Source organism: Serratia quinivorans (assembly GCF_946227985.1).
GTDB classification, from domain to species: domain Bacteria; phylum Pseudomonadota; class Gammaproteobacteria; order Enterobacterales; family Enterobacteriaceae; genus Serratia; species Serratia quinivorans_A.
In genome coordinates this window covers 1-41511 of record NZ_CAMKGL010000018.1, presented here as the reverse complement: position 1 = coordinate 41511, position 41511 = coordinate 1, and the positions used below count along the sequence as shown (strand labels likewise).

At 56.1% G+C, this 41511-nt stretch carries 46 protein-coding genes; 10 read left to right on the top strand and 36 right to left on the bottom strand.

Features of this window, described 5'->3' with window-relative positions; translation table 11 throughout:
* The first annotated feature begins 74 nt into the window (after window positions 1-74).
* Together OCH02_RS24980 and OCH02_RS24975 are read left to right on the top strand one after the other, a co-directional pair.
* Window positions 75-401, top strand: coding sequence for a hypothetical protein (locus OCH02_RS24980; protein WP_261433518.1), 327 nt, complete (start codon window positions 75-77; stop codon window positions 399-401).
* A 101-nt stretch (window positions 402-502) separates the two neighbouring features.
* Window positions 503-922 (top strand): putative T6SS immunity periplasmic lipoprotein, encoded by a 420-nt coding sequence (locus OCH02_RS24975; protein WP_261433517.1) that lies wholly within the window; start codon window positions 503-505, stop codon window positions 920-922.
* A gap of 45 nt (window positions 923-967) precedes the next feature.
* Here OCH02_RS24975 and OCH02_RS24970 read toward each other — a convergent pair whose 3' ends face one another.
* Complete coding sequence (locus tag OCH02_RS24970; protein WP_261433515.1) at window positions 968-2398, bottom strand: 6-phospho-beta-glucosidase; 1431 nt, start codon at window positions 2396-2398, stop codon at window positions 968-970.
* A 147-nt stretch (window positions 2399-2545) separates the two neighbouring features.
* Window positions 2546-3991, bottom strand: a complete 1446-nt coding sequence (gene ascF, locus OCH02_RS24965) for a PTS cellobiose/arbutin/salicin transporter subunit IIBC (protein ID WP_261433514.1) — start codon at window positions 3989-3991, stop codon at window positions 2546-2548.
* Between the two features lie 391 nt (window positions 3992-4382).
* Here ascF and OCH02_RS24960 point away from each other — a divergent pair, with 391 nt between their 5' ends.
* Window positions 4383-5402: a LacI family DNA-binding transcriptional regulator gene (locus OCH02_RS24960; protein WP_261433513.1), complete on the top strand. Its 1020-nt coding sequence runs from the start codon at window positions 4383-4385 to the stop codon at window positions 5400-5402.
* 34 nt (window positions 5403-5436) lie between these two features.
* Here OCH02_RS24960 and OCH02_RS24955 read toward each other — a convergent pair whose 3' ends face one another.
* From OCH02_RS24955 to OCH02_RS24925, 7 genes are all read right to left on the bottom strand, one after another.
* Window positions 5437-6168 (bottom strand): Fic family protein, encoded by a 732-nt coding sequence (locus tag OCH02_RS24955; RefSeq protein ID WP_261433512.1) that lies wholly within the window; start codon window positions 6166-6168, stop codon window positions 5437-5439.
* On the bottom strand, window positions 6165-6428 hold the full coding sequence (locus OCH02_RS24950; protein ID WP_153858199.1) for a hypothetical protein: 264 nt from the start codon (window positions 6426-6428) through the stop codon (window positions 6165-6167). Before OCH02_RS24950 ends, OCH02_RS24955 begins: the two co-directional genes overlap by 4 nt.
* Before the next feature lie 111 nt (window positions 6429-6539).
* Window positions 6540-7502 carry a GTPase gene (yjiA, locus tag OCH02_RS24945; RefSeq protein ID WP_261433511.1) on the bottom strand — a complete coding sequence of 321 codons (963 nt, stop codon included), beginning with the start codon at window positions 7500-7502 and terminating at the stop codon, window positions 6540-6542.
* 12 nt (window positions 7503-7514) lie between these two features.
* Window positions 7515-7718, bottom strand: a complete 204-nt coding sequence (locus OCH02_RS24940) for a YbdD/YjiX family protein (RefSeq protein WP_004953088.1) — start codon at window positions 7716-7718, stop codon at window positions 7515-7517.
* Window positions 7719-8004: 286 nt separating this feature from the next.
* Entirely contained in the window at window positions 8005-10185 is a 2181-nt protein-coding gene (locus OCH02_RS24935; protein WP_112363083.1) for a carbon starvation CstA family protein, read from the bottom strand.
* A gap of 240 nt (window positions 10186-10425) precedes the next feature.
* Window positions 10426-11136, bottom strand: a complete 711-nt coding sequence (locus tag OCH02_RS24930; RefSeq protein ID WP_261433510.1) for a trehalose-6-phosphate synthase — start codon at window positions 11134-11136, stop codon at window positions 10426-10428.
* Window positions 11137-11199: 63 nt separating this feature from the next.
* A complete protein-coding gene (locus OCH02_RS24925; protein ID WP_261433506.1) occupies window positions 11200-12573 on the bottom strand; it encodes a glutamine synthetase family protein in 1374 nt (457 codons plus the stop codon).
* 194 nt (window positions 12574-12767) lie between these two features.
* Here OCH02_RS24925 and OCH02_RS24920 point away from each other — a divergent pair, with 194 nt between their 5' ends.
* Together OCH02_RS24920 and OCH02_RS24915 are read left to right on the top strand one after the other, a co-directional pair.
* Window positions 12768-13082, top strand: coding sequence for a hypothetical protein (locus tag OCH02_RS24920; protein WP_261433504.1), 315 nt, complete (start codon window positions 12768-12770; stop codon window positions 13080-13082).
* 105 nt (window positions 13083-13187) lie between these two features.
* Window positions 13188-13487, top strand: coding sequence for a helix-turn-helix domain-containing protein (locus tag OCH02_RS24915; protein WP_261433502.1), 300 nt, complete (start codon window positions 13188-13190; stop codon window positions 13485-13487).
* Between the two features lie 36 nt (window positions 13488-13523).
* Here the strand turns inward: OCH02_RS24915 and OCH02_RS24910 are convergent, their stop codons facing one another.
* Window positions 13524-14600, bottom strand: coding sequence for a YncE family protein (locus OCH02_RS24910; RefSeq protein WP_410001280.1), 1077 nt, complete (start codon window positions 14598-14600; stop codon window positions 13524-13526).
* Window positions 14601-14847: 247 nt separating this feature from the next.
* Window positions 14848-15666: an AraC family transcriptional regulator gene (locus OCH02_RS24905; protein WP_261433500.1), complete on the bottom strand. Its 819-nt coding sequence runs from the start codon at window positions 15664-15666 to the stop codon at window positions 14848-14850.
* A 122-nt stretch (window positions 15667-15788) separates the two neighbouring features.
* Here OCH02_RS24905 and OCH02_RS24900 point away from each other — a divergent pair, with 122 nt between their 5' ends.
* Both OCH02_RS24900 and OCH02_RS24895 read left to right on the top strand, forming a co-directional pair.
* Entirely contained in the window at window positions 15789-16667 is an 879-nt protein-coding gene (locus OCH02_RS24900; RefSeq protein ID WP_261433499.1) for a helix-turn-helix domain-containing protein, read from the top strand.
* Window positions 16668-16956: 289 nt separating this feature from the next.
* On the top strand, window positions 16957-17877 hold the full coding sequence (locus OCH02_RS24895; protein WP_261433497.1) for a L,D-transpeptidase family protein: 921 nt from the start codon (window positions 16957-16959) through the stop codon (window positions 17875-17877).
* A 392-nt stretch (window positions 17878-18269) separates the two neighbouring features.
* Here the strand turns inward: OCH02_RS24895 and OCH02_RS24890 are convergent, their stop codons facing one another.
* The 24 genes from OCH02_RS24890 to OCH02_RS24775 all read right to left on the bottom strand — a co-directional run bounded on the left by OCH02_RS24890 (window position 18270) and on the right by OCH02_RS24775 (window position 35690).
* On the bottom strand, window positions 18270-18572 hold the full coding sequence (locus OCH02_RS24890; protein ID WP_261433495.1) for a TM2 domain-containing protein: 303 nt from the start codon (window positions 18570-18572) through the stop codon (window positions 18270-18272).
* Between the two features lie 86 nt (window positions 18573-18658).
* Window positions 18659-18880, bottom strand: a complete 222-nt coding sequence (locus tag OCH02_RS24885) for an ogr/Delta-like zinc finger family protein (RefSeq protein WP_261433494.1) — start codon at window positions 18878-18880, stop codon at window positions 18659-18661.
* Between the two features lie 75 nt (window positions 18881-18955).
* Window positions 18956-20068 carry a phage late control D family protein gene (locus tag OCH02_RS24880; protein WP_261433493.1) on the bottom strand — a complete coding sequence of 371 codons (1113 nt, stop codon included), beginning with the start codon at window positions 20066-20068 and terminating at the stop codon, window positions 18956-18958.
* Window positions 20065-20490 (bottom strand): phage tail protein, encoded by a 426-nt coding sequence (locus OCH02_RS24875; RefSeq protein ID WP_261433492.1) that lies wholly within the window; start codon window positions 20488-20490, stop codon window positions 20065-20067. The genes OCH02_RS24880 and OCH02_RS24875 overlap by 4 nt, the downstream gene beginning before the upstream one ends.
* A gap of 11 nt (window positions 20491-20501) precedes the next feature.
* Window positions 20502-23186, bottom strand: coding sequence for a hypothetical protein (locus OCH02_RS24870; protein ID WP_261433490.1), 2685 nt, complete (start codon window positions 23184-23186; stop codon window positions 20502-20504).
* Window positions 23179-23298: a GpE family phage tail protein gene (locus tag OCH02_RS24865; protein WP_261433488.1), complete on the bottom strand. Its 120-nt coding sequence runs from the start codon at window positions 23296-23298 to the stop codon at window positions 23179-23181. Before OCH02_RS24865 ends, OCH02_RS24870 begins: the two co-directional genes overlap by 8 nt.
* A 14-nt stretch (window positions 23299-23312) precedes the next feature.
* Window positions 23313-23615, bottom strand: a complete 303-nt coding sequence (locus tag OCH02_RS24860; RefSeq protein WP_261433486.1) for a phage tail assembly protein — start codon at window positions 23613-23615, stop codon at window positions 23313-23315.
* Window positions 23616-23655: 40 nt separating this feature from the next.
* A complete protein-coding gene (locus tag OCH02_RS24855) occupies window positions 23656-24174 on the bottom strand; it encodes a phage major tail tube protein (protein WP_261433485.1) in 519 nt (172 codons plus the stop codon).
* A 13-nt stretch (window positions 24175-24187) separates the two neighbouring features.
* The gene (locus OCH02_RS24850; RefSeq protein WP_261433484.1) at window positions 24188-25360 is read right to left on the bottom strand and encodes a phage tail sheath protein; all 1173 of its coding nucleotides are present in this window, start codon (window positions 25358-25360) and stop codon (window positions 24188-24190) included.
* A 132-nt stretch (window positions 25361-25492) separates the two neighbouring features.
* Window positions 25493-26065: a tail fiber assembly protein gene (locus OCH02_RS24845; RefSeq protein WP_261433483.1), complete on the bottom strand. Its 573-nt coding sequence runs from the start codon at window positions 26063-26065 to the stop codon at window positions 25493-25495.
* A 4-nt stretch (window positions 26066-26069) separates the two neighbouring features.
* Window positions 26070-28244 carry a phage tail protein gene (locus OCH02_RS24840; RefSeq protein ID WP_261433482.1) on the bottom strand — a complete coding sequence of 725 codons (2175 nt, stop codon included), beginning with the start codon at window positions 28242-28244 and terminating at the stop codon, window positions 26070-26072.
* A complete protein-coding gene (locus OCH02_RS24835; RefSeq protein WP_261433481.1) occupies window positions 28241-28849 on the bottom strand; it encodes a phage tail protein I in 609 nt (202 codons plus the stop codon). The genes OCH02_RS24840 and OCH02_RS24835 overlap by 4 nt, the downstream gene beginning before the upstream one ends.
* The gene (locus OCH02_RS24830) at window positions 28842-29750 is read right to left on the bottom strand and encodes a baseplate J/gp47 family protein (protein ID WP_261433480.1); all 909 of its coding nucleotides are present in this window, start codon (window positions 29748-29750) and stop codon (window positions 28842-28844) included. The genes OCH02_RS24835 and OCH02_RS24830 overlap by 8 nt, the downstream gene beginning before the upstream one ends.
* Window positions 29750-30103 (bottom strand): GPW/gp25 family protein, encoded by a 354-nt coding sequence (locus OCH02_RS24825; protein WP_261433478.1) that lies wholly within the window; start codon window positions 30101-30103, stop codon window positions 29750-29752. The genes OCH02_RS24830 and OCH02_RS24825 overlap by 1 nt, the downstream gene beginning before the upstream one ends.
* Window positions 30100-30696: a phage baseplate assembly protein V gene (locus tag OCH02_RS24820; RefSeq protein ID WP_261433473.1), complete on the bottom strand. Its 597-nt coding sequence runs from the start codon at window positions 30694-30696 to the stop codon at window positions 30100-30102. Before OCH02_RS24820 ends, OCH02_RS24825 begins: the two co-directional genes overlap by 4 nt.
* A gap of 71 nt (window positions 30697-30767) precedes the next feature.
* Window positions 30768-31223: a phage virion morphogenesis protein gene (locus OCH02_RS24815; protein ID WP_261433472.1), complete on the bottom strand. Its 456-nt coding sequence runs from the start codon at window positions 31221-31223 to the stop codon at window positions 30768-30770.
* A gap of 2 nt (window positions 31224-31225) precedes the next feature.
* Complete coding sequence (locus tag OCH02_RS24810; protein ID WP_261433466.1) at window positions 31226-31690, bottom strand: phage tail protein; 465 nt, start codon at window positions 31688-31690, stop codon at window positions 31226-31228.
* 2 nt (window positions 31691-31692) lie between these two features.
* The gene (locus OCH02_RS24805) at window positions 31693-31857 is read right to left on the bottom strand and encodes a hypothetical protein (protein WP_261433463.1); all 165 of its coding nucleotides are present in this window, start codon (window positions 31855-31857) and stop codon (window positions 31693-31695) included.
* Between the two features lies 1 nt (window position 31858).
* Complete coding sequence (locus OCH02_RS24800; RefSeq protein ID WP_261433459.1) at window positions 31859-32092, bottom strand: hypothetical protein; 234 nt, start codon at window positions 32090-32092, stop codon at window positions 31859-31861.
* A gap of 27 nt (window positions 32093-32119) precedes the next feature.
* Window positions 32120-32323, bottom strand: a complete 204-nt coding sequence (locus tag OCH02_RS24795) for a tail protein X (protein ID WP_261433458.1) — start codon at window positions 32321-32323, stop codon at window positions 32120-32122.
* Window positions 32323-32793: a head completion/stabilization protein gene (locus OCH02_RS24790; protein ID WP_261433457.1), complete on the bottom strand. Its 471-nt coding sequence runs from the start codon at window positions 32791-32793 to the stop codon at window positions 32323-32325. The genes OCH02_RS24795 and OCH02_RS24790 overlap by 1 nt, the downstream gene beginning before the upstream one ends.
* 100 nt (window positions 32794-32893) lie before the next feature.
* Entirely contained in the window at window positions 32894-33535 is a 642-nt protein-coding gene (gene gpM / locus OCH02_RS24785; RefSeq protein ID WP_261433456.1) for a phage terminase small subunit, read from the bottom strand.
* Between the two features lie 3 nt (window positions 33536-33538).
* Window positions 33539-34852, bottom strand: coding sequence for a phage major capsid protein, P2 family (locus OCH02_RS24780; RefSeq protein WP_315899249.1), 1314 nt, complete (start codon window positions 34850-34852; stop codon window positions 33539-33541).
* A 13-nt stretch (window positions 34853-34865) separates the two neighbouring features.
* Window positions 34866-35690, bottom strand: a complete 825-nt coding sequence (locus tag OCH02_RS24775) for a GPO family capsid scaffolding protein (RefSeq protein ID WP_261433455.1) — start codon at window positions 35688-35690, stop codon at window positions 34866-34868.
* A 144-nt stretch (window positions 35691-35834) separates the two neighbouring features.
* Between OCH02_RS24775 and OCH02_RS24770 the strand changes: the two genes are divergently transcribed.
* Complete coding sequence (locus OCH02_RS24770; RefSeq protein ID WP_261433519.1) at window positions 35835-37610, top strand: terminase large subunit domain-containing protein; 1776 nt, start codon at window positions 35835-35837, stop codon at window positions 37608-37610.
* A complete protein-coding gene (locus OCH02_RS24765; RefSeq protein ID WP_261433454.1) occupies window positions 37607-38641 on the top strand; it encodes a phage portal protein in 1035 nt (344 codons plus the stop codon). The genes OCH02_RS24770 and OCH02_RS24765 overlap by 4 nt, the downstream gene beginning before the upstream one ends.
* 51 nt (window positions 38642-38692) lie before the next feature.
* On the opposite strand, the gene OCH02_RS24760 is transcribed toward OCH02_RS24765, so the two are convergent.
* Complete coding sequence (locus OCH02_RS24760; RefSeq protein WP_261433453.1) at window positions 38693-39127, bottom strand: hypothetical protein; 435 nt, start codon at window positions 39125-39127, stop codon at window positions 38693-38695.
* 1045 nt (window positions 39128-40172) lie between these two features.
* Here OCH02_RS24760 and OCH02_RS24755 point away from each other — a divergent pair.
* Window positions 40173-41511, top strand: a 1339-nt coding sequence (locus OCH02_RS24755; RefSeq protein ID WP_261433452.1) for a hypothetical protein, incomplete at its 3' end; no start/stop codon positions are given.

Here is a 41511-nt window from a genome sequence, read left to right as displayed (position 1 = left end):
ATTTTGAATTCTTCAGTGAAATTTTTGGCTGACATAAACACTCCTTCATTAAGCCTCTATTATGAGGCAAAAAAGTGTCTATAAAACCCGGGTCTATTCATATCTGCATTTATTCGTTACCGAAAGAAAACGAAAAACCAGATACGGTTTATATCAGCAGTGATGCTGGTGAAAAACTGCTCGAAGTTGCTAATCAGGACTCGAAAGAGGGGATCTGCGTAACTCAAGGGGATTACTCGTTTCAGGAAAACCAGCTGTACAGCATGCGATTGAATTTTATCCCGATTGAGAAACGAGAAAACCTGCAGGACTCATCTGGCAGAGCTTTTATTGCCCACTTCAAAGTGAAAAAGCTCAACGGCAGCTACGATATTGAAAATGTCGTACAGGAAGGTGCCTAAAATAGGGTCCGTTCTAACGGGTGTATATTGGCCCTAAAACCAATGAAGTTCACTCACAGTACGAGCAGGTTTTAGCTAAATTTTTACGTCGGAGGTAGTTAATGAAACGGACTTTATTCCTTGTTATCCCTTTCCTGCTCGCCGGTTGTCCGTCGATGGCCGATCGTGTTCCTGTAGACTACCCTGCAACCGTCAGCCTGCGTGCTGGCGCAGTGTGCGTGACCGTGATGCCGGAAGGGGATGAGAAGTTAGCGGGCATCTCGCTTTTCCGACTGGATGATGCGGAGCATCGTGATTTCAAATTCTTCGACCCGCTGCGTGATATCACCCCTAATCAGTGTGTCCCTTACGAAGGCTATGTATTTGCGCCAGGGCAGGAATATCATTTCTCAGTGAAACTGTTATCCCTCAAAAAGCGACAGGCGGGTGTTTTTCCCTCTGCGCGTGAGTTCGTAACCACATTCGCGATCGGTCAGGTGGACGGGACTTTGCAGGTTGAAACACTTCCCAATCTGCGTTAAGCCAACCGCAGGAGCCTGAGGGTCTCAGGCTCCTGGGCATCCAACCTACCCCAAGTCCGCCCCATTACTGGCAATAACGGTTTTGTACCACCAGAAAGACTTCTTCCGCGTGCGGGCGAGGGTGCCGTTGCCGCTGTCGTCGCGGTCGACATAAACCAGGCCATAGCGCTTGCTCATTTCCCCGGTCGAAGCCGCCACCAGGTCAATGCAGCCCCAGGTGGTGTAACCCATCACCGGCACGCCGTCGGCGATGGCGTCGGCCATGGCGCGGATGTGTTCGCGCAGGTAACTGATGCGGTAATCGTCGGCTATCTCGCCGTCGGCATTGAACTCGTCGTGCGCGCCCAGGCCGTTTTCCACCAGGAACAGCGGTTTTTGGTAACGGTCGTACATCATGTTCATGGTGATGCGCAAACCCAACGGATCGATGCCCCAGCCCCAGTCGCTGCGCGGAATATGCGGGTTGGTCAGGGATTTCACCACGTTGGCGGCGCTGCTGTTGTTGTCGTTCATATCGGCAGAAGCGCAGCGCGAGGCGTAATAGCTGAAGGAGACAAAATCGACGGTGTTCTTCAGGATTTCGGCGTCGCCTTTTTCCATCGCGATGCTCACGCCTTTCTCGCGGAATACCCGGGCAGAGTAGGAAGGGTAGGCGCCGCGGGCCTGCACATCGATAAAGAACAGGTTCTCGCGGTCTTTTTCCAGCGCGGCCCACACGTCTTCCGGCTTGCTGGACCAGGGGTAGAAATTGCCGCCGGCCAGCATGCAGCCCACCTGGTTGGCGGGGTTCACTTCATGCGCAATGCCGGTTGCCAGCGCGCTGGCCACCAGTTCGTGATGTATGGCCTGGTATTTTACCTGTTCGGGGTTCTCGCCTGCCTCAAACACCAGCCCGGCACCGGAGAACGGGCTGTGCAGCACAATGTTGATCTCGTTGAAGGTGAGCCAGTACTTCACCAGGCCGTCGAAGGCTTCGAAGCAGGTGCGGGCATAGCGGGTGAAAAACTCCACCATTTTGCGGCTGCGCCAGGAGCCGTATTCGGTCACCAGGTGCATCGGCACGTCGAAATGGCACAGGGTCACCAGCGGCTCGATGCCGTATTTGCGGCACTCTTCGAACAGGCTGCGGTAGAAGGCGATGCCTTCCGGGTTGGGCGTCAGCTCGTCGCCGTTCGGGTAAATCCGGCTCCAGGCGATGGAGGTGCGGAACACGCTAAAGCCCATCTCCGCCATCAGCGCAATGTCGTCGCGGTAGCGATGGTAAAAATCAATAGCGTCATGGCTCGGGTAAAACTCGTCTTCGCGCAGGGTAAAGCGCTTCTCCAGGCCCAGTTTCACCGGCATGCGGTTGGGGCCATGCGGGATCATATCGACCGTGGTCAGCCCTTTCCCGCCCTCCAGATAACCACCTTCAGACTGGTTGGCGGCCAAGGCGCCGCCCCATAAAAACTCTTCGGGGAAAATCGAATCTGACATGAAATCCTCTGTTACCCGTCATACTTGAAGCTGCATCTGTGTTGGCTGCACCCGCACACCCCAGTCATTTAGCTGACTAAACTCCTGGGGATGTACGACCTTGCCGCCGTGATGCAACTCCAATTATTTAGGGTAAAAAATAGTGCGTTAATGGGTAGCGTTAGCGGTGTTCGCCGCGGGGGCAGCAGTCGTGGTTTGGGCCTCTTCCTTTTCCGGAATGTCTTCAAAGCCCAAAAGCAGCGTGAGCACGAACGACAGCACCACGGCAAGCACCATCACGCCGCCGACCCAGACAATGCTCATCGGGTTCGATGGGTCGAAGAACTGCACGCTGGTGAACAGGCCGGGCGAAGCCATCGAATGGCTGGCCAACCCGCCGATACCGGCCACGGCACCACAGATAAAGCCGCTGATCAAACTGGCGATCAACGGGCGTTTAAGCCGCACCGCCACGCCGTACAGCGCAGGTTCGGAAATCCCCGCGACAATGGCGGAAGCGGCAGCGGCCAGTGCGGTCTGGCGCAGTTCGCGGTTCTTGGTTTTGAACGCCACGGCCAGCGAAGAGCCGCCGAGCGACAGATTGGCACCAATCTCCGAAGGCATCACCATGCCCTCTTTGCCGGTCTCGGCGATGGTCTGAATGATGGTTGGGGTGAATACGCGGTGCATGCCGGTCATCACCAGCAGCGGCCAAATGGCGCCCATAATGGCGACGGAAAGCCAGCCCAGGTAGCCATGCACGGTGTACACCAGCGCCGAAATCCCGCTGCCGATCCAGATGCCGACCGGGCCGATAAACACAATCGCGATCGGCGCGGCAATCAGCACAATCAGCATCGGCTTAAGGAAGTTCTTGGTCACCGCCGGGGTGATGCGATCGACCCAGCGCTCGATGTAGGACAATATCCAGGTCATCACCAGCGCGGGGATCACCGTGTAGGTATATTTCACCGCCGTCACCGGGATGTAGGCGAATTCCACCGCCTGGCCCTGCGCCGCCTTGGCCATCAGGTCGATAAAGTTAGGGTGTAACAGCACACCGGCAATGGCGATCGCCAGTGACATGTTGGTTTTGAATTTCAGCGCCGCAGAGGCGGCGACCATCACCGGCAGGAAGAAGAACGCGCCGTCGCCAATCACGTTCAGTATCACCAGGGTCGACGAGCCTTTTTCGAATACGCCGAACATATCCAGGATCATCGCCAGCAGTTTCACCATCGAACCGCCGATGATGGCCGGGATCAACGGCGACATGGTGCCGATCAGGGCGTCGAGAATGCCGGCACCAATGCCTTTCAGGCTGATTTTGCGTTTTGCCGGGGTGGCGGTGGGGGAGTTACCCGGCATGCCGAGCGCCAGCACCGCCTGATAAGCCTTCGACACTTCATTGCCGATGATCACCTGGCATTGTTCACCGCTGTGCACCACGCCTAATACGCCATTAATGGCTTTCAGCGCCGGGGTGTCGATCAGCGCCTTGTCTTTCACCACGAACCGCAGGCGGGTCATGCAGTGGGTCACGGCTTCGATATTGGTGAGGCCACCCAGCGCCTTCACGATAGCGGGTGAGATCTCTGCGTAGTTCTTCGGCATGGAATATCGTCTCTTGGATTATGGGTATACCCGTCATACTTGAAACTGCATCTGTGTTGGCTGCGCTCACTCACACGAATCACTTACTTGAGTAAGCTCATCGGGATGAGACTCCCTGGCCGCCTTGATGCCGCTCCAATTATTTAGGGTATCAGTACGCGCTTGGGCGATCCGCCGTTCCATCTGAATGAAACGCCCATAAGAAACCGGTTTCACAAAATCATGATGTGATATTTGTTTAGTGGCAAGAATTATGATTTTTTGGTTTTTTGTTTCGTGATGGTGGTCACTTTTGGTTCAAGGGTGGCGACGGAAGCGGGCGTGAAAACATTTCAAACCGGGGGCGTCTTGGGTAGACTGCGCTGACTCAATCGACTTTGACGGCGCAGAGATGGCAACAATACTTGAGGTAGCGAACAGGGCGGGCGTGTCGAAAGCGACGGTGTCCCGCGTGTTGTCCGGCAGCGGCTATGTCAGCCCGGAGAAGCGTGAACTGGTTGACAAAGCCATCGCCGAAACGGGTTATCGGCCCAATCTGCTGGCGCGCAATCTGGCGACCAAAACCACCCAGACCATCGGGCTGGTGGTGACCAATACGCTGTACAGCGGTAACTACTTCAGCGAGCTGATGTTTCAGTCGGCGCGCATCATGGAAGAGCACGGCCGCCAGCTGATTTTGGCGGACGGCAAGCACACCGCCGCAGAAGAAAAAGCCGCCATTGAATACCTGCTGGATATGCGCTGCGACGGCGTGATCATCTACCCGCGTTTTCTGTCGATTAGCGAAATGGACGAGATCATCTCCCGGCACAAGCAGCCGATCCTGGTCATCAACCGTCGCTTAAGGCTGAACGACAGCTACTGCATCTTCAGCGATCAACACGCCGCCAGCGTGACGGCGGTGCAGCAGCTGATCGAGCGGGGGCATCGCGATATCGCTTTTATCACCGGTTCTCTGGATTCCCCCACCGGGCTGGAGCGGCTTTCGGGCTACAAATCCGCGCTGGCGGAACAGGGTATTGCCGTCAATAGCGCGCTGATTGTTGAAGGCAAGTGGAACGCGCAAAGCGGCATGGCGGCGGTCGATACGCTGTTGGCAGGCGGTCACGCCTTTAGCGCGATTGTTGCCAGCAACGACGAGATGGCCATCGGCGCCATCAAGCGGCTGACAGAGTGCCAAATCCCGGTGCCGTCTGCCGTGTCGGTGATAGGTTTCGATGATATTCCGCTGGCCCCTTATACCATTCCCTCACTCTCCAGCATGAAAATGCCGGTGTCCGAAATGATTAAGGAAACCATCCATCGGCTGGTGTCGATGCTGGACGGCGGCGAACTGAGCAAGCGCCCAAGCTTCCCGGCCAGCCTGATGCTGCGCGATTCGGTGGCGGCGGGGCCGCATTTGGCAGGTTAAATGAGTGGGACGGGCTGCAAGTGAAATGGGGTGGTTATTTCTGCGTCCGGTAGGTCATGTAGATCTTTTGGATTTCAGGATCATCCAGACTGCCGTATGAGATGTTTTCTTTATCTAAACCATCCAGTCCCTTTATCCCTCCGATGATTTGTGGCCAGTCGTCACGGCTTGAGATGTCGACAATAAAGGGCTTGAGGTAATGGTCAAGATGCCTCTGAGAGGGGGCTCTGATTTCGTATGTCAAAGCCTTGAGGTATTCATCTTTGTTCGTCACTGACCCGTTAATGGCGAACCCGGCACGAAAAGCGAGCTCCATAAACACCAGCAAAATAGTGCGACCATTACCATCAAGAAAGGGATGTGCGAAAGCGAGTAATCCCATCACTTCCCCCGGCCGTTCTCTAAAGCGTTGCTTGTCCGCTGCGAGTCTCAGTGCATAGTCAACGGCCAGACGAATAGAATCAGGGCGCTCAAAGACGGTATGGCGAGAGTTTTTCTCTGAGCCTTTGAAGACGGCCAGGTGAGGGACAAGTTCATTTCGATCCTTTCCCGCCCAAGGGTCGAAGTCAGAGAAAAGGATTTCGTGAACTTTCAGAACAGACAGGTAGTTGATGCGTTTCGTTTGGGCGAGGTAACTGAGGGCGTCTTCGATACTTAATTCGAAAGAGAGATGTTCTGACCTTTTTATTTCATCCGGCTCTTTGAGCTGCAAGGTATTTTGAAGATAGCCTGCAGTGTCAAAGTCGCCGAAAGGGTCAAAAATCATGTTGCCAATTTCTTTTGTGCATTCCTTTGTTCGCGGAAGTAACGCCCCTGGAGGTTAAGGATTTCAGACTTGGTAAGAACGCCTTTGCGCTTAAGATTAACCATTAATTGCTCAACGTCGTCCAATTCGACCGCATCGTCAGCCAGACCCGTAATCGCAGCGGCCATACGGCTGATGCCGTCTCGGCAGTCTGTAATTTTATGGTCTTCTGCAAGTTTATGGACATAACGTGCAACACTAACAACAGATCTTTGCGGCATTTTGGCATCCTCAGTTATTGCTCATATTTTAGCATGCCACTGCTGTTATGTCTGCGCGGCGCAACCTGCGATGGCACTTCAGATTGCGCCACTTAACTTGATAGGATTTTCTCAACCCAACCCGGCAAACCGCTCCCGGATCGTCTCCTCCGGTAAGTCCACGCCAATAAACACCAGCGTGCTGCGGCGTTCCTCGTCGGGCAGCCATTCGCGATCCCAGTCGGCGTTATACAGCCGTTGTACGCCCTGGAACAGCAGGCGACGCGGCTCGTCCTGGATCGACAAAATTCCCTTATAGCGCAGCAGGCTGTCGGCGTATTCCAACAGCAGGCCTTCCATTACTTCTGAAACCTGCATCAGTTCCAGCGGTTGGTCGTGGTACACGACAATCGACCGAATGTTGTTTTGCGCCTGCGGAATGCGGCGGAACAGCGGGGCAGGCGGCGTCAGGTTCAGCTTATCGTTCAGCACAAAGCCTTCTATGTCGAACAGCACGCCCAGATCGATATCGCCGTGCGTCACTTTATAAACCGGGGCGCGGGCGTTCATCTGTTGCAGCCGTTGGGTCAGCGCTTCGCAGTCCGGCGCCACGTCGGTTTTGGTCAGCAGAATACGGTCGGCGTAGCCCACCTGCGCCTGCGCGATGCTGAACTGGTTCAGTTGTTGATCGGCATGTGCGGCGTCCACCAGGGTAATGATGCCGTCCAGCAGGAAGCGTTCGCAGAGGATCTCGTGCGAGAAAAAGGTCTGGGTGATCGGGCCGGGATCGGCCATGCCGGTGCATTCAATGATCAGCCGGTCGAACTCCAGTTGGCCCTGATCGACGCCGTCCAGCAAGTCCAGCAGCGCGTCAGCCAGCTCGTTGGACTTGCTGCAGCAGATGCAGCCGTTGCTCAGGGTGGTGATGCGGCTGGCGCGATCGCCAATCAGTGCGTTGTCGATCGGCACTTCGCCGAATTCGTTTTCGATTACCGCAATCTTGTAGCCGTGTTCGGCGTTGAGAATATGGCGGAGCAGGGTGGTTTTACCGGCGCCCAAAAAGCCGGTCAGAATGGTGACTGCGATGGGTTTCATTACAGGTCCTTGTTAACAACAGCGCATACCGCCTTTGCCGTCCCCACCGTAGCGGGCCTGCTGGCGTTCGCGGAAAAACTCTTTATAGGTCATCACCGGCTTGTCCGGGTGGTTGTCTTTCATATGCTGGACGTAGGTATCGTAGTCAGGCACGCCGACCAACATGCGCGCCGCCTGCCCGAGATACTTACCCGCCTGGCCGAGATTTCCAAACATAGTTCCTTCCCCTCGTTGATGAAAATACCCTGCATAATAGATCCGCCATAGGTGAAGTTGCCTCTTTGTTGACTACGCCGACTCACCGGCTTGCCGCCGCGATGCAACTCTACGTATTTAAGGTATAGATCTCATTATATCCAATAGATTTCAAGTTGCAGGTAGGCGGCAACTGAGCGAAGCCCCAGGAGCTTGGTCTACCAAGTGACTGGGGTGAGCGAAGGCAGCCAACACCCCTGCGACTTGAAAGATGAAGGATATATGCAGGGTATCCGTTAAATCACCATCAGTGCTGCGGTGAAACTTTGACGTCCCCCTCAGTTACGCCGTTAGATGGCGCTTCTTCAGGCACCGGCACGTAAGGGGTTTCCTGATCGCTGCGGTTCGGGTTTTTGTGCGCCGCCATGGCGGTTTTCACCCCATAGAAGATGATGCTGTACACCACCAGCAGGAACAGAATACTCAGCCCGGCGTTGGTGTAGTTGTTCACCACGATATGGTTCATGTTGGCGACCTGCTGGGTGGTCAGCTCAGCGCCGCCTTCGGCGATTTTGCGCTTGTACTCGCCGGCCTGGAAGAAGAAGCCTTCCAGCTGCGGGTTGTTGCTAAACAGCTTCAGGCCCAGGGCGTAGGTGGTACAAATCAGCAGCCAGACGGCCGGTACCACGGTGACCCAAATGTATTTGGTGCGCTTCATCTTAATCAGCACCACGGTCCCCAGCACCAGCGCCACGGCGGCCAGCATCTGGTTGGAGATGCCGAACAGCGGCCACAGGCTCTTCACGCCGCCAAGCGGATCGACCACTCCCTGATACAGCAGGTAGCCCCACAGACCCACACAACCGGCGGTGCCGACAATACCGGCCACCAGCGAGTCGGTTTTTTTCAGGAAGGGCACAAAGTTGCCCAACAGGTCCTGCAGCATAAAGCGGCCGGAACGGGTGCCGGCGTCCAGTGCGGTCAGGATGAACATCGCTTCAAACAGAATGCCGAAGTGGTACCAGAAGCCCATATTGGCGCCAGGAATGATCTGGTGGAACACGTGGGCGATACCCACCGCCAGGGTCGGTGCGCCACCGGCGCGGTTCAGCACTGAAGGTTCACCGATGTCTTTGGCGGTCTGCAGGATCTGTTCCGGGCTGATGACAAAGCCCCAGGAACTGACGGTCGCCGCCGCATGGGCCGTCACATCACGCAGAGAGGCCATGATCATCGGGGCGTCTTCGGTGCCCAAACGGTGCAGGTCCGGCATGGTGATGCCCAGGGCCGCCGGTGGGGTGTTCATGGCGAAGTACAGGCCCGGTTCGATGATGGAAGCCGCGACCAGTGCCATGATGGCGACAAAGGACTCCATCAGCATCGCGCCGTAACCGATAAAGCGCGCGTCTTTTTCATTGGCCAACAGCTTCGGCGTGGTGCCGGAGGCGATCAGCGCATGGAAGCCGGAAACCGCGCCACAGGCGATGGTAATGAACAGGAACGGGAACACCGAGCCTTTCCACACCGGGCCGGTACCGTCGATAAACTGGGTCATCGCCGGCATTTTCAGCTCAGGGTTGAGGATCACGATGCCAATCGCCAGCCCGACGATCACGCCGATTTTCAGGAAGGTCGCCAGATAGTCGCGCGGCGCCAGGATCAGCCACACCGGCAGCAGCGCGGAGATAAACGCATAGCCAATCAGCGTATAGGTGATGGTGGTATCTTTAAAGGTCAGCGCCGGGCCCCAGAACGGGTCGTGGGCAATCACGCCGCCGAACCAAATCGAGAGCACCAGCAGCACGATGCCAATCAGTGAGATCTCACCGACCCGGCCGGGGCGCAGGAAGCGCATGTAGATGCCCATAAACAGGGCAATCGGCACGGTAGAGCAAACGGTGAATACGCCCCATGGGCTTTCCGCCAGCGCTTTCACCACGATCAGGGCCAGCACCGCCAGAATAATGATCATAATCAGGAAGCAGCCAAACAGCGCGATGGTACCCGGTATCGGCCCCATTTCCTTTTTGATGATCTCACCGAGCGAAGCCCCGTTGCGGCGTGAGGAGATGAACAGCACTAAAAAGTCCTGCACTGCCCCCGCCAGCACCACGCCGCCCAACAGCCACAGCGTGCCGGGCAAATAGCCGACCTGCGCCGCCAGTACCGGGCCGACCAACGGGCCTGCGCCGGCAATGGCGGCGAAGTGGTGGCCGAACAGCACGTACTTGTTGGTCGGCACGTAGTTCAGGCCGTCGTTGTTGACCACCGCCGGTGTGGCGCGGAAGGCGTCCAGCTTCATCACCTTGGTGGCGATATACAGGCTGTAATAACGGTAGGCCACCAGATACACCGCCACCGAAGCGACGATGATCCACAGTGCGCTGATGTGTTCACCGCGACGCAGCGCCACCACGCCCAGGCAGGAAGCGCCGAGTATCCCCAGCAGCATCCAGGGTATGTGTTTTAAAATCCCCTCTCGGTTCATTGAGGTGTCCTTAGTTCAAATCTGCAAAATGAGTGAGTTAATCCGCTTATAAGATGTTTAGGCACGTGGCCCGGGTGCGGATAACGTTCGGGTATAGGTATAGGAACAGCTCATCATTGCGGGTTGGGGCAGGGGAAGACATCTGAATTTCAGTCAGCGGTGCTATAGGGGAGCTAAGCGGTCAAAATCCCGGGGTGAGTGGTTGGGCGCTGTGCGGCAACGCCAACCGGGCAGCGATGTTCAGTAGATGTTGCGGGCGTTGATCCCGGCCGGGAAGATGCCGGTGGCAAAGATATGGCCATTAACCTGCAGCCGATCGTCGGGCAGCATCTCGACCGGATATTCATTGGCCAGATAATTGAGGAAGTTATTGCGATCGTCCAGCGACTGAAAGCCAATCAGGTCGTAGAAAAATAGCGACTCGATTAACCCGTGATGCTCGGGGATCTGCATGAGAAGCGTCGCCGACGGGAAGGGTAAGTGGAAGAAGAACGCGCAGGGGTTCAACAGCCCCTGTTCTTTCAACGCCTGGCCGCAGGGCAGCAACTGATAATCATCAATGCAGATGATGTCGTTCGGGCACACATACTCGCAGGCGATATCGGCGAAGTGCTGGTTGAGCTGCCGGTAAGCCCGGTAGTTCTCCGGGGTGAAGTGTGCCTTCTCCGGATGATTATGGAACACCGGCCACAGGCCATCGTGGTAGTAGCCCTGATAGTGGAAGTGAAACTCTTCGGTGGACAGCGGAAAGGTCACTTGCTGATAGCCACTGCGGCACTGATGGTTGATCGGACGCAGCGGTGCGGCACCAAAGTTCTGCACGTCGCCGTTCCAGCCCAGCCACAGGCCTTGCTCATTATCGCTGGCGTCAACGGACGATAATGCCTGCGTAGCACAGGCCAAATCTTTGCTGTCACATTGCTTATTCGAGATCAAAACCAAACGAGACATGTTTTGTTCCTTGTTCAATGATGGGGCGAATATCTTCGCCCGATGAATGCAGAACCCGGCGGGTTAAAGCATCCAACTGACTTCCGTGGCGGTGACCTGCCCTTCAAAGCGGCGCAGTTCGGCGGTTTTGCAGGTGTACCACAGGGTGCAAAATGCCGGGCCAAGCAGCTCGCGCAGCGGCTGACAGCGGCGAAACAACGTAAGTGCCTCCCGCTGGTTGAGTGGCAGCGGTGCGGCGCTGTCGTTTTCGTAGCCGTTGGTGCTCGGGGGCAACGGCAGGGGCTGTTCCAGCCCGTGCAATAGGCCGCCGAGTATGACGGCCACCGCCAGATAAGGATTGGCGTCGGCACCGGCCAGCCGGTATTCGATACGCTGGTTGGCGCTGTCGGCACAGGGCAGGCGTAGCGCGACGGTGCGGTTGTTGTGCCCCCAGGAGGCACGCAGTGGCACATGCATACCCGGGCGAAAACGGCGGAAGGCGTTGACATTCGGTGCCAGGATGGCCATCGAGGCCGGCATCAATGCCAGCATTCCAGCCATCGCCTGTTGCATGTTGTCGCTCAGTTCGCCTGGAGCGCCGGTCAGCAGGTTGTTGCCCTGTTCATCCTGCAGGCTGATATGAAAGTGCAAACCGCTGCCGGCGGATTGCGCGCAGGGTTTGGCCATAAAGCAGGCGTGCTGGTGGTGTTTCTCCGCTATCTGCCGCGTTAGCCGTTTCAGGGCCAGCACCTGGTCGCAGGCTTCCAGCACCCGGGCACTGTGGTGCAGGTTCAGTTCGTACTGACCGGAGGCCGCCTCGGCCACCACGCCGGTTAACGGCAGCGCCTGTAGCCTGGCCTGATGTTCGATGTCATTGAGCAGTGCGTGGTGGCGTTCCGGGGCATCGACAGAAAAACTTTGCGTCGGGCACTGCCCGGCATCAGCGGGCTGTTGCCGCGGGTCATGCAGATAAAACTCCAGCTCTGCCGCGACCACCGGGAAGTAACCTTTGGCATGCAGGCGTTTGAGCACCTGTTGCAACACCACGCGTGGCTCCAGTTCGCATGCCTCACCTTCGGCGTTTTTCATCATCAGCAGCAACTGGGCGTGGTGCTGTGGGTCACGGGCACAGGGGCGCAATGTGCCGGCTACCGGCAGGCACAACCTGTCCGGCTCACCGGCCTGCTGGCCCAGTCCGCTTTCTTCAATGACCTGGCCGCCAAGATCCATGGCGTAAATCGATAGAGGGAAATAACAGCCCTTTTCCAGCGCGAATAACTCGGCGACCGGCAGCCGTTTACCACGGAATTGACCGTTTAAATCGTTGAGATAAATATCGACGTGTTCGGTATCCGGATAACGCTGTAAATACTGTTCAACTTCTTTGCCAAATGGGCGTGGCTGCGCGGCGGTAATATCCGCCAGCATGGGGTTGAAGCCAATAATATTAGAATACATGAAACATCCGTCTCGTGAGGCCATATTGGCGATGTAATGATGTTATCCGTGGCCCTAAAAACTGTCTGTAAAAACGCCGTAACTTTATTTCTGCCCGGAATAAAAAAAATGTAAATAATGCGTCGCCGTCCGATGGCTGAATAATAAACCGCCGCATATACTGCGAATCATTGGGTTATTCAGGAGAGAAGGGGATGATCAGAGCTTTAATCGTATTTACCGCCGCCATCACGGCGTTTAACGTCGCGGCGTCGTCGGAAGCTACCTGGGCCAGTGGCGATAAAGCGCTGCAAGCGGCCTGTCTGAAAACCAGCGGATTGAAAGACGCCAAAGCCGCCGGGAGCATTATTCATTATGGCGACGACGTCGGTTACTCGGCGCTGCTGATTAGCGGCCGTTACCCGCAGGCGTTTATGCACAACAAGCCGGGCAAAGAGCTGTGCCTTTACCAGCGTGCGACCAAAAAAGCGGTGATCCAGGACGCCGACGGGCTGGTGGGTAAGCTGTAGCCATCTGGCTATCGATGGCTAAAATTTCGGCAATGGCGTTGTGTTTATAGACTGCAGTCTATAATTTAAACGTGCGGGATAAGTCTGTGTTGAAGGGATATCAAAATGGGTACTTTAAAAGAAATGTTGGCTTCACGTACTCCTGAGAGCAGGCAGCGGATCGAGGAAATGGCAGAGGATATGCTGTTGGAAACCCGTTTGTACGAGTTGCGCGAAGCCCTAAATATCTCGCAGCAGGCGCTGGCGAATAGTCTTGGTATTTCCCAGCCCTCCGTTGCGGCGATCGAGCAGCGTGGGAATGAGCTAAAAATTTCGACATTAAAGCGTTATGTCGAAGCCATGGGGGGGACACTGCGGTTGGATATCGAATTGCCGGACGGTAAGCACGTCGGGTTTAAGGTTTGAATTGATAAAAGGGGCGCTATAGCGCCCCTGTCGGTGTTATTTCAACGCGATGCGGATCACGTCATCCGGCGCCGTGGCCTCTTTCTCACGGCTGGAAGCCTGCTTGACGCTGACGTAAAGGGTCTGGCCATCCGGTGACAGCGCCAGGCTGTTCGGGTGGGTCGGCGTCTTGATGGTTTGCAGCAGCTTGTAGCTCTTGGCGTCAATCACGCTCACTTCACCCGCCTGGCGATGGGTTACGTAGACTTCATTGCGCGCCGGGTTGAACAGCACCGCCAGCGATTCCGGCACGTCTAACTTGCTCAGAATTTTGCCGTCGCGGGTATCGACAACCAACACCTGCGCCTGCTTGGAGTCGGTGATAAAGGCGCGGTGAGTGGCCGGATCCAGGCTGATGTTCAGGAAGAAGTGCTCTTTGGACTCATCGAGCTTCTTGCGGCTGACGATCTTGTTGGTTTTGGTGTCGATAGTCACCAGTTCACCGTCGGCGTTGGTCACATACAGACGGCCGGCCGCGGCGTCCAGCGCCAGGCCGGTGCCGTATTTGCCGGTCTCGGTGATGGTGGTGCGCAGGGTCAGATCCTTGCCGTCGACTACCCAAACCACGCTGGATTCACCCAGCCCGGTGATATACAGAGTATCGGTGGTGGCATCGGCGACCAGCTCACGCGGCGCCAGGGGTTTTACCGTCTCGGAACGCTTGCGCGCGTCCAGCACCAGGCGGCCTTTCACCTCACCGGTTTTGCCGTCTATGGCCGTCACCGAGTTACTGGTGGTGTTGCCGAAGAACAGCGTGTCGGTTTTGCTGTTAATGGCTGCGCCGAACGGTTTGATGTCGTTGTGAATGATCTGGGTGATATCCAGCGTCTGTGGATCCAAACGATAGACTACGCCACCTTTATCCAGCTTGCGGCTTTGCGACGTGGCCAGATACAGCGCGTTCTCGCCCTGGCTGTAGACCATCTCATAAGCGCCTTTCGCGATCGGTTTTCGCAGCAGTTCTGGCTCGCCCTGGGCCAGCAGCGGGGCAGAAAACAGCATTGAAGTGAGCAGTAACAGTGGGAAAGCGGTGCGAGTGCCGAAACGGCGGTTGCGAGTTGTTGCAGAGTTCATAACCTCTCCATGGAGTTAAAAAGCCTGTCGCCGCAGAGCCGTTGCCCTGAGGTCAAAAAAGCTCAACATTGAATTAAAGGTAAAGTCCTGCCGGTCACGTCGTGGCGCACCGGGCTTTATATTTGAGAATAGTAATCATTATTTATTGAGAATGGGAGTTATTTCAATACGGACTGGGGTGAAAATCACAGTGTGGAGGATTGGCTGGCGGCTGGCTGGCGCAGTAACTTTGTGGCCGGTCTCGGTATTACATGACGATCCCAGCCCCTCGTGCCCGGTCCGCCGCGTTTTTCTCTGCCAGATAACGCGCCGGCGGTTTACCCACTGCTTTTCTGAACATGGTGACAAAACCGCTGGCGCTTTCGTAGCCCAGATCCAGCGCCACCCGCTGCACGCTGTCGCCCTGGGTCAGCCGTTGCAGCGCCAGCACCACGTGCAACTGTCGCCGCCAGTGGCCAAAGCTCATGCCCATTTGCTGTTGCAGAGTGCGGTTGAGCGAGCGTTCGCTCATGCCGATACGCTGCGCCCATTGGCCGAGTGTCGCTTTGTCCGCCGGGTTGGCCAGCAGCCGCTCCGTTAACTGGCGAATGCGCGCGTCATTGGAAACCGGCAGGTGCAGGTTCTCAACCGGCGCCTTGACCAACTGGTCCAACAATACGCCGGCCAATCGTCCTTCCGGGCCCTGTTGGTCGTACAACTGTTCGAACCCGCTGGCCTGGAACAGCAGTTCACGCAGCAGCGGGGACACCGCCAGCGTGCAGCAGTGGGTCGGCAACCCGGCGATAGCATCCTGATCGACAAACAGGCAGTAGCACTCGCTGGCACTGGCCCCCTGGGCGTTATGCAGCACATTGCTGGGCATCCATAACGCGCACTGTGGCGGCACCAGCCACAGACCGTTTTCCACCTCGCAACGGATCATGCCGCGCACCGTATAAATCAGCTGTGCCTTGCGGTGCCGGTGATGGGTGATCTCCCAATCTTTATCAATGGTGGAACCCTGCACGGCAAAAATGGCGCGCGGCACCTGATCGATATCGAAACGCGGCTCGGTGATAAAGGTCATGAGAATAATTCTCAATTTGGCGGAATTGAAAAACATTATGTCCTGATTGTGCAATGTGGTCTAGCACCGCTACCGCTACAGTGAGCGCTGGTTTTAGCCCTCTCAGCAGATAAGGTGGCGCTATGTATCAACAACAGGTCATTACGGCACTGCTGGCCTGGATCGAGCAGAACCTCGACCAGCCGCTGACGCTCGACGATATTGCGGCCAAATCAGGCTATTCCAAATGGCACCTGCAGCGGTTATTCAAAGAGTTAACCGGTGAGATCCTGGGGACTTACGCCCGGCGCAGGAGGCTGACGGCCGCCGCACGCGAACTGCGGCTTACCAACCACGGCGTGGCCTTTATCGCCGACAAGTATCAGTTTGATTCCCAGCAGACCTTCACCCGCTGTTTCAAAAAGCAATTTGGTATGCCGCCGGCCGGTTATCGCCGCAGTGCGGACTGGTCAGGGCTGGGGATGCAGCCTCCGCTGCGGCTGATGGATGCGCCATTACCCCAGGCGGAGATCATTACGCTGCCGGCTATGCAATTGATGGGGCACACCCAGCACCGCAGCTGTACGTTGGGACAACTGCTGCATTCGAAAAACGAACTGCGTCAGCATGCCTGGCGGCAGATGATGCCGAAGGAAGCCGAAACCTCGGCGGTGGTCTATGGCCTCACCAGTCTGGAGGCCGACAGCAGGCTACGCGGCAGGCAACGGATGGCTTATACCCTGGCGTTGGCGGACGAGCGGGCAGAAGGCGAAAGGGTTCTGATCGAGCAGGGCGACTACGCCAGCTTTACCTATCAGGGTCAGGTTGAAGAGTTACAAAATTTTATCGCCCGGCTGTATGACACCGCGATTCCCATGATGAAAGCAGTACGGCGGCCGGGTAAGGATATCGAGCGTTTTTATCCCGCGTCGGGTGGCGTTTGCAGCGCAGGCGGTACGGCAATCCGCTGCGAATATCTGATCCCTATCCGCCTGATGTCACCGCCAATCGCCGCGCTTTAGCGGCGGTTTTCACAGTTATTCCTCTTCGTGCCGCACCAGGTTACAAAAAAGTTCGATATTGCGCCGGTAATGTTTCACACTTAGGTCGATGTGCACATATAATGCGCATCCGGTCATACCCTTCGCCTTTCAAGCTGCTGCGTTGTTGGCTGCGTGCGGTCACTTTGGTCACTTACCTGAGTAAGCTCCCAAGGATTCGCGCACTAGCCGCCTAGCCGCAACCTGAAATTCTTTGGGTAGAGAGGGCCGACATAACCTATAACTGCCAGTGGCCATAACCTACACGAAGATGAAAATGAGCATTCGCGCGTTAATAACCCTGTTTACGGCACTGGTGGTCTTCAGCCAAGCTGCCTTCGCCGTTGTCTATCCTTTACCTGCCAAAGACAGCCGTCTGGTGGGTGAGAACATCCAAATCACCGTACCGGAAGACAGCAAGCTGCCGCTGGAGAGCTTTGCCGCTCAATACCAGATGGGCCTGAGCAATATGCTGGAAGCCAACCCGGGTGTGGATCCGTTCCTGCCGAAGGCCGGCAGCACCCTGACCATCCCTCAGCAGTTGATCCTGCCTGACGCTCCGCGTGAAGGCATCATCATCAACAGCGCCGAGATGCGTCTGTACTACTACCCGAAAGGCACCAACACGGTGATCGTGCTGCCAATCGGTATCGGCCAGTTGGGTAAAGATACCCCGCTGAACTGGACCACTACGGTACAGCGCAAGAAAGACGGCCCAACCTGGACGCCAACCGCCAAGATGCGCGCAGAATATGCCGCTGACGGCGAGATCCTGCCAGCGGTATTCCCGGCCGGTCCTGACAACCCTATGGGGCTGTATGCGCTGTACGTTGGTCGTCTGTATGCTATCCACGGTACCAACGCCAACTTCGGTATCGGTCTGCGCGTGAGCCACGGCTGCGTGCGTCTGCGTGCTGACGACATCAAGTTCTTGTTCGACAACGTGCCGGTCGGGACTCGTGTGCAATTCATCAACGAGCCGATCAAAGCCAGCGTAGAGCCGGACGGTTCCCGTTACCTGGAAGTGCACAACCCGCTTTCCGCTAACGAAGAGCAGTTGAAGTCGAAAGATCCGGTGCCGTTGACCATCTCTGCGCCAGTAGGCAAAGTGATGATGGACCCAGCCGTTAACCAGAGCGAAGTGGACGCGGCAATGAAAGCCCGTTCCGGTATGCCGGTTAAAGTGAACTGATTACATCAGTGCTGCAAACAAGACGCCTGCGGGCGTCTTTGAAATAACAGTAATATATTGAAATAAAAGGAATTTATTTCAGGTGGTGTCCACTGATTGACCACATCGAAAATAAGGCTCGCATCCTGCGGGCCTTTTCGTTATTGATGTCCCAACTCTATTTCGTATGGTGTGACTACACAATTACGGTGCGCGGACTAATGATCACGTGCCTCAAGCATCCTCCCATCTCGGCACCAGTGCTGAGATTTTGGTTGATGTGCAGTCTGAATATGAGTTGTGGCAGGCGTCTCAGAAGCCTCGTCCAATTATCGAACCACTGCACAGACAGCCTGTTTGGGCATAAAAAAACCGGCATCTAATGCCGGCTTTGTCTTTGCTGCAGCGTATTTTCAACCATACTTCTTTGCGAAGTCTTCATCAGACATGCATAAGTAGGTTATAAATTCAATGAAGGCAATAATCGTTGGGATAAACGTCCAACAAAAGAGCAGATATAAAATGCCTTGCCCAACTTTACCAAGATAAAACTTATGGGCACCAAATCCACCTAAAAATGCGGCGAATAGTGCGGTTGAGATCCGACTCTTTTTTCCGGTGGCTGATAAGTTTTGTGTTGCACCGCAGTGCGGACAAGCTGGTGCCGAGCTGTGAACTTCCTTGCCGCAACCACGGCAAAATACCATACCAGTCATAATTACGTTCCTTAATAATAAGTAAAATCCGCCCCGGTAGGCGGATTAAGTACATTATTAATGTTTTCAACGACTGATATGCGCTGTCAATCAAACGGCATGTGCATCTGATTGTCTTTGGTGGGGTGCGGCTCGGCGTAGTTTTGCAGGTTGGGGGTGGCGATCTCTTTTTCCACCGTCTCCAGCGTGGCGAACGTAGCGGAGCAATTCACGTTGGTACACTGGTAATAGCGCTCCTTGGTGCGATCGGACATCTCGCGACTGGTGCGGGTGTAGGCAACGTGTTTACAAAGATAACATCTGAACATGACTGAATATCCTCAGTCGGTGGCTGGCGTCACACTGTAATGATAGCCACTTTTCGCCGGTCACGAAAGTAGCTCCTAATCCATCTCGACATCCTCCGCCCTGACCTCCATTTCAATCTCTTGCGTGTAGCCGCTGTCGCCCATCTGGTGTGTGACAGTCTTAATTAGCCACTGGACATCATTAATCTGCTGCTTGAACCCCTTAACGTTGACCGGCAGTTCTGGAAACAGGTCGGGGCGGGCTTTTGCCAGGGTGATCGACAGGGATGCCGCGCCGCGCTGGATACGCTGCCATGCTGCCTTGGCGGCACGCTGGGCGTTGGCTTCATAGGCGTAGGTGTGGCGCAGTACCAGAATGTTACCGACACTGCCGGACAGATAGTCACCTTCGGGCTTGTGGGGGATGGTGTCTTTGGTGGCTGGCTTGCTCTTTCTCTTGCGGTGGACAACCACTTTTTTCGGTCTTCCCTGCAACGTATCCAGCCAGTGGGCTTGCACGCCGGTATAGGCGTCACGGTCGGCAATGCTGAACTGGTGACTGTCGCCATCCTTGCGGGTGATGGTCACTTCCCCTAGCGGCTTGCCGCTTGCTGACAGTGCCTGGCCCGGCACGATAAACAGCAGCTTACCGGCCTTGACGGTGGCGATGGCGCCCTCCAGTTTTGCCAGGCGGGTTAAAAAGTTGGCGTCGGACTCGTTGGTTTGGTCGATGTGGTCAATATGGATGGCCGCCATAGACGGCGCTATCCCGGTGGAGAGACTGTTACGGCCGGCGATGGTTTTTAGAATGTCGCCCAGCGCCATCTGGTGATAGGCGGCGTTGCGTTTGATGTTCAGGGTGTCGCGAAAGTCCGCGCTGCGGGCGGTGATACTCAGCACGTCCGGCGCGCCACTGTGGTCGATTTCATCCACGGTGAACTTGCCCTTGTCGGCAAGCTTCTGTCCTGCCCAGCCCAGTGACAAACGGATGCTGGCCCCGCGGCGCGGCAGTGCCAGCTTACCGTCGGTGTCGTCCAGCTCGATGCTCAGTTGGTCGGCATCAAAGCCGCGGTTATCGGTCAGTGTCAGGGAGATTAGTCGGCCCTTCACGTCGGTGGTGATGTTCTTGTCATCCACAAACAGCGTGAAGTCCGGTGTATCCGACAGCAGGCGCTGCGCGGTGCTTAACAGGTCGCTGGGGCCCATCATGGTATGTACTTGTTGATATTAAGGTCGCCCATCAGGTGGCGCAGGTTGGCGTCCACGCGCTTTAGGGAGAGCGTGAACTCAATGCGGCGCGCGGCGCCGTCCTTAAAAAACACGGTGCGGGTTTTGCTGAGGCTGGTTATCACGAACATGCCGTAGATAAAGCCGGTGCCCTCAATGAGCGGCCAGGATAAGCCGGTGTCGGCCATCAAACGCAGCGCCTCCAGTGATAGCGTGCCGCCGGTGAACTCGGGCAGCAGGGTGCCGGATAAGGTGATCGTCTCATCGTCCTGCCCCAGGAACTGCGTCGCCGGACGCTGACCGACGCGGCTGTTGGACGGATGCCGCCAACCAATTTGTTGTTCAAAATTCTGGTAGGGCGCTGTCTGGCGCATGAACACGAATAACCCCAATACCATCATCATGTTGTAGCTCCTTAGTCGATGTCGGCCAGCTTGCTGCGGTTGGATGCCTGCTGCTGGCGCTGGTGTTTTTTCAGGGCATTAGCCGCGTGCTGCGCCAGGGTTTTTTCGTCCATGCCGGCAGAGGGGTAAACGTGGATGTTCACCGGTGCCGGCATCGAGCCATATCCCGGCACACTGACAGCGCCGTGCTTGAGTGGGGCGTATGTCATGCTGGGGTGCGGGGCTGCGCTGGGTGCGCCTGCGCTACCTGGTTCTTCATCGCTGCCGGGTTTCATCCAGTCCGGCAGCATATCGGTAACTTTGCTGATCTTGGCCTTCAGCGCCTGCCATTTCTCGTCAATACCGCTCATCAGTCCGTTGATGATGTTACTGCCGAACGCCTTAAATCTGGCGGGCAGGCCCCCGAACCAGTCGACCATGCCGTTCCATTTTTGCTTTAGGTAATCCCAGGCCGCGCTCATGGCGCTGCAAATCTCACTCCAGAACTTAAGCAGCCACGGCTTCACGGTGTCCCAGTGTTTCCACATCTCATAAACCGCCACACCCAGCGCCACTATCAGGATCGCGATGGCGGCAATGATGGGGTTGGCCATCAGCGTCCAAAGTGACTCACCAAAGGCCAGCACGGCAATGCGCACCACCTTGAATGCGCCAGACAAGATGCTGGCAACGCGGGCTATCATGGAGGCGGCGCGCAACCAGGCCGATCTCGCCAGAACCGCGACAACCTCTCTCACGACCTTGATGACCTTCGGTAGCTTCCCGGCCCAGCCGACGAGCATTTTTATCCCCCGAACAATCAGGCCGGGTTTCTTCGCCGCCTTACCGCCAGCGCCGCTCAGCTCATCCAGCGCGGCCTTGAGTAGCTTGATCTCTTTGGCGGATTTTCTGCCGCCGCTGAGCATGCCCCACATATAGCGAAGCATGGCGAACGGCCCTAAAATCCCTGCGAGTGCCAGCGCCAATCCGCCCAGTGCGGCGGTCAGAATACCCACACCCGCCACGCCCTCGATCAGATACTTTGCCATCCGCGGGTGCTTTTTCATCTCGGTGTTAACGACGCTGATCGCCTTCGCCAGTTTGTCCAGCGCGGCGACATAGGCTGGCATCAGATCGGCGCCAATCTGCTTTTTAAGGTCTTCTGCCTGTTTTTCCAGGATCAGCTTTTTGCCGGCGGGGTTGTTTTTCCCCAGCTTAACCAGCTGATCAACGCCATACGCCTGGCGACCAGCGGTGACTTGCTTTTCGATGTTACCGTGTTCGCGGTACATCAGTGCCAACAGGTCCTGTGCCTTATGATTTGAGGTCAGACTGGTAATGATGTTGCGTATGCCGGCGTCATTCAGGTTCGGGTATTTCTGCTTGATGCGCGGCAGCACTTCCTGCATCAGGTAGGCGGTCGGATCGCTCTGGAAGGCCTCCTGATTCAGTAGCTTGAAGTCCTTGACGTGCCCGGTCTTACTGTATTTTACGCTCTTAGGATCGACCAGCCCCAGGGATGCCAGCGCATCCTTGGAGCGTTCGTCAATGTGCTTGCCCACCCAGCCAGAGGTCAGACTGGCAAGCGCCGAGCCAGTGCGATCGCCGCCCATCTGCTGCATGATGTGGGAGAAGCCGAAGTAAAATGCTTCGGGAGACAGGTTCTTGGTGGCTTCCCCGCCTGTTTTGATAAACTCCAGATAATCCTCAGGTTTTACCATGCCACCCGACGCCGCAAAGGCCTGCGTTGACATGTTGACCGACTGCTTGAACTGTTCCGGGGTATTAATCTGGTTGCGCAACTCCGCGATTTTCAGGACGGCGGGCGCCTGGTCGCGCAGGGTGTGCGCGGACTCTTCGCTCAGCCCCCGCGCCGACAGGAAGTTGGTCGCGAACTTCATTTGCAGCAGCTCGGGCGTCACCATTTTGGCCTCGTCGTAATGACGCAGTACCGCATGGGCCTCTTTCAGCGTTTCCAGGTTGTCGGTGATGCTGTTGCCCACGATGTGCAGGTTGTCGGCAAAGGCCTTGGCGTTGTTGATGGTTTTGTCATCCACGCCCAGGGCGCGAAACTGATCAACCTGCTGCTGGTACTTCGACTGCTCGTTGATGCTCGGCATGACTGCCGCCATCACACCGGCGCCAGCCACAACCATACCCGTGCCCTTGATGGCAAGGTTATTGCGCACCTCCTTGACCTTCTGGTACCGGCGTAGCATCTCACCGTTGCGCTTGAGCTGGCCTTCCTGTTTTGCCATGGCGGCGTTCGCCAGCATCGTTTTTTTGCTGAGCAACGACTGAGAATACGCCAGCTCTTTGGTGTCGATGTTGTTGCGGTGAAGCTCGCCGCGTACCTGGCTGAGTTTGCCCAGCTCGTCCCGTTGTGCCTTCAGCAGCTTCTGGTGTGCGCGGGTCTGCCTGTTCAGCTCCGTAGTCAGTTTCTGGCTGGGGTTTTCTGTCTCCTGAAAGGCGCGGCGCACATTGCGAAGCTCGCGGGCGGATTCTTTTAGCTTTACTGCGTTCTGCCCCACAGCATCACGCAGCTTGTTGAACGTGCCGACCTTGCCAGCCTGGTCTTCCAGTTGCTTGATCTGCTTGCGGGTTTCGCGTGTGGCGGCGGCCAGCTTATTGTTGCTGGCCTTGAGGTTTTTCAGTGGTGCGGAGAGTTTGTCCACCGCGTTGAATAAAACTTGCAGTTGTAGCTTGCGGTCACTCATCGTCTGCACCGTTGCGTTGAGCGGCCTTCTCGCGCCAGGTGAGCAGCTCGCTGATGGTCATGGGGTACATCTCGGATGGCGGCCAGTGAAATACCGACGCAATGTCCGCCATGAGGTCCTCGACGCTTAATCCTGCGGGAGGTTTTCCCGTACCGAGTTCGGCAACAAAAAATCCAGGAACGCCGTGCCCAGTTGAACCAAGTCAGACGGATCCATGCTGTTGAGTTCCTGCTGAGTTAGTGCTGGGGAACTTACGCGCGGCAGTACCTTACACAGCGCCGAGACGTCCAGCGACATCAGATCGGCCAGGGTTGTCCCACGTAGCGCGCCACTGCTTGGCTTGGTGAGCTGGATCTTGGTAACCTCGTTATCACCACGAATCAGCGGTGTGTCCAGGGTGACATTAACGCCTTCTTTGGGTTTGCTCATGGTGGTGCTCCAATTGTTGGCGGGGCTTGTGCCCCGGAATTTACATTAAACCCATGTTTTTACGGTGCTGCGCCATGCGGTCGTTACCGCCGACCTTCTCAATCAGGTTGACGTTATCGATCTCGATAATGTCCACGCCATCGATAGTCAGCTTGTAGTAGCTGCACTCGGTGGTGATTTTTAGTGAGGTGTTCTCGCCTTCCTTGCTGTCGCCGGGGTCGATCTCCTTGTTGCGGCCACGAACAACCACTTCAATGGCGGAAATCTCGCCGGTGTCGTCGCGCTGGAGGGAGCCGGCGAAACGCACCATTACGGCGTCGATCACGGGGGCGGCCATCAGTGTGTAAGGCAGGGCGTCATAACCGCCCAGCGTCCAGTTGATGGTGAGCGCTTCGTCATCCATCCCCATGTCAATTTGCACCGCGCCGCTCATGCCAGCGCCGCGCCAGGCTTCCATTTTGCGGGTGAGCTTGGGCAGTGTGACGGACTCGGCAACACCGTGATAATCGGCACCGTTGAGGAACACGTTGAAGTATTTAAGCTTTCTGGGTAATCCCATGATGTAGCGTCTCCTAGCTGTTGATGCTCTTGCCAAAGTCCGCCAGGTAGCGGTCGGTGATGCGCTGACGCAGTGTCAGGTCTTCCAGCGGCGGCACTGGGGTGTAGTCGTAATCGACCGCGAGCTTGCCTGCCTTCAGGGTGTCTGGGGTGTTGATGGTGTCGTCATACCAGCAGTTGGCGCCGATGAGATAGCCGTTGCTGACCATCTCGCGGAATTTGGCATTGATGTTGTGCACCATGTCTTTCACCAGCGACGGGGTCATCGGCATGTCGACGGCCCACATCTGCGCTTCGGCGATGGTGTCGGCCAGCACCTGCGCGGTGCGGGTGTAGTTTTCGAAGGCAAACAGTGGATCATCTGAACAGCTGCGGTCGCCCCAAAAGCGGTAGCCATCCTTGTTAATGAGCGTGGTCACATCGGCTTTGTTCAGCAGATCGGCATCGGTACCGGTGTTCTGCAAATCCCAGAACACGCCCTTGGAAATGCCGGTCACGCCGTTGACACCGATATTGGAAATCGTTTTATGCCAGCCGATGTCCTGATCAATCTTGGCGCGAAGCCCCAGCGCGCGGGCGGTAGCAAAAGCAATATCTGCGGCGTTGGTGGTGTTGTTCCAACTGAGGAAGTCAGGCCAAAGCAGCATTAGCTCACGCTGGCTGAAATTACCGCGGTAGGTGATGGTGTCGGAAACGGCCTTGCAGTCCCAGGCGCTGGCATACGCGAACCCGCGCAGTTGCTGGGCGATGGCCGCCATAGCGGCGGTGACATCCTTATTATCCAGTCCTGGCGCCCCCAGAATGCGGGGCTTGACGCCGAGCACGGCCTGGGCAGAGAGCAGGGCTTTCATGCCGGTGTAATTGCCGTTCGCGTCTGCACCGCCGATCACATTGGTGGTTGTCGCAGCCTCATCAGCGCCTTCTGCCACGCGGACGACGACGGTGACAGGTTGGGTTTGGTCTGCAATAGCTTGCAATGACGCGGCCAGGGTGCCTTTGACGCCAGCCTTGCCGACAGCGGCCTGCACGTCGGTAAGCAAAACGGGGGTATCAAGTGGGAAGGTGGTCGCGTCAGCATCCTGCGCGGTGCACACCATGCCGATGATTGCGGTACTGATGGTGGTAATGGTGCGACCGCCGTCGTTGATTTCAACGACGCGGGCACCGTGATGATAATCTTCAGGCATGTGACGAAACTCCGATGTGGGATTTTCGTCAGCATGCCTATGTTTGGGTGGGGACTCACGCGGGCGGCATTGTGTGGTACGAGAGACAACACCGCCGCCATCGGGCAGCAGTGCTTCTGTCTGTGCTGCAGCTTACTTCTTTTTACGCTGAGCCTTGGCGACTAACGGTCCTGGCGGCTGCTCTGCTGGAGAGGTTGGCCACTTAATATCTGGCGCATCCTCCGGGTTAACACGGCTCAGCAGTACGCTGTAGCGCTCCCAGGCTTCAAGCTGGGCTTTCTCTTCGTCGGTAGCCATGTTGTGCTTTACGGCGCGTTCCAGCAGGCGGATGGCACTATCTGCTTCCCGCTGACGCTGGCTTTTTAACGTGGTCCCGTTGAGGTATTCGATGTTGGGTGGCACCAGTTCGCCATCCACGACTTTCCAATAGAGTTTGCCCAGTAGATTGTCTGGAGCCTCTTCTTTAGGTAGCTCGTACACCGTAAAGCCTTGCGGAAACAGCAGTTCGCCCTGGTCGCTGGCGCAGACGACATCGCCATTATCATCGGCCAGAACGTAAATGTTCTTTCCCGTGCGCTTTTTATCCCATGAGATGGAATACCAGTCGATGCCGGTTTCGTTTTTCAGGTAGTTGATGCCCTCCATGAGGTCGGGCATCTCTTTTTTAGTTGGCGTATAGGCCGTAAACTTTCCTAACGATTTCATATCATCACCCTGCGTTAACCCAATTACCGCCAATATTGACCATGACATAGGCATACACCACGCGGTTGACGCGGTCATCGCCATGCGTTTGTGACGCAATGTTTACCGCGCCCTGGGGGATTAAGTTATCCCAGTCGTCACTCCAGCCAGGGGCACCACTCCAGAAGGTCACTCGCGGGCCGATTTTTATACCGCGGACAAAATTATTATTGAGATAATTACTCAGGTAATCACCGCCCCAGCACGTGCCCCATATGTTGCCGTCGGCAGCCATACGAGCATTGCCAACATTCACGCCCTCACAGCTAACAACACCATTGACACCCAGTGCGGCCTTGTCGTCTTTGGTGTGGTCAACGCTGATAAGCCAGATGCCACCATCAACATCCAATTCCAATACCGTCGGGCGGTCATCACTACCCCATTTACGCCATGCTAACCCCCGGTGCGCCGTGCCCTGGAGGGCGAACGAAAGTTGATCACTCTTGTTGCCCAGCAGGCGAATAATGCCGCTGCCGTTATTGGCACTGTCCGCAGCAATCAACTGAATCTCGGTTGTCCCCTGCGGGGAAATTATCCGGGCGTTATAGTCCGTTGCTGCTCCGTCGGTGTGAAAATCGATATAGGCGGGCGATGGGGCTTTTTGGTTGCCAAGTTCCAGCCCGTCGGAGAGGGAAATCTTTCCGCCAACGTCCAGCGGGCCGGTTAGCGTGCCGCCCTTTTTGGAAAGGTAACTTTCCCAGCCGACAAATGAGCCGTTTACTTCTGTAGCTACGTAGAACTTGTTCGCCGCCCCATGAGCAATGAATAGGTAGTGAATAAACTTGTTATCCCCAGGTGTTACGCTCAAATCAGCGTTGTTGGTTGTTACATAAAGAGTCCCGTACGGGTATGGCGTCCATGTGCTGTTTTCCACACTCCAGACGCCTGGAGATGTGGGTTTATTTGTGCCAGAAATAACGCGTGCTACACCCATCTTGGCCGCGAAGTTGTTTCGAACGTCGGCCGCATTAATATCTGCTGCCGTCGGTTTGTATTTGTCGGTGTAAATTCGCGCCCAGGTGATACCGCCGGCTGCTACCCCGGAAAAACCGACATACGCAGCCATACTACCGCCAACAACGGCCAGGTAACCCGCTGACGGTGATGCATCCATCGGTAAACACACCACACCCGCTGATACATTGCCTGTCGTTGCCGGGGGCTTATTGGTAGAGGAGTTATTGACCCGGTAAATCTGCCCAATGTTGCTGTAAGCGTCGGTCTTTGCTACAGGCCCAACTCCCAGACCAGAGGCACCAGGGAGGTCATAAGCCGCCTTTACCGCTTTGGGCGTGGCTGCCAATGTCTCGCTGGTGCTGTTCGTGGCGCTACTGAGCTGCACGATGCCTTTTGCCGTCGTGGTGGCATCGGGGACGCTGGATAATTTGCCGTTCGCCAAGTCATAAGCGGCCTTTACGGCCTTGGGCGTGGCGGCCAGGGTTTCGCTGGTGCTATTGGTCGCGCTACTGAGCTGTACGACACCTTTTGCCGCTGTGCTGGCGTCGGGGACACTGGACAGCTTGCCGTTCGCCAGGTCATAAGCGGCTTTCACGGCCTTGGGGGTGGCGGCCATAGTTTCGTTGGTGCTGTTGGTGGCGCTGCTGAGCTGCACCAACCCTTTCGCGGTGGTGCTGGCGTCGGGATGGTTGCGAGTTTTGGCGTGGGCTTCGATGGAGTCGTCCACGTATTCGCGCGTTGCCAGTACGACGGACGGGTCAATTTTTAGCTCCACGGCATCGCTGCTGCTGACTATCAGGATCATGCGGATGATCTGATCGCGTCCTGAACCCTCGGCCATCAGTGGCTTGTACGACGGCGGGCAGTTGCTGATGGCGATCAGGTCGCCGGCAGCATCGTACAGGCCGATTTCACGTATCCACCAACCGCCGACGGTTTCCGCCAGCACCTGTTCGGCAATCACCTGGCTAGGGTTCTTTGGGTCAACGCGCAGGCTGTTGAGCGGTGCGCGGTGGCACTCGTTGATCAGTTTTGTTTGTGCCGGGTCTGGTGTGGGCTCAGTGCCATTGGCATCACCCACCGCCATGGCGGTGATCGCCAACTCATTGCCGAGCGCGGTGGCGTTCGCCAGCTTGGCGGCACCGACATTGGTCAGCAGGGCAAAATATTTCGCGGTCATGGGAAAATCTCCATAGTGTCAATAACGTGGAGTGCTGCACCGACGCAGGCCGGTGAGGTTGTCTCGATGGCGTCAGGCAAATAGGGGTAAATGGTCATGGTGTCGCCGTCGTAGCTGGCGGCGGCAATCCATACATCGCCCAGGGTTTCCAGGGAGATAGACAGGGTGGTTAGGTGGCGGCTGCACGGCTTGGTGTCGCCTATGACGCGTTCAAGTTCGGTGTACATCTCTGGGGTGATGCCGGTATCCAGCGTACCGACTACCATCTCGAACGTGCCGGGTGCTTTGTTGTTCTGCCACCACTCGGTGATGCTGATCACGTAGCCCATTGGTTCGACTGCGCGCCGCAGTGCGCCAATGGTGCCTTTGTGCCGGTGCACAAAATACGATTGCTTCACCACGTCGCGTTGGGTGGCTTCATCCCAGGTTTCATCCCAACGATCGACAGAGAACGCCCAGGCCAGGTAAGGCAATAGTTTCAGCGGGCAGGTGTCTGGGTCCCACAGTTGGCGCAGCGGTACCGGTGCGGCACTCACCTCGGCACTGGCCTGCTCCGCGTGCAGCTCAAGCTGTGTGGCGCCGGTCGGCAGGATGCGATCAGTCATTCATTGCCGCCAGGGTGACTTGCGGCGCAGCGCACCACGATGCCTGGGTTTTATCCAGCACCAGATCGGCTTTGGGTTCAGTGATGACCACGTGCTCCACGCCTTCAACTGACAGCGCCGCATCAATGGCGGAGAGGTACACCCCGCGGCCGATGCGGTGTTGGGCATTGATATAGGCCTGCAACCGGGCGATGGCCGCCTGCCGGATGGGGTCGGCTTCCGGGCCGGGGTAGTAATGCAGGGTTGCCACCACGTTATAGCTGACGATGCTGGCCGACTGCACCGTCAGCCGGTCGGCGACCGGGCGCGTATCTTCATCGCTCAGGGTGGCCGTGACCTTATCGAGCAGCGCCTGATCCGCGGTACCGTCACCGTCGCGGGATAATACCGTTACCGTGACGCAGGCAGGCGACGGGCTGAAGGCTTTGGCGTCGGCGACTCTGCCGTCGGCGCTGCGGGCGAAAAACTCATAGGCGGCGGTCGGCCCTGCCACGCTCAGCCCTTCAAAGGCTTGCTGGGTACGTTTGCGGAAATCACTGTCTGACTCCATGATCGCCGGCGTTGGCGGGATGGTTGCCGGATCTGCTGCGCGGATCACCAGTCGATACACATTGAAATTGGCCGCCAGGTTGTCCAGATCCGCACCGCCGGCGTAGGCCAGCATGACAGCGCGGGCCGCATCATTAATGCTTTGGCGCTGGAGCAATGCACGGTAGGCGTATGCCTGGGTGAGCTTGGTCAGTGGCTCGGAATCCAGTGCCAGTACGGTTCTGACCGCGGGGCGGTCTTTCTCGTCGGTAAGTTCAATGATGCGGCTTTGAATGGCGGTCAGCAGGGACTCATAATCGAGTGGCTCAATCACGTTCGGCGGCGGCAGCAAGGATAGGTCGATGGTAGCCATCAGGTCGGCCCTCCGATGCTGGCGGAAAGGGTGAAGGTACTGTCGCTGTCACTGCGGCTACAGACCAGGTCGGCGGTGTAACTGCCGGGCTGGGTATTGGTGACCAGTGTTAACGCCTTAACGACCACGCGTGGCTCCCAGCGCATGACGGCGCTGTAGGTGGCTGACATCATTTGCAGCAGGATGGCGTCATTGGCCGGCGCATCGACAAGCATCGACAGCAGCGAACCGTAGTCACGGCGCATCACCCGGCTGCCGACGGGGGTGTTCAGGATGTCGCTCACGGACTGGCGAATATGATCCAGATCGGTGATGGGTTCGCCGCTGCCGGCGTTCATGCCGAGGTACATCATTTGACCGGCCCTCCCGTCTCGTCATCGCCTTTCTTGACGCCGCTGTGTCCGTGGGCGTCCACCTGTATGCCGTTGGAGGTAAAGCTGCCGCCACTGTGGGTGATGTCGCCGTGCATTTCCCCGCCCTGGGTGATGTTCAGGCTTTCTGCCGTCACTTTGCCGAGGAACTCGTTGTCCGGGCAGTCCCAGGTGGTCTTTTCTTCCACCTTGATGTAGGCGGTTTTGGCACCAGTCAGCAAGAAGCTGCTGTCGTCGGGGTTGTACTGCAGCACAGCCGAATCCGGGAAGCTGATGTGTAACGCGTTCGGCAGGTCACAGGGGGCGGGATTGGCGTCACTGAAGATCCCCCCGAAACAAAATGCGGTGGTCAGTTCGCCACCCATGCCGAGTAGCATCGCTTGTTCGCCCACCGACGGCGGCCACCACACTTTGGCGGCACCGGCGCGTATCGTCAGCCAGGTGATCCAGTCGGTGGTGCGTTCTGGGTCGCCGCCGATTTGCACACGGCATTTACTGCCCTGAACCTCGGCGACGATGCCGATATTGATCAGGTTGTGCAGGAGACGTAAAAGTTCGGTGATATTTTCGTTCATGAGTGCAGTCTGCCGCTAAAGTATTGAAAATCTCACGGGATGGGCGTTGTGTGGGCGCTGGTACAGTCGGGTTAAAGACCTTTCCCCAGAAAATCCAGTATCTGGCGCTCAATCTCCTTAACCCCGGTGTCGTCAAATCCCAGCAAGCGCCGGGCGGGATATTTCACCCGCGGCCCGTTGCGGCTGACGCTGTCCTCAAGTCCGTACTGGTGCGTGCGGGCGATATAACCCCGACGCCCCTCAAAGAACACCGCCGCTTCATTGGGCGTTGCCGCCACCTTCATGTTTTTGGCCGTTTTTAGCCTGGCGAACATGGCGCGGCGGATGCGTCCCTGTTTATCACGCAGACGCTTGCGGGCGGCGAACGGCGAACCGTCCGGGTTTTTCTGCTGGGTGATGCGCTTTTGGTTGCGGCGTCGCAGCTCGCGGGCGATCACAATATTCATGGCCTTGCGGCGTGGCGGGGAGAGCTGGGTCAACAAGCCCTGCAGCCAAGTATCAATGGCGTAAAAATTGTCATCGAGCATGGTCACACCGTCCATTCACTGCCGGGCACGTCCTTCATGTGGAAGGGGCCGTGGCGATCGTAAGGGGTGGACGGTTCGTCAACGTGCTTGACGGTCAGGACGCCGAGGTCGCCCTCGGTCACGATGACGCGCTCCGTCAACTTGAGGGCGATTTCAATGTCGCAGCTCTCATGGCTGAGAATATCGACCTCAAAGCGGAAGGCCTCCTGGCGCATGTCGGGGTTCGCCATGCCGTCATGCTGGTGCCGGCGCAGCCAGCTGAGGATCGGCACCATGACCAAGTCCACGTCACCGCCGAAATCGGTCACGGTGACGCTCAGTGTGTACTGGTACTCATGGGACAGCGACGGCGCCAGCGTTGACACGATGTTGCCGTGCTCAACATAAAGGTGCAGCTTGTCCGGATCGTTCCTGAATGCCGGTACTGCTTCCATCAGGGCCTTGCGCAGCAGTGCGGGTTTGAGCATTTTTATTCACCTACCTGACATAGAATTACTGTGTTGCCGTGAAACGTCACGCGCGTCACGCTCATGGGCGCGCTGGAAGTGACCTGCACGCCCAATCCCGGCGAGACGCAGCCGGAAATCAGCAGGGACGACAGCAGCGTGAACACGGTGAGTTTCAGGTTTGGCATGTTATTTCCCCTGCCCGGTGCAGGCTTTGCTTTCGCCGGGGTTGGTGTCGATGCAGGCGGCGCCGTGCGGGAATTGCAGCACGACGGTGTTGTTGGGCTGTACCTCGGCATTAGTCACGCCTTCCCCTTTGGGTCCGGTCACGCGGGTGTATGACACGGCAGAGCAGGCGGCCAGGACGACGATCGCGGCGGCAAGCAGGATGCCGGCAACCCATGTACTCTTGCGCTTGTTCATTGAATACCTTCCTAAAATCTCGCTGTGTTAATCCCACAATTGAACGGTGTCGGTGGTCGGTGCGACGACCTGGTCCGGCATTTCGACAGCGTAGCCGTAAGGCAAAAACACCCCGAAATCCGCAATACCTGGATTGGCATCCATCACCGCCTCGGTGACGCCGGCGGTTTTGCCGTAGTACCGGTAGCAGATCATTTCGAGGGTTTCACGCTGCTGGGCGGCGACCTTCATCAGATGAGCGCCACGGTGTTGTGATTGAGCCCCTGTAACTCGCGCATGGCCCAGCGCGCATCCCGCCACAAATCATCGACCTCGCTTTCCAGGCTGGCAGCGCGGCGGTCACCCTTGGCGGTGGCGTCAAAATCCCGGTAGCGTTCGGTGATGTTGGCCTTGGCGATGCAGAACACCGCCCGGCGGTAGTTGTGCACTCGGGGGCTGTCACCGTCGACCGGGTCGTCATACGGCACGTTCCGCAAGGTGAGGTAGCCCACTTCCTGCTGCGTCAGTCGCCAGGCTTGCAGCTCGCGATTGACGTTCACCATCGCAGTGATGAGCGCCTCGCGCTGGCGTTCCGGCGTGGCTGTGCCATCCAGGCGCATAGCACCGGTGAACTCCAGCGGGCAAATAGCCGGCCAGAAGTCGCCGTTGCTGATGATGTCGGCTTTTTTTGCTGCGGGTTCGCCGGCGATAAATCCGTTCATGCAACCTCGGTAATTAGGCGGGCGGGGGACAGCGGCGTTGTTTGCCGTAGCCCGAAGGCTGGCGCCCGCCGCCGCTGTTCCGCCCTGGTTGGGGGTTCGGTTACTCGTCCGTCTTGTTCAGGCGGGTAATGTCTTTTTTCACGCCGGCGCGCTGGTTCAGGCGCAGGGCTTGCTCAAGGGCAATCACGGCCTGCTTTTGCTGGCCTGCCTGTTCCAGCGCATAGCCCAGGGCTTTCAGCAGCTTGGATCGGGCTTCGTCCGGCATATCCTTGTCGGCGGTGAGCTCCAGCGTTTGCTGCAGCACAGTCAGTTCCAGCGGCTGCGACAGGCTGTGCTGTGTGAGCGCGGCGTTGGCGATTTCTTCGGCGATGATGGTCGCTGTTTGGCGGTCATAGCCTGGCATGGTAAGACGGTGCTTCAGTGCGTAAGTCGCCAACGGCATCGCGGTGCCGGGTTCGCCAATGTCAATCAGCCAAATCATTACCGTCACCAGCACATCGTCCTGCGTGCCCTTGTCCGATTGCAGCACGCCCTCTATCCAGGGGGCGTAATCCGGCAACACCTTGCGCTTGAAGGCGCTGCGGCGATCGCCGCTCTGCAACCGTGCCAGGCTGCGCTTGTCTTCTGCCAGCTTGCGCAACATCAGGTTGTAGGTACCCGCTTCCATGCGGGACAAGGGGGCAACATCGGTCACGCTGGCGGCGGTTTCGCGCATAAAATGCTTGCGGGCCGGGGTCATCATGATTTACTTGCCTTTTTTCGTGTCGGGTTTGGCATCAGCCTGCGGATCTGGCGCGTTATCCTGCACCGGTGGCGTCTCCGCCTGTTGTTCCGCATTGGCCTGCTCACCCTGTACCCCGGTCGGTGATTGCGGTACAGGTGCTACCGCGGCAACATCGATGGTGCCTTGCGTCTCTGGCTGGCGGGCGCTTTCTGCGGCCGGGATGCGCTGGAAGGCGGCGGCCATGGCTTCAACGACTTTTGCTATCGCGTTGTTAACCATGTCTTCCTGCTCTACCGGTGCCTTGCCATCCAGTGGCGCATGCGTCATGTCGATGTTTTCGATCACGCAGCACCCTTCGTAATCTTCGACGATGTAGTCCTGGTTGACGGACTCGTAGTTTTCAATCTGGTCACGTTTGGCGTTGTCCAGAATGCAGCGGCGACGGGTGCCTTTCTGCCAGTAAATAGACAGATTATCCAGGCGGGTGATCATCAGAGCGTTGGCTGGGAAGTACGGCACGCGCACGGCCTGTAATCCGCCGATGCGTTTCTGGCTAATGATAATGTCTGCCGCCAGCGCTTCGCTGTTGGGCTGTTGCTGGTTGATCAACGGGAAATACTTATCGGCAAGCAACTGACGACCGCAAATCACGACCAGCTTCGGATCATCCTGATACCACGAGGCGATCAGGTTATCTGTCGCATCCATCACCGCGGCATCAAGCGTTTCATAGTCGCCGTCTTTGCCGATCACGACCTTGGTCGCATCTTTACCGCCAGTCATAACGCGCGCCGGCGCATCATCGCGGCATTTTTGCAGCCAGCCCGGCGCGACATCCTGCAACAGCGGGAATGCGACCGGATCGGAGGTCTTGGCGCGGTGCGTCCCGTTCCAGCCGATCATAATGCGGTCCAGTGCCTGGCGTTGCAGGATGCTGTCGCGCAGAATGGGTTGGAAGTTCGGGAACGCGGCCCACATGTCGATTTTTTCGTAACGCAGCAGCGTATCGAAGTTGGTTTGTTGGCAGAAATAGTTCTGTGCCGTCATATCACTGAGATCGCGCGGCATACGGTCTTTCTGGGTGGTATCCGTGTTACTGGCTGCCGGTCCGCTGACGCCCAGGCCAATCTTTTGACCCTGCTGATTGATAACCGGCATGATGTTAATCGCTTTCAGGAAGTTACTGCTTTCCTGGATGCGTTTTTCAATGCGCTGCGCAACAGAAGGTACAACGGTGAACTTCTTGCCGGCGGTGATGATGGCCGTCGTGATGCCATTAAGCTTGGCCTGCTGCGTCAGGTATTGACCAAACGCCAACTCTGTTTCTGGGATCATGATTTTTAGCCTTTTAGCAATCTGTTATGTGTTCGGCTTGCGCGCCGGTGGCTTCCGGGCGGAAGGACTGGCTGGCGTCGGTGCTGCTGAGCTTTTGCTTCAGCGCGGTGAGCTCGGTTTGCTGCGCCGTGACCTGTTCGTTCAACTGAGTGACGGTGGTCGCCAGTTCGGTCAGTTGGCCGAATTTTTCATCCTGCTGCTGTTGGTGCTCGGCAATTTCAGTCACGGCCAGGTGCACATCGTCCATCTGGCTGCTGCCGGCCTTGTCGCGGCTGGCGAACATTTCCTTCACCTTGGTCAGCAGTGACGGCTTGTTGTCGGGAATGTCCTCAAACTCGAACGTCACTTCTTCGGCGGCGGTGAACAGGCAGGCCGGATCGGACTTGCGGTGCGCCAGCGGGTTAACGGCGGCGGTGGAGCTGAACTGCATGATCTCGGTGCCGAGGCTTGCCGGGCTGTCGGTGACGGCCAACCCAGTCAGATAGGCCTTGCCGGTCTTGGCAAAGTTGGGGTGGAACTCGATGCTGGAGTGCACCTTCTGGCGGGCGCGGTTCATCTCGACCAGGTCGTCTGTGGCGTCAATCTGTGCCCTGAGTGCCAGCCTGCCCTGAAGTGGGCCGTCCTGAATTTCCTCGGCTTTTACGCCGGTAACATCGCCGTAGGCCTTGAACGGGCCGTTGGGCATGATGCCGCGGTAATGCTCCAGGTTGACGCGGGCGTTATACAGTTTCGGATCGTAGGTATCTGCCATGTCCTGAATATCCTGACGACTGATCTCCCGACCGTCGGTAGTGGCCCCTTCGACGCACACCTGCACGAATTTCGATTTCTTACCCATTGCGTGGCTCGCTTTGCTGAATGATTTTTGGCTATAGTCACGATGCAAAGCCGGGGCGGCAACGCGGTGGCGTTGTGTCAGCGCTGGCACAACGTCGGCGGGGCGTCGGTCAGGTGCGGGCGCGGGTAGGCTTGCGGCATGAGCATGAAAGTCACCGTTACCGCCGCCGATCTCGATCCCCGACGCCAGGCCATGTATCACTACTGGCAGGGGCTCAAGCTCTCGTGCATCGCCCGGATGCTGGGCGTCAAACCCAATACCCTCTACAGCTGGAAGCAGCGCGACGGCTGGGATAACTACAGCCCGTTGTCCCGCGTGGAGATGACGACTTCTGAGCGCTACTGTCAGTTGGTGGTGAAGGAGGTTAAAACTGATACCGACCTGAAGGAGCTGGATGCACTGAGCCGGCAGATGGAGCGCCAGGCGCGGATCACCAAATACGAAGCCACCGGCAAAGAAGCCGATCTCAACCCCAATGTCGAGCGCCGCCACAGTGGCAAGCGCAAACCGCCGACCCGCAACGCCTTCACCGATGTGCAGCTTGAGCAGCTGGAGTCGGTGTTTTTCGAGCAGATCCACGAGTACCAGAAAATCTGGTACCGCGCCGGCCACAACACCGAATACCGCATTCGCAACATCCTCAAATCGCGCCAGATTGGGGCAACCTGGTACTTTGCCCGTGAAGCACTGCTCGATGCGATGCACACCGGGCGCGATCAGATCTTCCTGTCTGCCAGTAAGGCGCAGGCGCATGTGTTCAAAAACTACATACTGGAGTTTGCGCAGGAGGCCGATCTCGATCTCAGCGGCGACCCGATCAAGCTGCCGAACGGCGCGAAACTGTATTTTCTCGGTACCAGTGCACGAACCGCGCAGAGCTACACCGGCAACCTGTATTTCGATGAGTATTTTTGGGTGCCGAAATTCCAGACGCTGCGCAAGGTGGCGTCCGGTATGGCGATGCAAAGCCAGTTCCGTCAAACCTATTTTTCTACCCCGTCCACGCTGACCCATGAGGCCTATTCGTTCTGGTCGGGTGAGGCGTTTAACATCGGTCGCCCCAAAAATGAGCGGATCGAACTGGATGTGTCACCGGCGTCACTGGTCGATATTCGCCCGTTCGAAGACGGCCAACTGCGTCAGGTGGTGACAATTGAAACCGCTATTTCGCGCGGTTTTAACCGGGCCAGCCTGGAGCAGTTACGCCGTGAGTACCCGCCGGAAGAGTTCCGCAATCTGTTGCTGTGTGAGTTTATCGACGACAGCACCTCGGTGTTTCCATTCGAAGCGCTTCAACGTTGCATGGTGGACGCCTGGGAAGAGTGGGCCGACTTCCAGCCGCTGCTGTTACGGCCGTTTGCCTATCGCCCGGTGTGGATCGGTTACGACCCAAACGGCGGCAATGAAGGGGGCGACAGTGCTGGTTGCGTGGTGATGGCGCCGCCGGAGGTGCCGGGCGGTCAGTTCCGCGTGCTGGAACGTCACCGCTGGGACGGCAATGACTACGAGGCGCAGGCCAAGGCCATCAAGGGGCTGACCGATCAATACCATGTTGAGCATATCGCCATCGATGTGACTGGCATTGGTGATGCTGTGTGGAAGCTGGTTTCGAAGTTCTTCCCGGCAGCGCGACGCATCCAGTACAGCGTTGAGGTAAAAACTAACATGGTGCTGAAGGCGCTGAACGTGATCCGCCATGGCCGACTGGCGTTCGATGCCGGTCATACTGACGTCGCGCAGTCCTTCATGGCTATTCGCAAGGTGATGACGACCAGTGGTCGCAGTGCCACTTATGCCGCCAGCCGTTCCGGGGCGGTCGGCCATGCTGACCTGGCCTGGGCGGTGATGCACGTTCTGTTTAATGAGCCGCTCGAAGGCAATTCCGCCAACAATGGCTTCCGTTTTGAGGTTATCGGATGAGTAAGCGCAATCGTGGCCGCCAGCAGGTGCTGGCGATGAAGGAAGAAGCACCCTCAGCGCAGGCGTTTACGTTTGGTGAGCCTGAGCCGGTGCTTAATTATGGCTCCATAATGGAATGCCTGGAGTGTGTCAGTAATGGGATTTGGTATGACACCCCTATTGATTTTGATGGGTTGGCGCGGCTGTTTCGCGCCACGCCGCACCACGGCTCGGCGCTGTTTGTGAAGCGCAATATCCTGGCGAGTACGTTCATTCCGCACCCACTATTAAGTCGTAAAGAATTCAACAGTTGGGCGCTGGATTTCCTGGTGTATGGTAACGGGTACCTGGAATTGCGCAGAAATATGCTGGGTGAGCCTTTGGAGTTGCTGCGCTCGCTGGCGCTGGTGATGCGCCGGGGTATCAAGCCCGGAACCTTCATCGCCTTACAGCGTAATGAACTCACCGGTGAGGGGTACATATCCTTTCCGAAAGGTAGCGTTTTTCACTTGCTGGAACCGGATCTTACCCAAGAGGTTTACGGCCTGCCACAGTACCTGTGCGGGATAAACAGCATCCTGTTAAACGAATCGGCGACGCTGTTCCGCCGCAAGTATTACGACAATGGCACCTTCATGGGATCGGTGTTCTATTTAACTGACCCGGTACAGAACCAAACCGACATCGACAATATCAAAGAGACCATCGAATCCGGTAAGGGGCGAGGCAATTTTAAAAGCATGTTCCTCTATGCGCCAAACGGCCAGAAGGAGGGGTTGCAGATCATGCCGCTGGCGCAGATGGCGGCCAAAGATGAATTCCTGAACGTCAAAAATACCTCACGCGATGACGAACTGAGCGTGCACCGGGTGCCGCCGCAGCTGATGGGGATCATCCCGAATAACACCGGCGGCTTCGGCAGTGTGACAGATGCCAGCGAGGTATTTGTCCGTAACGAACTGGTGCCGCTGCAAGAGCGGATGCGCGAGCTGAACGATTGGCTCGGTGTAGAGGTTGTGCAGTTTTCGGAGTACACGTTGAATTTGAAATGATGTGTTTACTAATGGAGTGCTTACCAACGGCAAACACTCCATTATGTCAAATCATAGTTGCCAGCTAAAATTCCAAACAAATTTCTGTACGTTACTGTCATCCATCTTAGAAAAAATAGGTAAATTTTCTTTGTTTACTGTGAGATACAAATCAGTTTTAAAGTCTCTCAATAAAACGTCAAAGTTGCCCGTGCTACCATGGAGAATAAATTGCAAATTACCATAATGTTTATCAACTTTGTCAGACAGGATCGCTAATTCTTCCTTACCAACAGCAATTGAGCGACTGTAGTTTTCGCTTGTCAATGCTCTATATGAGCTTACAGCATCCACGTCCGTTTTCCATAATGCGGCGCTTTCCATACCACCTTCGATTGGTGAAGTATATATTGCAAGAGTGGGTGATTCTTGTGGGCCTTGCGCGATCAAATAACCCTTTCTGGCATTGTGAGGTCCATACATTATCCGAAGTTTACTAACTGCCATGAATTAATCTCCATTGTTTAGTTGTTATAGCGGGTGGGTAAATACCCATATTCACCCTGAATTATGAGTACCAATGTCAGATTGATTAAGTCAAGTAGCTATATCTTTAAACTCATGGAGAGCATGCTTTAGTTGCTGGGGGGGGCTTCTGACATGGTTCGTCATCTCGTGAAGTCCTTTCGATCCCGCGGCCCTATTATTCGTGAGGCCGTGGCAGACGCCCATCCCCTTACCCTAACTGACCTCATACATTGTCAGCACACCGCCAAAATCTACCCCGATCCACTTTCTCATGTGCATCATCCTATAAAGAGAATATCCTCACAGGCACTTCATAATATCCTGATAATGAAATTTCATCTTGTTTTATCATGCGTATTTTTGAATGATTATTCAATTGTCATTTTCACCTCATTTCATCCGGAAAAATCATCCCCTATAAAACATACCTCAGACGCGCTGTGTGGTTCATCGTGATGCCATTATTCATGACGTACCTAGGCTACCCCTTTGCTTTTTGTCCTTCTCCTGGCTCTCCTGCTCAACCTCACTCAGATGCACCGTCAGGGGTGGCGGCGCGCGATCCCCCACACACCGGCCCTCTTTAGTAAATGCATAAAAAGTCGTGCACCCTGCATAGGGGCAGAAAATCCCGCGTGGTGCGGGTTCGGATGGTGTTTTGATCCTGCAAAGATCCTTGCAGATCCTTGCGCCTATGCATTGCATTTTCTTGCAATAACGGCAGGTGGAGTTTGTGGGGTTGAAAACTGTTTTTTTCTTGACTTAGCGTGGTAACCGACTATTTGCGCACATACCTGCCAGGTAAACGCCGATATCACTCAATGGTCGCGCACCTGAGGTCCGATACACAAAATTTTGTTGACGCTTAAGAACTCCCCGTAGCATTTTGCTATCTCATATCGCAATGGAGATAAGGTTATAGGGGCATTGCAGTCGTTCAGGCGGCACTGACAAAAAAACTTCGATAATTTTTACAGTGCAATAGTCAACTAATTATTTGTTTTATAAAAAAAGGTGATTAAATATGGCGTATACAAAAGACAATCCGGGGATATGGAAGATGGGGAAACAAGTTTATCCAGGTGATATTTATATGGTTACCGCCGCAGACGCTGCCAATAATGGTACTTACACTGCCGGTAACTATTTTTTAGCCACCACATCATTTACCTGTAATATTGGTGGCATTTCCTCATATTACCCTCATGGTAATAGTTCAACAGCTAACTGGTTGTGGGTTGGAAACCAGCAATTTCCTCTGAATACAAAAGGAAATCCGGGGATGTGGACGTCGCGGCAAAAAGTTAATCCAGGTGATATTTATATGGTTACCGCCGCAGACGTCGTCACTGGTCCCTCTTACGTAGCAGGGAACTATTTTTTAGCCAATCAATCGTTCATCTGTGATTCTTATAATGGTGACACATATTACCCTTATGGTGATAATTCAACAGCTACCTGGTCGTGGGTTGGAAACCAGCAATATCCTCTGAATACAAAAGGCAATCCGGGGATATGGACGACTGGGCAGCAAGTTAATCGATTTGATATTTATATGGTGATCGGCGCAGATCATGCCAATAATTCATCTTACGTAGCAGGGAACTATTTTTCAGCCAATCAATCGTTTATTTGTGATGCTGGAGGCACAACTTACCCTGATGGCAATAGTTCAACAGGTAACTGGTTGTGGGTTGGAAACCAGCAATATCCTCTGAACACAAAAGGTAATCCGGGGATATGGTTCCAGGGGCAGAAAGTTAATCCAGGTGACATTTATATAGTGACCGACGCAGACTCTGCCAGGAATAGAAATTACACTGCAGGGAACTTTTTTTTAGCCAATAAATCGTTTTCCTGTGATGCCGGTATTGGTGATACATATTACCCTTATGGTAATAGTTCAACAGGTAACTGGTCGTGGGGTGGAAACAAGAAATACCCTCTGAATACAAAAAACAATCCGGGGATATGGACATCGGGGGAGCAAGTTAATCCAGGTGACATTTATATAGTTACCGGCGCAGACGCTGCGAGTAATCGTGATTATGTAGCAAGGAACTATTTTTCAGCCAATCAATTGTTTACCTGTGATAGCACCACAACTTACCCCGATGGTGATAGTTCAACAGTTAACTGGTCGTGGGTTGGAAACCAGCAATATCCTCTGAATACAAAAGGCAATCCGGGGATATGGATTGATAAGCAGCAAGTTAATCCAGGTGACATTTATATAGTTACCGGCGCAGACGCTGCGAGTAATCGTGATTATGTAGCAAGGAACTATTTTTCAGCCAATCAATTGTTTACCTGTGATAGCACCACAACTTACCCCGATGGTGATAGTTCAACAGTTAACTGGT

Excerpts from the sequence above, each read along its gene's own strand:
- OCH02_RS24975 (WP_261433517.1), top strand. The coding sequence starts at position 503 with ATGAAACGGACTTTATTCCTTGTTATCCCTTTCCTGCTCGCCGGTTGT.
- OCH02_RS24970 (WP_261433515.1), bottom strand. The coding sequence starts at position 2,398 with ATGTCAGATTCGATTTTCCCCGAAGAGTTTTTATGGGGCGGCGCCTTG.
- ascF (WP_261433514.1), bottom strand. The coding sequence starts at position 3,991 with ATGCCGAAGAACTACGCAGAGATCTCACCCGCTATCGTGAAGGCGCTG.
- OCH02_RS24960 (WP_261433513.1), top strand. The coding sequence starts at position 4,383 with ATGGCAACAATACTTGAGGTAGCGAACAGGGCGGGCGTGTCGAAAGCG.
- OCH02_RS24955 (WP_261433512.1), bottom strand. The coding sequence starts at position 6,168 with ATGATTTTTGACCCTTTCGGCGACTTTGACACTGCAGGCTATCTTCAA.
- OCH02_RS24950 (WP_153858199.1), bottom strand. The coding sequence starts at position 6,428 with ATGCCGCAAAGATCTGTTGTTAGTGTTGCACGTTATGTCCATAAACTT.
- yjiA (WP_261433511.1), bottom strand. The coding sequence starts at position 7,502 with ATGAAACCCATCGCAGTCACCATTCTGACCGGCTTTTTGGGCGCCGGT.
- OCH02_RS24940 (WP_004953088.1), bottom strand. The coding sequence starts at position 7,718 with ATGTTTGGAAATCTCGGCCAGGCGGGTAAGTATCTCGGGCAGGCGGCG.
- OCH02_RS24935 (WP_112363083.1), bottom strand. The coding sequence starts at position 10,185 with ATGAACCGAGAGGGGATTTTAAAACACATACCCTGGATGCTGCTGGGG.
- OCH02_RS24930 (WP_261433510.1), bottom strand. The coding sequence starts at position 11,136 with ATGTCTCGTTTGGTTTTGATCTCGAATAAGCAATGTGACAGCAAAGAT.
- OCH02_RS24925 (WP_261433506.1), bottom strand. The coding sequence starts at position 12,573 with ATGTATTCTAATATTATTGGCTTCAACCCCATGCTGGCGGATATTACC.
- OCH02_RS24920 (WP_261433504.1), top strand. The coding sequence starts at position 12,768 with ATGATCAGAGCTTTAATCGTATTTACCGCCGCCATCACGGCGTTTAAC.
- OCH02_RS24915 (WP_261433502.1), top strand. The coding sequence starts at position 13,188 with ATGGGTACTTTAAAAGAAATGTTGGCTTCACGTACTCCTGAGAGCAGG.
- OCH02_RS24910 (WP_410001280.1), bottom strand. The coding sequence starts at position 14,600 with ATGAACTCTGCAACAACTCGCAACCGCCGTTTCGGCACTCGCACCGCT.
- OCH02_RS24905 (WP_261433500.1), bottom strand. The coding sequence starts at position 15,666 with ATGACCTTTATCACCGAGCCGCGTTTCGATATCGATCAGGTGCCGCGC.
- OCH02_RS24900 (WP_261433499.1), top strand. The coding sequence starts at position 15,789 with ATGTATCAACAACAGGTCATTACGGCACTGCTGGCCTGGATCGAGCAG.
- OCH02_RS24895 (WP_261433497.1), top strand. The coding sequence starts at position 16,957 with ATGAAAATGAGCATTCGCGCGTTAATAACCCTGTTTACGGCACTGGTG.
- OCH02_RS24890 (WP_261433495.1), bottom strand. The coding sequence starts at position 18,572 with ATGACTGGTATGGTATTTTGCCGTGGTTGCGGCAAGGAAGTTCACAGC.
- OCH02_RS24885 (WP_261433494.1), bottom strand. The coding sequence starts at position 18,880 with ATGTTCAGATGTTATCTTTGTAAACACGTTGCCTACACCCGCACCAGT.
- OCH02_RS24880 (WP_261433493.1), bottom strand. The coding sequence starts at position 20,068 with ATGATGGGCCCCAGCGACCTGTTAAGCACCGCGCAGCGCCTGCTGTCG.
- OCH02_RS24875 (WP_261433492.1), bottom strand. The coding sequence starts at position 20,490 with ATGATGATGGTATTGGGGTTATTCGTGTTCATGCGCCAGACAGCGCCC.
- OCH02_RS24870 (WP_261433490.1), bottom strand. The coding sequence starts at position 23,186 with ATGAGTGACCGCAAGCTACAACTGCAAGTTTTATTCAACGCGGTGGAC.
- OCH02_RS24865 (WP_261433488.1), bottom strand. The coding sequence starts at position 23,298 with ATGGCGGACATTGCGTCGGTATTTCACTGGCCGCCATCCGAGATGTAC.
- OCH02_RS24860 (WP_261433486.1), bottom strand. The coding sequence starts at position 23,615 with ATGAGCAAACCCAAAGAAGGCGTTAATGTCACCCTGGACACACCGCTG.
- OCH02_RS24855 (WP_261433485.1), bottom strand. The coding sequence starts at position 24,174 with ATGGGATTACCCAGAAAGCTTAAATACTTCAACGTGTTCCTCAACGGT.
- OCH02_RS24850 (WP_261433484.1), bottom strand. The coding sequence starts at position 25,360 with ATGCCTGAAGATTATCATCACGGTGCCCGCGTCGTTGAAATCAACGAC.
- OCH02_RS24845 (WP_261433483.1), bottom strand. The coding sequence starts at position 26,065 with ATGAAATCGTTAGGAAAGTTTACGGCCTATACGCCAACTAAAAAAGAG.
- OCH02_RS24840 (WP_261433482.1), bottom strand. The coding sequence starts at position 28,244 with ATGACCGCGAAATATTTTGCCCTGCTGACCAATGTCGGTGCCGCCAAG.
- OCH02_RS24835 (WP_261433481.1), bottom strand. The coding sequence starts at position 28,849 with ATGACTGATCGCATCCTGCCGACCGGCGCCACACAGCTTGAGCTGCAC.
- OCH02_RS24830 (WP_261433480.1), bottom strand. The coding sequence starts at position 29,750 with ATGGCTACCATCGACCTATCCTTGCTGCCGCCGCCGAACGTGATTGAG.
- OCH02_RS24825 (WP_261433478.1), bottom strand. The coding sequence starts at position 30,103 with ATGATGTACCTCGGCATGAACGCCGGCAGCGGCGAACCCATCACCGAT.
- OCH02_RS24820 (WP_261433473.1), bottom strand. The coding sequence starts at position 30,696 with ATGAACGAAAATATCACCGAACTTTTACGTCTCCTGCACAACCTGATC.
- OCH02_RS24815 (WP_261433472.1), bottom strand. The coding sequence starts at position 31,223 with ATGCTCGATGACAATTTTTACGCCATTGATACTTGGCTGCAGGGCTTG.
- OCH02_RS24810 (WP_261433466.1), bottom strand. The coding sequence starts at position 31,690 with ATGCTCAAACCCGCACTGCTGCGCAAGGCCCTGATGGAAGCAGTACCG.
- OCH02_RS24805 (WP_261433463.1), bottom strand. The coding sequence starts at position 31,857 with ATGCCAAACCTGAAACTCACCGTGTTCACGCTGCTGTCGTCCCTGCTG.
- OCH02_RS24800 (WP_261433459.1), bottom strand. The coding sequence starts at position 32,092 with ATGAACAAGCGCAAGAGTACATGGGTTGCCGGCATCCTGCTTGCCGCC.
- OCH02_RS24795 (WP_261433458.1), bottom strand. The coding sequence starts at position 32,323 with ATGAAGGTCGCCGCCCAGCAGCGTGAAACCCTCGAAATGATCTGCTAC.
- OCH02_RS24790 (WP_261433457.1), bottom strand. The coding sequence starts at position 32,793 with ATGAACGGATTTATCGCCGGCGAACCCGCAGCAAAAAAAGCCGACATC.
- gpM (WP_261433456.1), bottom strand. The coding sequence starts at position 33,535 with ATGATGACCCCGGCCCGCAAGCATTTTATGCGCGAAACCGCCGCCAGC.
- OCH02_RS24780 (WP_315899249.1), bottom strand. The coding sequence starts at position 34,852 with ATGATCCCAGAAACAGAGTTGGCGTTTGGTCAATACCTGACGCAGCAG.
- OCH02_RS24775 (WP_261433455.1), bottom strand. The coding sequence starts at position 35,690 with ATGGGTAAGAAATCGAAATTCGTGCAGGTGTGCGTCGAAGGGGCCACT.
- OCH02_RS24770 (WP_261433519.1), top strand. The coding sequence starts at position 35,835 with ATGAAAGTCACCGTTACCGCCGCCGATCTCGATCCCCGACGCCAGGCC.
- OCH02_RS24765 (WP_261433454.1), top strand. The coding sequence starts at position 37,607 with ATGAGTAAGCGCAATCGTGGCCGCCAGCAGGTGCTGGCGATGAAGGAA.
- OCH02_RS24760 (WP_261433453.1), bottom strand. The coding sequence starts at position 39,127 with ATGGCAGTTAGTAAACTTCGGATAATGTATGGACCTCACAATGCCAGA.